The organism is Parabacteroides hominis, from assembly GCF_014287585.1.
Lineage (GTDB): Bacteria > Bacteroidota > Bacteroidia > Bacteroidales > Tannerellaceae > Parabacteroides > Parabacteroides hominis.
Window position 1 is genome coordinate 115,344 of sequence record NZ_JACOOJ010000007.1, and the last position, 57,671, is coordinate 173,014.

Sequence of the window (57,671 nt, forward strand, 5' to 3'; positions counted from 1 at the left end):
CTTAATGTTCTGCCAGATGATGACCGGATTCTCGTCCTTCTCTTGTACTTCATAGCCTATCAGGTAACGACCGTCTTCGGAGGTAAAACGGGGGACGAACGTGTTGCCTTCTTTAAAATCGAAATCATGTCCGGGATAAGGCAACTCGACGCTTTCCATTTTCTCCTTGAACAGGCTGTTACGCGGGTCTTGCAACCGGTAGCGTCCGCCTTCTTGTTTATGAGAATACTGGCAACCGGCCAATACTCCGCATAGTAGCAGTATCCATCTGTTCATATATCATATTATTAGGCAGCCGAAAGATAGGGAAAATTTTGCTTATTCAAGGTTTTCTTGATACATTGCCACTCTGTTTCCTAAAAATCAGCTTGATGCGAACCCTCCTATGGGAATAAACTTGAGTGGATGCTTACAGGGGCTTAGTGTAGTAACGTTTAAAACAAAATATTATGAAAGCAAAAAATATCATCTTACTGACGGCCCTCCTTGTAATGGGAAGCCAATCTATAAGTCCCCAGACAAAAGGAGGTGGCTTGCCGGTGTTTGATTTTACAAAAGACTATCCTCAAAAAAAGATGCTCCTTCAGGATATAACGGATATCGAATATATCCCGTTGGAAACAAGCGACGATATTTTGCTGGGCGACCAATCTGTACTTTCTGCCGTTACCGACAAATATATTCTCTTACACGAGTATATACGGGGTGATATATTTGTTTTCGATCGCACGACCGGGAAACTTTATTCTCATTTCAATCATAAAGGGCAGGGAGGCATGGAATATAATTGGATTAATGCAGGTACGATTTTGGATGAAAGGAAGGAGGAAATTTATGTGTGTTCCCAGTCTGTTCAAGTTTATTCGTTGAAGGGAGAATACAAACGGACATTAAAAATACGCACCTATGGCAAAGAAATGAGCATTTTTGATTTTGACGATGAGTCTTTGCTTATTTATGAAGGTGTAATTATAGAGCCGGGGCGTGAAGATAAAACTAAAAAAGAGCCTTACCACTTGGTCTCAAAAAATGATGGTAGCTTGATTTCAGCATTGGATCTTTATTTCCCAAAAAGATATTCCAACAAAATCGCTCAACATTTAGATGGCAATATGTGGAGATCTTATGTACTGTCTTATCCCAAGAATGTGCATGATGGTTCAGATCTGATCATTGCAGATATTTCATCCGATACGATATACCGGTTATCTCCAGGGAAGGGATTGATCCCCTTGCTTACCCGCAAGCCATCGGTTCATGCTTCTGAACCCCGGAATATATGGATGCCTCTTGTGATAACAGATAAATTTATGCAGATAGGTAAGTTTCTTCTGGATTTTAATGCGAGAGGAGGAAAGATACCGGTATTTATGTATGACTTTAAGACCGGTGAAATAAGCCGGATATCTATTTTGGATGCCGAGTTTGCAGTGAAGCCATACGGATTAGGGGAATGGGATATTAGTACATTCCCTGCTATCGCTAAGAACATGACAGCCGAGTTGGTACAAGCCCCTGTTATGATAGAGGCTTATCAGAAGAAACGGTTGAAGGGAAATGGCAATAAGGTGGCTAAGGGGCTTATAGAAGATGATAATCCGGTTGTCAGGATTATTAAATTCAAATAACCAGTGCGGATAGACGGATCCGTTATGTTCAGGAGGATATCCCCCTGGCTGTAAGGGTTAAACTCTGGCTATCTGTTGTGTATTTGTCGGATAGTCTGTATTTTTGCGTAAATTATAATACAGTGTGCAGTATGATACAAGAGAATTTTATCAAGATATACGAGGAAAGTTTCAAGAAGAACTGGGAACTGCCTGCCTTGACGGATTACAGTAAAGGAACGACTTTTTCTTTCGCTGACGTAGCCACGGAGATTGCCCGCATCCATATCTTGTTTGAAGAATGCCAGATACGGCGGGGAGATAAGATTGCTCTGATCGGAAAAGACAGTGCCCGCTGGTGCATCGTTTATATGGCCGCTGTTACATACGGGGCGATTATCGTGCCTATCTTGCAAGACTTTAGTCCGAATGATGTGCATCATATAATCAACCATTCAGAATCTGTTTTCCTTTTTGTCAGCGACCGTATCTGGGACTCGCTGGAAGAGGAAATGATCGGGGATGTGCGAGGCGTGTTCTCGTTGTCCGATTTCCGTTGCCTGCACCAGCGTGATGGCGAGAGCATCCAGAAACTCCTGAAAGGGATGGACGGGAAGATGCAGGAGAAATATCCGAACGGTTTCGGCAGGGACGATATCAAATATGCAGAACTGGATAACGACAAGGTGGTGGAGATCAACTATACTTCCGGTACGACCGGCTTCAGTAAAGGGGTGATGCTGACCGGAAACAATCTGGCGGGGAATGTGATGTACGGCATCGAACTTGGCGTATTGTACAGAGGGGAACGCGAACTCTGTTTCCTGCCGCTGGCGCATGCCTATAGCTGTGCATTCAATTTCCTGGTTCCGATGGCCGTTGGTGCGCATGTTTACCTGTTGGGCAAAGTCCCTTCTCCCAAAATCCTGCTGAAAGCCTTTGAAGAGGTGAAGCCTAATCTGATCCTGACGGTTCCGTTGATCCTGGAGAAGATTTACAAGAAGATGATCTTGCCGCAACTCAGCAAGACAACTATGAAGGTGGCGCTGAATATCCCGTTGCTGGATTCCCGTATATATGCACAGATACGGAAGAAACTGGTCGACTCGTTCGGAGGACGTTTCCGTGAAGTGATCGTGGGAGGGGCTGCCATGAATGAAGAGGTGACGAATTTCCTTTATAAGATCAAATTCCCGTTCACGATCGGTTATGGTATGACGGAGTGCGGGCCGCTGATCAGCTATGACCATAATGACGAATATGTGCCCGGATCATGCGGCCAGGTATTGAAGGGTATCATGAAAGTGCGCATCGACTCGGACGATCCATATAATAAGGTAGGGGAAATTCAGGTGAGCGGTGAAAATGTGATGAAAGGTTACTATAAGAACGAAGAGGCGACTGCCAATGTCTTTACCGAAGACGGTTGGTTGCGTACGGGGGACCTGGGAACGATCGACGCCGATAACCGCATCTATATCCGTGGCCGCAGCAAGACTATGATCCTGGGGGCGAGCGGACAGAATATTTATCCGGAAGAGATTGAATCGAAGCTGAACAATCTGCCGTTCGTAATGGAAAGCATCATAATCGAGAAGAGCGGTAAGCTGGTGGGGCTTGTTTATCCGGATTATGATACGGTGGACGGCACAGGGGTTTCGCACGAAGATCTTCCGATCATCATGGAGCAGAACCGGATCGAACTTAACAAACTTTTAGCACCTTACGAGGCTGTTTCCGCCTTGCAATTGTATCCGACGGAATTTGAAAAGACGCCTAAGAAGAGTATTAAGCGTTACTTGTATAGCAACTATTAATCAATTTATTCGGTCTGTAAATCAGATTGTTGTCGCCTGTGTAGAAAATATTTTGAAAAAAAGTGCACTATGTTGTACAACATGTTTGATTAATACATACATTTGCATCGTTTTAAGACAAGAAGATATTATAGACCGTTTAAATTAAAAAACAAAATGAAAAAGTTAGTTGCATTTGCTGCCGTTATCGCAGCTGTATCATTCGCATCTTGTGGCAACAAATCAGCAGAAAACACTGAAGTTGCAGAAACTGAAACAGAAGCTACAGTAGAAGAAGTTGTTGCTCCTGTTGAAGAAGCTACAACAGAAGAAGCAACAGTTGCTGAAGGCGATTCAACATCTGTTGAAGCTCCGGCTGCTGAAACTGAAGCTGCTCCTGCTGAATAACCATTCGGCAATCAGTGATGAGGACAGTCTGTATGCGTGTAACATACAGACTTTTTTTGTTTTTAAACCTATGTAATATATGTATATGAAACGAACGCTATTACTTCTTTCTGCTATTGCCTGTCTGGGCCTGCCTGCTTTTTCACAGACACCCGTAGATAAAACCGTCTTGTTGCAGAGTGTTGAAATCCAGGGAAAACGTTTTGGCGGCCTGACCGGTGGGGATGTGAAACGCCTGCAGGTGGACAGCAACCTGAGTGGTTTGGCCGGGACGACGGCCGACGTATTCCGCCAGTTGCCGTCCGTTGTTACGGATATCGAGGGAGGGATCACTTTCCGTGGTTCCGGCAATCCCGGCTTGCTGATCAACGGAGTGCCTTACGGGCTGATGGAAGAGTATAGCGGGGATATGCTGATCCAGCTTCCGGCGTTGTTCTTCGACCGGGTTTCGATGACGGCGACCCCTTCTATCGAACTGGTTCCGGATGGGGATGCGGGAATCTTGAACTTGTCGTCCGCGGCTTATACGGCTACTGATTCGCCGTTGATCCTGACGTTGGGAGCCGGATTCCAGGAACGTTATAATGCCGGTGCGATCCTGAATTTGCATCCGGGTAAGTTTCATATTGTCGGAAAGTATAATTATCGTCGTGAATTTCGTAAACGTACGTTCAGCAAGTCGACGACGAATAAGGCCGGGACGACCGTCATGAACAATAATGCGTCCGCCCGCCCCGATGTGCATCTGGCTGATCTGAGTGTCGGATACGACCTGACGGCGAATGACCTGATCACGGTCTACGGCCTGTACAGCCTGATGGACTATAGCCGCTACGGGAAGATCCATAACAATAAGTTGGTGGATGGAAACCTGCAACCGGTGATGTTCCGCCATCGTTATAATGACCAGCGCCAGGAAGCGTATGCTGCCGAAGCACGCTGGAACCATACCTTCGACAATCCCCAGGATCGCCTGGACGTCGTGTTCAACTACAATAATTTCGGGTACGACGAAGGCAACGAATACAAGAACGAGAAGCCGGAAACAGGCAAGATCATCGCCGAGGACAACTATTATGTCCGTCAGGATAAGAACAATTATTACCTGTCCGCCATCTTCCGCAAACTCTTTGCTGACGACCTGCGTTTGCGGGTCGGCTATATCGGGCGCTTCAAGAACGAGAGTTATCATGCCAATGGCAGTAAGTTGTCAGGCGAAACATGGGCTTTTGACTGGCAGAAGGAGAACGAATATTATTTCAACCGCCGCACGAATCTGCTTGTAGCCGCTTTGGAAAAGAAGTGGAATGCTCTCTATGCCGAAGCGGGCGTACAGGGCGAACTGAACTGGCAAAAGATAGACACGCGCTACCAGACCGACGATGTGCAGGAAAAGTTCCCGATGGTCAAGAGCACTTCCCGCTTTCACCTCTTTCCCCGTCTTAAGTTGGGCTATCAAACGGAACGGGCGGGAGAGTTCACGTTGAGTTATGCCGAACGCGTGATCCGTCCCTACGGCAGCTACCTGAATGTCTTTACCGACCGTAGCGACGCGACGCATATATGGAAGGGAAATCCCGACTTGAAGGACGAGTTTGTCCATTCCGTCGAGTTGGCCTACTCATACGCCACTCCCTCTTTCCGTCTCTCTCCAAGCCTTTATTACCGGAATAAAAAGGATCGTATCATGGACGTTGTGAAAGATTCCGGTACGGACGGCACGATCTGGACGAAAGAGAACATCGGCCATTCGCAAACGGTCGGTTTTGAACTGTCTGCAACCTGGCAGCCGGTCCGTATCCTGACGCTCGGTTTGTCAGGCGATATTTACCGGGACGAGATCGACGGGCGTACGATCGGTTATGATGAAAAGAAGTCGATGGTCTGCGGCGATATCAAAGGCTCTGTCAACATCAGCATCACCCCGGCGACGGAGTTGCAGCTCGATGGCTTTTACATCTCCGACCAGCTTACCCCACAAGGAAAGATCAAGCACCGTTCCAGCGTCAATGCCGGTATCTCCCAATATTTCATGAACCGCAAGTTGCGTGCCAACCTGAGCATCAACAACATCTTCAATGGTCTCGAAGAGACAACGATCGTCGATACAAAAGACCTGCAAATGACCCAGATCCGCAATCGCGACGCACAGGTGACGTGGCTGACGTTGACGTATAACCTGTAAGGCTGATTTTATCAGTCCTCCTGTTTATCCCGTTCTTTCTTCGGGATGAACAGGATTAATCGTATGGACTGGTCATAGGTGAAATAGCTCCATACCCATTCGATCAGGACCATGATCTTGTTCTTGACGCCGAGGATGGAACGGAGGTGCACGCCCATCCAGACCAGCCAGGCGATGAAGCCGTGCAGTTTCACTTTATGGAGGTCAGCTACCGCTTTGTTGCGGCCGACAGTTGCCAGGGTTCCGAGATTCTTGTAATGGAAAGGCTTCAGCGGTTCACCGCTTTCGAGACGTTTCAGGTTGTCGGCAAGCAGGAGGCCCTGTTGGATGGCAACCTGGGCGACCTGTGGATGGCCGTTCGGATAGTCGGTTTCCGTTTGCAGGCAGACATCGCCGATGGCGAAAACATTTCCCGAACCATGCAGTTGGTTGTATTCGTTGACTAAGATACGTCCGCCCCGGCCTAATTCCTTATTGTCGATCTGCTCGAAGCGGGTAGCGGTTACGCCGCTTACCCAGACGACTGTTTTTGTTTCGATGGAGTTGCCGTCGTCCAGTATGGCTTTGCCGTCTTTGTAATCGACCACCTTTTTTTGCAGCATGACTTTGACGCCCATCCCTTCGAGGAACCGCTTTGCATTGTCCGACGCCTCTTCCGACATGGCGGCAAGCAGGTGGGGCGAACCTTCCACCAGGTAAATATTCATCTCCGACTGTTTCAGGTCTGGATAATCTTTAGGCAGGACGAAATGTTTCATCTCCGCCAGTACGCCCGATATTTCGACACCGGTAGCACCTCCGCCAACGATGACGACATTCATCAATGCCTGCTTTTCTTTTGGATCGGTGCAGATCGTCGCTTTCTCGAAATTGGAGAGAAGCGTGTTACGCAGGATAAGGGCTTCTTCGATGGTTTTCATCGGCAATGCCCGGCTTTGGATCACTTCGTTGCCGAAGAAGTTCGTGACTGTGCCGGAAGCTATTATCAGGTAATCATATTTCAGTTCTCCGATCGAGGTCAGTATCAGGTTCTTTTCCCGCACGACCGCTTTCACTTCGGCCAGCCGGAAATAGAAGTCTTTCCGCTTCTGGAATATCTTACGGAAAGGGAAGGAGATGGAACTCGATTCGAGTCCGGAAGAGGCTACCTGATAGAGTAATGGCGGGAACTGGTGATAGTTGTTCTTGTCAATCAATACGATTTGGAAATTACTACCCTTAAGTCTGTTGGCAAGCTTTAATCCCCCGAAGCCCCCGCCAATGATAACGACTCTTTTCTTATCTGTGTCTGCGATATTGAATCCCATGATGTCTTATGTGTTTATTGTTTCTTATAAAACAATCTATTCGGCAATAAGTTGTTTCCGGATTAAGGATTAGCCGGAGGTGGCGACCTCGAATGTTTGGAGCGGTATTGCTCTGTGAAGTATATGAAAGAGTAGATAATATTATATGGATATAATAGGAGAGAACTGTCGTTCCCTGCCGAGGAAACTGTCGTTCCCTGCCGAGGAAACTGTCGTTCCCTGCCGAGGAAACTGTCGTTCCCTGCCGAGGAAACTGTCGTTCCCTGCCGAGGAAACTGTCGTTCCCTGCCGAGGAAACTGTCGTTTCTTGCCGAGGAAACTGTCGTTTCTTGCCGAGGAAACTGTCGTTTCTTGCCGAGGAAACTGATTTTGAATGCTCTCTTTGTCTACTATCGTTCCTTAGTTTATAGACGAAAAGTATGATAGAAATAGAGCTGATAGTGGTAGTAACAGGCCTATGGTGATAGATAAAAAACATCTACCACCACTATGGAATCGCTTTATTAATAAGCGTTGTAGTAGATAGTGGTAGATGTTGTAGCTAATTTGTAAAAACAGTTTATGTATTTACCGATGCAGGGATTAGATAGATCCCATTAGTATCTTCTTCAACACCGTCTGTGCCGAGATCTCGCGGTTGGCAGCTTCGGGGATCACGATGCTTTGCGGGCTTTCGATCACGTCGTCCGTTACGATCATGTTGCGGCGGACGGGCAGGCAGTGCATGAAGTAGGCGTTGTTGGTGAGCGCCATCTTTTCGCTATCGACTGTCCAGTTGCGATCCATGTTGAGCACCTGGCCGTAGTTCGGGTCGGCATAGGCAGCCCAGTTCTTGGCGTAGATGAAGTCCGCGCCTTCGAATGCTTTCTTCTGGTCGTATTCCACACGGGCGTTACCGACGAAACGCGGGTCCAGTTCGTAGCCTTCGGGGTGGGTGATCACGAACTCATAGTCTGTTGCATTCATCCATTCGGCAAAACTGTTCGGAACCGCCTGCGGGAGCGCTTTCGGATGCGGAGCCCAGGTCATGACCACCTTCGGGCGGGCTGTCTTTTTGTATTCCTCGATGGTGATCAGGTCGGCGAAACTTTGCAACGGGTGGCGGGTAGCCGCCTCCATGCTGAATACCGGACGACCGGAGTATTGGATGAACTGGTTCAATATCTTTTCGTTGTAATCGTCTTCCTTGCTTTCGAAACGGGCAAAGGAACGTACGCCGATCACGTCGCAGTAGCATCCCATGACCGGAACCGCTTCCAAGAGATGTTCAGGTTTGTCGCCATCCATGATCACGCCGCGTTCGGTTTCCAGTTTCCAGGCGCCCTGGTTCACGTCGAGCACCATCGTGTTCATGCCTAAATTCATGGCGGCCTTCTGTGTCGAGAGGCGGGTGCGGAGGCTGGAGTTGAAGAATATCATCAATAACGTCTTGTTCTTGCCCAGCTCGGTAAACTGGTAACGGTCTTTCTTAATCTCGAAAGCCTCGGCGAGCGCCTGCTTGAGGTCGCCCAAGTCCTGTACACAAGTGAAGTTTCTCATATCATGTCTCATTTTAAATTGTTCTGCCTGCAAAGGTAAACAATGATTTCAGATTTATGCAATACCGTTATAGCTGTATTATCAGTGTCAGACGATAATACTAACACTGTATCAGGAACTACTTTCGTATTTGTCCGTCTCCTTCGATGATGTACTTGTAGGTCGTCAGTTCCGGCAAAGCCATCGGGCCGCGGGCATGTAGCTTCTGTGTGCTGATGCCGATTTCCGCTCCGAAACCGAACTGCGCCCCGTCGGTGAAAGCCGTAGATACATTGGCGTAGACGCAGGCGGCATCGACCATTTGCTGGAAACGGCGGATGGCTTCCGGCGATTCGCTGACGATGCTTTCGCTGTGTTTCGAGCTGTAGCGGGCGATATGTTGCAGGGCTTCATCCAGGGAGGAGACCGTGCGGATCGCCATCTTGTAATCGAGGAACTCAGTCCCGAAACTGTCTGACGTAGCTGGCTGAAGCAAAGCGGCGGGATAGTGGCCCGATAGGGCGGCAAAGGCGGGTTCGTCGGCATAGATAACGACGTTGCTGCCGGACAGCTTGCCGCACAAATAAGGCAGGTCGCCTAACCGGTCACGATGGACGATCAGGCAGTCCAAGGCATTGCAGACGCTGACGCGACGTGTCTTGGCATTGTTGATGATCTCGCGTCCTTTCTCTTTGTCCCCGTCCTTGTCGAAATAGGTGTGGCAGATGCCGGCTCCCGTCTCGATGACCGGCACGCGGGCATGATCGCGGACAAAGTTGATCAACGAACTGCTGCCCCGCGGAATGATTAGGTCCACCAGGCCGACGGCGTTCAACAGTTCGGTCGTCGCTTCCCGGTCGGGCGGCAGGAGCGTACAGACAGCCGGGTCGATACCCTGTCCGGCCAGTACGTCGTGGATAATCGCCACTAAGGCGCGGTTGGAACTGTCGGCATCCGAACCGCCTTTCAGCACGCAGGCATTCCCACTCTTGAAGCAGAGGGAGAAGACGTCGAAGGTGACGTTCGGGCGTGCTTCGTATATGACGCCGATCACGCCGAAGGGAACGGTCACTTTCCGGATCACCATGCCGTTGGGACGTGTTGTTTCACTTAACAGTTTCCCAAGCGGGGAAGGCAACGAAGCGACGTTCTTCATGTCTCCGGCAATACCAGCGAGACGTTCTTCCGTCAGTTTCAGGCGGTCGTATTTCGGATTTGCCGGGTCCATGCGCCGGAGGTCTTCGGCATTGGCCGCTAAGACTTCCGCTTGGCGCGAGAGCAAAGCCGAAGCCGTGTCTGTGAGGATGCGGTTGATGGCGGCATCGTCCAGCGTGACGAGCTGGCGCGAAGCGGCGAGGGTTTGTTGCAATAATTCGTTAATCATGGTCGTATGATCGTTGTTACTTTTCGTATTCCTGAATATACTTGGGATGGACGGCATCTTTCCCTAACACGAGGCAAAGCCCGATGATGAAGCTCACGCCCCAGTTGATAAGCTGGCCGCTGCCTAACGGATGGCCGAACAGGAGGAAGCCGTTGACAAGGCCGCTTGCCAGGAACAGCAGGAGGCTTGCCCAGCAGAACGCGTAGTTCGAGACAAGCCTGCGTATCGTCAGGCTGACGGCTGAGATGACAAGCAAGAGGCATACCGCAATCAGGCTGTAGGCTGCTATTTTCAACTCGGCAGGCGAAGCTGTGACGGGCAGTCCCAAGTTCACTTTATCCCCTTGTGTCAGGAGGGTGACGCCTCCCATGCCTCTAAGCAGTCCTACTACAATCATCAGGACTGATGCGAATGATAACCAATACTTTTTCATACTCTCTTCTATTTATTAATCCAGATACAAATAATCGTAATGTATCAACGGCTTCTTATCCCGGCTGCCGATCAGCTCCCGTGCTTCCGTACTGTCGTAACCTGCACATCCGACTCCTAACTGGAGGCCTTCCTCGTTGATGATCTTGACGATATCGTCTTTCTCGAAGTCGCCTATGATCCGGATCACGCCGACCAACAGGATGCTGGTTGCCTTAGGGCCTAATAATGCCTCTTCGGCTCCCCGGTTGATGTGTATCTCGCCTTTGGCAAAGCCTTCGGAGTGGGCGATCCACTTCTTCACGCTACTGACAGGTTTGCCGGAAGGGATGAAGCGTGTGCAGACGGCCCGGCTGTCTTTGGCGAGCAGGTCGACCAGGATGTTGTCCTTCTTGCCGTTGGCAATGATCACCGTGATGCCTTCGTCCGCCACCTTTTGCGCAATGGTGCATTTGGTCAGCATGCCGCCTCGGCCGAATGAGGACTTGCTGGTCTGTACATATTCCGACAGGTCTTCCTTGCCTCCGTCTATTTCGCGGATGACGGTGGAGGACGGGTCGGACGGGTTACCGTTATATATTCCGTCGATGTTGCTCAGGATGATCAAAGCATCCATTCCCATCATGGTGGCGATAAGTCCGGATAGCTCGTCGTTGTCCGTGAACATCAATTCTGTAACCGATATCGTGTCGTTTTCGTTCACGATGGGAATCACTTTATTTTCGAGCATCACCTCCATGCAGTGCTTCTGGTTGAGGTAATGCGTGCGGCTGCCGAAGTTCTCCTTTGTTGTGAGCACCTGGCCGCAGGTCATGCCATGTTCACGAAAGAGTTCGTAATAACGGTTGATCAGCTTGGCCTGTCCGACTGCGGAATACAGTTGGCGGGCGGAGACGGAGTCCAGCTTTTTGCCGGCCTTGATCTCACTGCGTCCCGAAGCGACCGCACCGGAAGAGATAAGGACGACCTCCACGCCTTTGCGGTGCAGTTCGGCCACCTGATCTACCAAGGCGGACATCCGGGTAATATCCAACGTGCCATCCTTGCGGGTGAGCACGTTGCTACCTATTTTAACGGCGATACGTTTCATTTTTTATCTTTGTCACGGATTTCGACTCGACGTATCTTGCCGCTGATCGTCTTGGGCAATTCGTCTACGAACTCGACGACACGCGGGTATTTGTACGGAGCCGTCACCTTTTTGACATGGTCCTGCAATTCCTTGACCAGAGCGTCTCCGGCTTTATCCTTGTAGTCCTTCGCCAATACAATGGTCGCTTTTACCACTTGTCCGCGGATTTCGTCGGGAACACCTGTGATTGCACATTCGACAACCGCCGGGTGTGTCATCAGGGCGCTTTCCACCTCGAACGGGCCGATGCGGTAGCCGGAACTCTTGATCACATCGTCGGCACGGCCTACGAACCAGAGGTAGCCGTCTTCATCACGCCAGGCGACATCGCCCGTGTAATACAGGCCGTCGTGCCAGGCTTCGCGTGTACGTTCGGCATCCCGGTAATACTCTTTGAAGAGGCCGATCGGCTTGCCGTTTGTCGTGTGGATCACGATCTGCCCCTGTTCCCCGTCTTCCGCACGTGAACCGTCCGGGCGCAACAGGTCTACATCGTATTGCGGATTGGGGACACCCATCGAACCGGGTTTCGGTTCCATCCACGGGAAAGTAGCGACCGTCAAAGTCGTTTCCGTCTGCCCGAAACCTTCCATCAGCTTGATGCCGGTCAGTTTGTAGAACGTGTCGAATACGGCAGGGTTCAAGGCTTCACCGGCAATGGTACAGTATTGGAGGGAAGACAGGTCGTATTTCGTCAGGTCTTCGCGTATCAGGAAACGGAAGATCGTAGGAGGTGCGCACAAAGATGTGATGCGGTAATCCTGTATCATCTGCAACATGTCGGCTGGCGTGAATTTCTCGTGGTCGTACACGAATACGGTCGCTCCCGCAATCCACTGCCCGTAGAGTTTTCCCCATACGGCTTTTCCCCAGCCGGTATCGGCAATAGTCAGGTGGAGGCTGTCCTTATGCAGGTTATGCCAGAAACTTCCTGTCACGATATGGCCCAGCGGGTAGGTGAAATCATGCGCTACCATCTTCGGGTTGCCGGTCGTTCCGGAAGTAAAATACATCAGTGAAATGTCGTCGTTGCTGTTCGGATGTTCCGGACGTACGAACGGAGCGGCGCTTTCAATGCCTTTGTGGAAATCCTCGAATCCTTCGGGTATTTCGGGACCTACCGAAACAACGCTCTTGATAGATGGTGAATCGGGCAATGAGTCGATGATATGTTTGGTGATCACTTCCTCGCCTGCACAGACAATCATCTTGATATCGGCGGCATTTGCCCGGTAGACGATATCTTTCTTTGTCAGCAGGTGAGTAGCCGGGATCACCACCGCTCCCAATTTATGCAGCGCGATGATCGAGAACCAGAATTCATAACGGCGTTTTAATATCAACATGACCATATCGCCGTGGCCGATCCCCAACGACTGGAAATAAGTGGCCGTCTGGTCGGTATATTTCTTCAGGTCGGCAAAGGTGAAGTCGATATGTTCCCCCTGGTCGTTTGTCCAGCACAATGCTTTTTTGCCGGGTTCTTCTTCCGCCCATGCGTCTACTACGTCATATCCGAAGTTGAAGTTCTCCGGGACTTTTATCTTGAAATTCTTTATAAAATCTTCCTGCGACTCAAAGGTCGTTTTGTCTATGAATCTTTCTAACATGATAATTAAATTGACAATTTATAGGATGATAGCCAGAAAACTGACCTTTTCTCCGTCGAGCGCCTTCATTCCATGAGGCAGTTCGGAGTTGAAATAGATACTGTCGCCTTCTTCCAGTATCAGTTCTTTATTGTTGATCTGTAACAGCATGCGGCCTTTCAGTACCATATTATACTCTTGTCCGGGATGCGAGTTCAGATAAATCGGTGTCCCGTCAGGAGTCGGGTGGACGGTAACCATGAACGGGTCTGCTTTCCGACCGGCAAAACCGGCGGCAAGCGACTGGTATTTATAGGCCTTGGTCCGTTCCACGGCAATACCTTTACCCCTACGGGTAATGAAATAACTGCTCATCTTTGGCTCGTCGCCGAACATCAGCGTCGTCAGCTCTACGCCGTAAGCCTGCGAAATCTGATGCAGTACACTTACTGAAATATCTACAGTACCGCTTTCCAGCTTCATATACTGTTCGGGAGTCAGGTTACAAACCCCGGCCATTTCTTCAGGTGTGATTTCCAATGCATCCCGAAGTCCGGCCAAACGCTCCGCAATTTGTTTTATCTGTTCGTTCATCTCCGTTGATTATTATATTTATGATGCTCCAAATATAGGAATAAAAAGCAAAATGTCTACGAAAAAACGTCTATAATGTAATTTAGTTATTTTTTGGAAACTTCTAAAACTATACCTACTTTTGTAGACATCTAATAACCTGAGACAAAATATAGTATATGCACACTCTTTTACCCTTAGATTTTATGCAAATGGGCTTTTTTTTGTATTCCCGTTCTCTTCCTCAATATGAGAATATAATTGTAGAACAGCGACAAACAATCTGGATGCTTGGTTCTTGCCTGATTATATTGTTAATAGTTTTTTTGGTTATGGTAGTCGTTATAGGAATTTTTATCTGCCGTTTCAGGAACCGGAAATCAACCAACAATCCTCCGTTACTTTCTGTCTCTGCGGAGAAAAGAGAGCATCTGGATTCAATTTACACTCTTATTTACCAGTATGTCGTGACCGAAAAACACTATTTGGATAAGGATATCGACATATCCGAGGTGGCTCGTCATTGTAATATCGGAAAAGACCTCGTTAATAAAGCTTTGGTGTCTAAAAAGAACATGACTCTTCTCGACTTTGTCAACAGCTATCGTATCGAATATGCCGGAAATCTTTTGCTTGACCCTGCCAATAAGACAGTTGAAGTCGTCGCAGGTGAAGCCGGATTCAACACTACCCGTACCTTTCTACGGCAGTTTAAATCGAAATATAATATTTCAACAAGCGAGTATCGTAAATTGAATTGGAATAAGTAGTTGCTTGAAACAACATCTCAATATATGTGAGGCTACATTATTGTAAATGTGGGCAGGATTGGTTATGCCTGAAATCTTGGACTGCGGGAGCTGTTCTGGAAGCGGATATTACATTTGAGACATAGTATTGGGCGGAAATTTGTTTCCTGACCAGTAGCGAATAGGATATATTGGGACGAATAGGCACGGTTCGTATTGTTGACAGAATGTTGACAGAGCAGATTCTTTAGATGACAAATACTTTTTGTCGTGTGACATCTTTGTGTTGTCATCTTTTAAACCTTATTTTACTTGCCTTTGATTGAAGAATTACATTCTTTTGTAAAAATCTATTATCAATGATTCGTGAAATACTGGACACTCTCAAAAACAAATTGGAAGAATATCTGACTGCTTATTTTAACTCGCCTGAAGGCTATGTGCAGATCGGAGGTATTCCTGTCGGAAGTGATAATGCTCCTAATAAATTGTCACTGTCGGTCGTGAATCTGGAACGTGAGACTGCTATGGGGATCGGTTCCGCTTACCGTATGGACAAGTCACAAGAGTTTGTGGAGCGCTTACCCGCTTGGTATTTGAATATGGATGTTTTGTTTGCTTCGGTATTTGATGAGAAGAGATATGCAGAAGGGTTAGATGTTTTGTCAAAAGTAATTTACTTTTTGCAGCAGTATTCCGTTCTGGATTTGCCGGATGGAACACATTATACGATCGAGATGGTGACTCTGGATATGCAAGAACTGACGAATCTATGGAGTATGTCCGGCGGGCGGTATTATCCGTCGGTGTTATGTCGGGTTCGTATGTTAGCATTTGAAAGCGATGTTATACAATCGACAGCCCGTAGTGTGAAAGTACCAGGTGTAGAAATAAATTCATAAAAAAGTGGAATGAGTATGTTTAAGGAAATAGCAAAGATCACGCTCAGACATCATTATTATCGTAATGGTTATTGTAAAGACGTTCGTTTGTATCAGGATAATCAAACTGTTCAACTGATGAGGCGGAGAGGGTGTCTGCTGCGGCAGAGGAGTCCATCTGAATATGTAATATTGGCTGAAGAAGGGACTTCTTTTAATCCGGATGATCAATTCTGGTTTTTCCTTGAAGTTTGCGATCCCGCTTTTCTTTATAATACTTTGAAAGAAGATTGGAATGCTGATTTGTTCGAGCATAAACAATTGAAAATGAAGTTGAAACCGAAAGAAAACGGGATGCTGGAATCAGTGGATCTTATTTTTTCCGTGGCGGAGTATTATTGGAAGTTTATTATGATCCCGCGGAATCCGGATCAACAATTTGGCCTTTTACTATTGGAAGATGCTTTGGGAAGTGTTCGTTTTGAAAAAGTGGATGCAGATCAATTTATGGGTAGGTTAGACTATTGCTGTATTTCGACGGATAAGGTTCCCATGCAGGAGAATTATGAGATAAGGTTGTGCCTGAAAGAAAGTTTGACTTATGGCACGAGAGTGTTGCAAAAATACATACAAGCTCCTGTGCCGGGGAGGTTTCCTGTAGACCGACCGGATACGATAGAACAAATAATATACATATAATAAATATAAAATACACATGGGAAACATGAAAACTCCAGGCGTTTATATCGTTGAGAAAAATGCCTTTCCGAACTCAGTGGTCGAAGTGGCTACGGCTGTTCCTGCTTTTATCGGCTATACCGAAAAGGCTGCCAATGGGAGCCAGGATCTTTTGAATAAACCGTTTCGTATAACCTCTATGAGTGAATTTGAAAAATACTTTGGGGGAGCCAAGCGCTTGAAGTTTACTTGTACGACTTCAACAGATAGCGGTGTGAATTTGTATTTTAAAGGTGTGGATAAATCAGGAAAGGAAGAGATCACCGGATACAAAGTCGGACTTGCTACCGGTGAAGTGAATTTTTCTTTGTATTACCATATGCTTCTGTATTTTGCAAATGGAGGCGGTCCTTGTTATATCGTTTCGGTCGGCTTATATGCAAATAACACAGAGATAGATGCTGTAACTTTGCAGAAGGGCATTCAATATCTGGAGGCGGAGAGGGAACCGACCATGCTTGTTATCCCCGAAGCTTCCGGTACGTCTTCCTATCAGGATATTTATACGGCGATGCTGGTTCATTGCGGTGCGGTAATGAAGAATCGGATTGCTTTGTTTGATGTACCGGGTACGGCTGAAGAGTTCAGAGAAGGAATCGGTTCAGAATATTTGTCTTACGGAGCGGCTTATTATCCATTCTTAAATACGACTCTTCTGTCTGAAAAAGATGTCACTTATCTGAACCTGAAAGATGAAGACGGCGGAATCCTGAGCACGATTATAGAATCGTTAAAGGTAAGTAAACCTTCCGTTAATGCTTCCGATACGGATCAATTGTCTTTCCACAATCTGCTGTATAATAATAGCCCTTTGTATAAGGCTGTTATGACGGAAATACGGAGACAAATCAATCAGCTATCTCCTGTGGCAGCCATAGCAGGGATTTATTGTCGTGTGGATGATAGCCGGGGAGTCTGGAAAGCGCCGGCCAATGTTTCGGTGAACAATGTTGTTTCTGTTTCCGAGATGATAACAAATGAAATGCAGGAAGATCTGAACGTGCCGTTAAATGGTAAGAGTATCAATGCTATTCGTTATTTTACGGGTGACGGCATAAAGGTTTGGGGTGCTCGTACATTGGATGGCAATTCACTCGATTGGCGTTATATCAATGTCCGTCGAACGATGATTTTCCTTGAAGAATCCATACGGAATGCTGCTCTGGCCTATGTTTTCGAACCAAATGTAGCTTCAACGTGGCTGAATATGAAAAGCATGATCGAAAATTTCCTGATGGGTGTCTGGAAACGAGGCGGACTTGCTGGGGCTTCACCCGAAGATGCTTATAGTGTGCATGTGGGTTTGGGGGATACTATGACACCGGAAGATATTCTTGAAGGAATCCTGAAGATAACCGTTTTAGTGGCTGTCAGTCATCCGGCGGAATTTATTGAAATAACGTTCCAGCAACAAATGCAAAAATCATAAAAGAATATAGATATGGCAGCAATGAAAACTCCGGGCGTATATATAGTGGAAAAAAATGCTTTTCCTAATTCGGTAGTCGCCGTACCGACAGCTGTTCCAGCCTTTATCGGACATACCCGATTTGCTATGGATGGAACAAAAGATTTGAAGAAAAAGCCTTTCCGCATTACTTCGATGCTTGAATATGAAACGTATTTCGGTGGAGCTCCTGATTCTAAATATACATTAGTGTTACCGGAAAATAAGAAGAGCGCACTTCAAAACGATAATGCAAAATTAGAAGACTTATTAGATAAGTCTGAGACTTTAAAGAAAGAAATTGCCGCGCTTGAAAATGACGAAACCAAAAAAGCAGAACTTTTAGAAAAGAAGACTGCATTGGCTACTAATGAAGCTTCAATAAAAGAACTGGAGCTTAGTATTTTAAAAGCAAAAATTGAAATTCTTAATTTGAGTACCCCTGTTTGGAGTGTTACTGCTCCGAATCCAAACTATACTTTATATTATAATATGATATTGTATTTTGCCAATGGTGGTGGTGCATGTTATATCGTTTCGGTTGGCAGTTATACGGATCAATTTGACGCAAAGAATTTTACAGACGGAATAAATGCCCTGAAGAATGAACAGGAACCGACAATGGTGGTTGTCCCGGAAGCAGTGAATGGTCTTAACTCAATGTGGAAAGCAATCACGGAAGAGGCCTTGATGCATTGCGGGAAATTTATGAAAAACAGGATTACGATTCTGGATGTTTTTAATGGATATAAATCGGATAAGGATCCGAATGATGGAAAGGATGTTATTACCTATTTCCGTGAAAATGTTGGATCTGAATACCTTGATTTCGCAGCGGCTTATTATCCCTGGCTTGATACTTCGGTCGTGAGTGAAAGTTCTATTGATGCTTCATCTCTTACCAATCCGGATCAATTATTATATATACTCAAGTTGGAAATCGATTGGAGCAAAGATAGACTAATTGCGAATAAGATGCACTGTTTTCAGTTCTATTTGGGCTGTCAGCTAATAGATAAAGATACTTCTATTACAGATAAGGACGCTGCCAAAGCTCCTCTTCAGTTGAAGATTGCGAAAGATGACAAATTGACGATGGAAAAGGCTCAGGAACTGGCAAAAACAGGAACAATTTCTGATGATCATATAAAAGCAGCCGCTAAGGAAACTCTGACTGTTTTGTCTCCGAAGGAACAAATAGATTTAGCGAATATGCTTCTTCCTAATAGTACTTGCGGAAAAGAAATTATGAAAGTCATTTGTCAACAGATCAATCGTTTGCCGGTTGCCGCTGCTATGGCTGGAATTTACGCCCGGACAGATGATGCCCGTGGTGTCTGGAAAGCTCCGGCAAACGTTTCTATAAGCAGGGCTGTTTCGCCGACCGTGAACTTAACAGACAGCATGCAGGAAAATCTGAATGTCGATGTGTTAGGAAGGTGTATCAATGCAATACGATATTTCAAAGGAGACGGGATAAAAGTATGGGGAGCACGGACATTGGATGGTAATTCCCTGGACTGGCGTTATATAAATGTCCGTCGTACGATGATCTTTCTTGAAGAATCTATTAAAAATGCTGCTAAGGCATATGTTTTCGAACCGAATGTGGCTTCTACCTGGTTAAATATGAAAAGTATGATCGAAAATTTCTTGATGGGAGTCTGGAAACAAGGCGGTTTGGCCGGTGCTTCACCCGAAGATGCTTACAGCGTGCATGTAGGACTGGGCGATACGATGACTCCAGAAGATATCCTTGAAGGAATCTTGCGGATCACGATCTTGGTAGCTATTAGTCGTCCGGCGGAATTTATAGAAATAACTTTCCAGCAGCAGATGCAGAAGTCGTAATGAATAGTGTAGATTATTAAACATTAAAAATATAGAATATCATGGCAGGAGAAAAACAAGACAATGTATGGCCGTTACCCGTTTTTTATTTTAAGGTGGAAATAGAAGATATTGGTGAGATGGCATTTAAAGAGGTTTCAGGGATGGATATGGAAGCCCAGGTGATCGAATACCGGCATGGCAACAGCCCGGTGTTTTCCAATATTAAGATGCCCGGATTAAAGAAGACCAGCAATGTAAGTTTGAAAAAAGGCGTTTTTAAATCGGATAACAAATTCTGGGACTGGTTTAATGAGATTAAACTCAATACGATTAAAAGACGTTCCGTTACGATCAGTTTGCTGGACGAATCGGGTGCTCCCACAATGGTCTGGAAGTTGATTAATGCGTGGCCGACCAAGATTACAGGTGTCAGTCTGAAATCGGACGGGAATGAAGCCGCTATTGAAACGCTTGATCTGGCTCATGAAGGGTTGACGATTGAAAACAACTAAAGCGTAGGTTTATGACTAAATTGACAACTAATCCATACCCTGTAGCCTTTTATTTTGCTGTGGAGTTTAAAAAAGGATCTTTTAGTATAGAACTTCCTTTTCAAGAGGTTAGTGGTCTGACCGTTGAAATAGATACTGAAGAAATAAGGGAAGGAGGAGAAAATAGCTTTACTTATCATGTACCGACAAGGATTAAACATTCGAATTTGGTATTGAAGAGGGCATTGGCTCCGATTAAGGGGGATTACTTAGAAGGGTTGACAGGACGTGCAATGAACGGTGATCCGATAAGTGCACTGAATTTGTTTGAGATAACCGTTTCCCTGATGGATGCGAATAGTGATCCTCTGAGGTCTTGGCTGATTTCTAACGCTTATGCTGTAAAGTGGGAGGTAGAGCCGTTCGGTAGTAGTAAAAACGAACTTTCCTTTGAGAAGTTAGAGTTTGCGTATTCTAAACTACAGCGAAAATTGTAATGTATGGCAATTGTTATCAAAGAAATAATAGTGCGGACAACTGTTGAACGAGGTAAGACGAAGGAACCGGCTCTTTCTGCCGAATGGCGTGAATATATACGACAGACGGTAGAAGAGCAACTTCGTGCTGCCGGGAGGAAAAACAGGCAAAAAGGAGAAAGGTAAAATGGGAAAATTGCAGAAGATGAAGCTGGAGGCTTATGATAATAGTCTTATGACCGGATCTCCCGTCGCTTCTGTGGAGGTTCCGGTTAATCCTGACAATTATAAGTTGACGAAAGATATCGGGCATTCCGAGAACAAGGAGCAGGGGCAGAAAGATACAACCGTCCACTTTAATAAATACGAGAAAGAGAATTTATCTTTCAGCGTAGTTTTTGATGGGACAGGGGTAATTCCTTCTACGAATATGAATACGGTGACAGACAAAGTGAAAGAACTGGAAAAAGTCGTATATAACTGTAATAATAAAATTCACCAGCCCAACTTTGTCAGGATCGCCTGGGGAAAACTTGTCTTTTGCGGGCAGTTAAGTACTTATAGCCTGAATTATACCCTGTTTTCATCGGAAGGAGTTCCGCTTCGCGTAAAGATCGATATGGCTTTCAGCCGGGCGGTCAGTCAGGAAGTCGCAGTTAAATTGAGAGAAAATGCAAGTATAGAGGAAGTGAATGTCGAATTTAAAGAAGGAGACACGGTAAGCAAAAAGTGCTATACTATGTATGATAATGAACTGGTAGCTAGGGAAGTGGCCAAAGAGAATGATTTGGATCGTTTTAGAAATATTGAACCGGGGACACAATTAGTGTTTCCCGCATTAAAATAAAAAAATATGGATGTATCACCAGCAGAAAACAGTAACAGGATCGTATATTATAAAATCGAATCGAACGGTAAGGAGATCGACAAAGCTTTTCGTTTTTCCTATTTTTGTTCAAGCAATCTGCTGAACCATATAGGGAAAGCAACCTTGAAGTTCGACACCGGTAGTGTAGAGAAAATGTCTTTTGACGAATCGGACGGAAGTACGTTTCAACCGGGTGTCGAAATCCGGGTTTACGCAGGATATACAAAAGGGAAGGAAGAACTGATTTACGAAGGGGTTATCATCAGCCAGAGTCTCGAAATACAGGGTACTGTCCGTCCACAATTGGTCGTCGAATGCCGGGATTATACTTTTGCCGCTACACGAGGACGGAAAAATGCTGTATTTGAAGAAATGTGCGATGGCGATATTATCTGTAAAATATTGAAGCCATACGGTTTATCATGTACGGTTGAAAAATCGACGATGAATCATCATTCATTGATCCAGTATTATTGTTCGGATTGGGATTTTATACGTGCGCGTGCCGAGGCGAATGGTCTGGTGATATCTGTAAAAGGGAAAAATGTGACGGTTAAAAAGCCGGAGGTAAACCAGAAAGCTGTTTTAAATGTGGAATATGGAAATGATTTGATCAGCTTTAATGGTTCCCTGTCAGCAACCGATCAGTATAGTCAGGTTGTCACGAATGCATGGGACTTTGATAATCAGGAAGTGATTTCAGCTTTAGCTTCTTCTCCAACCCTGAACAATCAGGGAGATCTTTCGGCAAGTAAATTGCAAAAGGCAGGTGGAGACAAAATGGTTTACCAGACAGATTCATTTATCGTTAAAAGTTCATTGAAAGTCTGGGCCGATTCGATTTCTTTACGAAATGGATTATCCCGCTATCAAGGTGATTTTTCTTTTGTTGGGAATGCGGCTCCTTTTCCGGGCTGTATTGTCGTTTTGTCTAAATTAGGAAAGCGGTTTGACGGGAATGTCTATGTCGGAGGAGTAGAACATACGATTGAAAAGGATTTATGGCACACTCGCATTATTATGGGATTGCCTTCGGATAACGTGACAGACTTGCCGGATGTAGTGGCTCCTGCGGCTTCCGGTTATTTGCCGGGGATTGAAGGTTTGCATATAGGGAAGGTAAAAAAAGTGGAGGATGATCCGCTTTCTCAGAATCGCATATGGATAGAATTACCATTACTGAATGGTGTAAAAAATACGGTATGGGCCCGTTTAAGTACTTTGTATGCGTCATCCAATGCCGGAAGTTTTTTCCTGCCCGAAGCCGGCGATGAGGTTGTTGTCGGTTTTTTCAATGATGATCCTTGCTCGCCCGTTATTTTAGGAAGCCTGTTCAGCAAGAAAAAAGTATCTCCTTATAAGCCGGGGCAACGGAATGATATGAAAGCTTTTGTCACACGGGAGAAAATGAAGATTGAGTTTAATGAGGAGAAAAAGATCATAACGATTTCTACACCCGGAAATAATTCAATTGAAATCAATGATGATAAAAGTCGAATCCGGTTAAGCGACCAGCATAAAAATGAGATAGTGATGGATCGTAATGGCATCCTGTTTAATTCGTCTAAAGATATTGTGTTAAAAGCAAAAGGCAATATCTCGATGGAAGCAATGAAGATGGATATGAACGCAAAATTGGATGTCGGAATAAATGGAATGAATGTGAAAGTCGCTGCTAAAATGGGAGTTTCTATGAAAGGAAATGCGACTGCCGAACTTTCTGCTTCCGGGCAAACAACTGTCAAAGGGGGAATTGTGATGATAAATTAGGATAAAAAGAACAATTAAAAAGCAAATAAAATGCCACCAGCTGCAAGAATAACCGATATGCATACTTGTCCGATGCAAACGCCCGCTTTCCCTTCTCCTATCCCGCATGTGGGAGGACCCGTAATAGGACCGGGTGTTGCGACTGTTTTAATAGGGAAACTGCCGGCGGCAGTAGTAGGAGACATGTGTGTATGTGTCGGACCGCCCGACACGATAATGAAAGGATCGTCAACCGTATTGATAGGGGGAAAACCAGCTGCCCGCATGGGAGATACGACTGCCCATGGCGGGACGATTGCGTTAGGATGCCCGACTGTAATAATAGGAGGATAGAAGATATGAATCATAATTCGTTTTTAGGTAAGGGCTGGAGTTTTCCACCGCAATTTGAACGGAGCAATGAGGTTACACACATGGTCGTGGATGAGGAAGATATCAGACAAAGTCTGATAATCCTTCTTTCAACTTCAAGAGGAGAACGTTTTAATCGGCAGTATGGATGTAATCTGAATGATTTTTTGCATGAAGAAATAAATCCTACTACCCTTCAATTGATGGAAGAGCAAATTCAGAGGTCTGTTCTTTTGTACGAACCACGGATTGAATTGATAAATGTTAAATTTGATACTACCCAAGAAGTGAGTGGAGTCATTTTGATCAATTTGGAATATCAGATCCGAAAATTGAATGTGGTGTCGAATTTGGTATATCCGTATTATTTAGAAAATCGGTAATCGCGTGTTTCGAGACAGGGATAAAGAAGGTTTAAGCAGACAGGAACGATTGGATGCAATCCGTACGGATCGACCGTTTCGTGTTATGGAAGATGATTTTTTCCACCTGGCCGGGCGTGTCCTTGACAATACTTCTTTTATCCGTTATTTTAATGCTAAGAATATTCCTGACGGATATTGGGAAGAACTTTATAAAAACCAGCCGTTAATCATACTGCTGGAGATTCTCCTTTTCGATACCGTAAAGAGAGAACGGGATTTTGACGGTCTGAAGTTTGTGAATGACCGTCGTTTGTTATATAACGAACTTCAGATTGTTTTTGAACAATGGGAAGAGCGGTTAAGTCACTTTTTTACGCCCCGTACGCCTTTGTTATTAACACATTTACGACTTCAAACAACTATTTGGGCGCAATCGGAATCATTAACAAAAGGAAATACAACAGATAGCGGGATCGATATTAACGATAATGAATATATCCGATTAAATTATTATAAAGCTTTGGATTTTATACGGGATATCCAGAATCAAAGTGAGTTGTATTTTCATGATATCGAAGTCACCGGAGAAGTCGATCCTTCGGTCGCTATCCTTATTGCATTTATAAAGAACTATAGGAAAGTTGTTTCAAAATATAATAAAAGATGGGAGCAACTTCCTGAATATTATCTGGATAAAATCCTCCATGTGACTCCTCGCTGCTTTTTACCGTGGACAACCTGGTTGGTTCTGGAAATGGAGGAGAATACCGATACTGTCCATATTCCGGCTCATACGGCTTTTATTGCCGGCAAGCAGAAAGATGATATATCGATTCTTTTCAGGAATGAAAAGGATTGTTATGCCAGCCGGATGCAAATAGAGAAAGTATTGGCTTATTATTTTGAGGATGTTCTGTTGAGGAGCGACCTGTCGGATTACATTAATCCCGAAGATCCTTCAAAGGTAGATTCTAAAATCATTTTTCAGAATGATGTTCGGGCAGAAGTTTTTTCTGTCGGTATCATGCTGGAATCGTCATTACTCTTTATGAAAGAAGGAGTGCGTCAGATATTTGTCACCTTGGATTTGTGTGAAAAGAATGGTTTGGAAGACTCGGAAAAAACATGTATTCCGGAAAACCTGAACGATGCCTTTTTCCCTGAAATCAGTACACTTGCTGGCTGGAATACAATAGAAGATTATACGTTGTTGTACGATAAGGAGAAGAATTGTCTGAATTTCCAATTCCGGCTTCCACTTGACTATCCGGCTATCGAACCTTGTAGTGAAATACATGGAATCGTTACGCAGGCACCGGCTATCCGGTTGCTGATGAATGCGGAAGCAACCTGTTATCCGTATAAATGGATGGCGGATAACCGCTTCGAGCGGATACATATACGTGTAGATGTCTCGGAGATTATTCCTTCGGAGGTTTTAAGTGTTTTAGGACAAGCAGATTCTTCGCAACCTTTTTTCCCTTTTGGGGCGATGCCGGAACAAAATGACTGGTTGGTTTGGAAAAATGAAGAGATTGCCAGGAAAAAGGTCAAGGAAGTTTGTCTGAAATGTAGCTGGTTGCAGTTGCCGGCTTCCGAATTAGGTTTTTACGATGTTTATAAAAAGTATGTTCCACCATTGGACAATAGTTCTTTTAAGGTACGGAAAGAGTATTTATCACAAAATAAATGGATACCGGTTTCTGTTGGAAACGACCCGTTATTTTCATTTGTTACTGCTAAGGGAAAGGTGGAAAGAGAAAGTTCTTTTACTTGGTCGGCAGGTGGAGATGCCGGATTTGACGGATCATTCAGGTTGGTATTGGCAGAACCGGCAATCGGATTCGGACATGTTGCCTTCCGGAAACTCTTTAATGAGTGTGTACTTCGTAATACATTTAGAAAAAAGAAGGAAGAACTTCCGGAAGTTCCGATAACTCCCTTGATAGATAGTGTGTACGTCAGTTATACCGCAGAAGAAGAAATATCGACATGTGCCGGAGGGGCTTCATCAATTGCCTTTTATTATGTGCATCCGTTGCTTGATGATTGTTTGAGGAAAGTGACGTTGACGGCTCCTCCCTTGTTATATGAAGGCGTTTCGAATAAGCGTAATTTATTGTTAGGGATTTCCGGGGCTATAGGGGAAACTTTTATCCGCTTTCTGGTTGATTTGGCTCCATTCGAGAGAGCTGTCAGACGGAATAATTTTCAGATAGTGTGGTTTATCAAGAAGAAACAGTGGCATTGGGAACGTTTATCTCCAGAGACGGTTCGTACAGATACGACAGACTGTTTCTTGCAAACGGGACTGATCGAGTTGCAACTCACGGAACCGGTGTCTAACGAATGGTTGGATGAAAATGGATTGTGTTGGATTTGTGCAGCCTTTAAGGATGCGAAGGAAAAGGAAGAAGAATTGAGTCCTGTCATTTCTGGTTTTTATATGAATGTGCTGCAAGTGACATTAGATACCGGACAGCCTGGATTTGATGAGAAACAACTTCCTTCCGGTTTCCCGGTCGGAACTATCCGTCAGGTGGAGAATGTGTTGCCTGGAATTTCAGGAGTCATGCAGATAGTCGACGCTTTTGGCGGTGGGCTGGAAGAATCCGGAGATGAACTGAAAGTCAGGATTGCCAATCGGATCAGTAACCGTGACCGGGCTGTTACTAAGCGGGATTATGAAGAATTGGTGCTGACCAATTTTGGCGAAGTCGGAAAAGTTTATTGTCTTGTTGAAAGAGAAGCGGAAGAAGCTGGGGCCGTAGCCGTTTCTTTGGTGGTGATTCCTTTGGTTTATGAGAAAGGGAAATATCCGCTTTGTGAAAATTCTCTTTTGTGGCGGGTTGAGGATTTTATGAAGGGACATACCAGTCCGTTTGTCAAACTCTATGTTCGTAACCCTTTTTATGAGGAAGTTACGGTTCGTTGCCGGATTAAACTGATGAATTCGGATATTCCGCGTGGAGAAGTGGAAAGAGAACTCGTGCAGCGCATCAATCACTGTATTGCTCCTTGGCAGGAAACGAATGTTCCTCCTCTTTTTAGCCATTCTTTCGGATTAGATGACATGAAGAATGTAATAGCGAACAGCCCTCTAATCCTGTCGGTAACAGACTTGGTTGTCTTGCACCGCACATCTGTAGGTATGTTTCGTTACCATCTGGAGTGTGTGTATGATTGTGATGAGAAACCGGCGCGTATAAAAGCATATTATGCCGGAAATATTCTGTTCCCGGCACAAAAACATTTGATTTATATGTCAAAGGATGAAAAAGAAGGTTCACCGGTTGGAATAGGAGAACTGAAAATTGGTAATACATTTATAATAGATATAATAGACTGATATATGGCAAAAAGAGACAGAAATACTTTAAAATCCTATTTTAAATGCGGGAATATGCCACAAGAGGAGCATTTTAGCGATTTGATCGACTCGGTGCTGAATCTGGTGGATGATCAGCAACCGGTCGTTCCGACTCCACCGCTGCCGCCTTCTCCGGATCCGCCTTTATCCAAAGAATTCCGGGTTGAAGTGCCGGCCGATGGCAATTGGCATTCACTGACCGTTCCGTCGGATCGTTGCCGCTGTTATTCGCTGGTTGCTGGTTGTAGCTCTGCGAAGGAGGATCGGTTTGCTTTGATTTATGCGGTGGCCATGCATTGCATGGGGAATGCCCGCAAAATCAAATATATGACAAGTTGGTATCTGTTTTTCCCCAGTAAGTTGAAACTACGCTGGTATTCTGATGACAATGCCTGGACTTTACAGATTCGTACCAGGCATAACTATGGGGATGGCGTTAGTATTTATGCAAAGCTGACGGAACTGTGGGGAGAGACTGAAATGAACTGGATACTTTAAAAGAACCGTTTATGTCTATAACTCTGAAAAAACAGGAAGAGGAATTGTACAACATTCTTCAGGAAAATGCGTTGAAGATTGTTCAGCAACTGTCTGGTCAAATTTGGACAGACTATAATGAGCACGATCCGGGTGTGACAATTCTGGATTTGTTGAATTATGTTCTTTGGGAGTTGGATTATCAACTATCTTTTAATCTGGAAGATTATCTGACAACTATAACCGGACGCTTTAATCCGGACGCACATGGACTTTTCAGGTCGTCACAGGTATTTTCCGTATCTCCCGTCACTATAGACGATTATCGCAGGCTTATTTTTGAAGAGTTTGATGATATAGAAGATGTACAAATAGATAGACATAAAGCGGATTTGACTGATCCGTATTCCTGTAACGGATTATATGACATCAGAATACAATTAAATCTGTGGAGTAATAACAGTATCCGGCAGAGATATGTGCGGAATAGAGTGAAAGCACTGTTTCATGCTAACCGGAATTTATGCGAATCGTTGAACCGGATCGACTTTGTAGATTGGCAGCAACTGGATATTGAAGCCGAACTGGAAATTGATATACAGGCGGATGCTTCTGCTTTGCTCGCTTCTATTTATATAGAAGGGAACAAATTGTTCTCCAGTGAAAAGAGTCTGCAACAAATGTCCAATTCGGCTTACTTTACATCCAGGTTGTATGAACGGGTAATGAATTTGCCGGAAGTTAAATGTATTTATTCTTTGAAGTTAGTAGCGGAACCTGAAATTTGTAACCGGCATGCAACCGTCCGTTTTCCTAAAAAGATGAAAGAGGTAAAGATCGCTTTGATAAAAGGAGGAATACGGGTTCAGGCGGACATGGAGGTCGTATCACGGCTGTTTTATCAATACCGGATTAGTTTAAATAGAAAACATCACCCCCTTGTAGTTGCTGATGACGATAATCTGTTGCCAACAGGAAAAAATCGTGATATTTATACTTATTATAGTGTACAGAACGACTTTCCGAATTGTTACGGCATTAATAAATGGGGCGTTGCTCCCCATGAACCGGTTCTCAGAAAAGCGCAGGCAAACCAGTTGAAAGCTTATCTGCTGGTGTTCGATTTGCTTTTTGCCAAAGGATTAAAGGAATTGGAGGAACTTCCGGATTGGATGACGTTGAATAGGTCCTTGCCGGCAGATGAAAATCCCGATCTGTCGAATGATCCTTTATTAAAATGGAACGTATTGGTAGATAAAGAAATTAGAGCGGCACATAACGCAGTTCGAAAACGTACGCTTGAAGGAGAAAAAAATAAATGGCTGGATGTCTTGGACAAGTTGTACGGAGAGGATAGTAACCCGGCTTTCCTGGCTGGTTTTAATTATTATGATGAGACTCCCGAACAGATGATCGGCCGGCGAACCGATTTCCTGAGAAATATTCCGGAATGGGGGCGTGATCGCTTTAAAGGTATTAACTTATATGATATTTCAGCAAAGGGACGGAGTGGAATCGAAAAATATATCTATTCATTGCTGGGCTTTGCCGGAGTTCCGGGGCATCCGACTGCCAATTTGTATGCAAGCTATAATGTAAGCGTATTGAATGATACGACTTTTTTAAGTAAGTTGGGATGGCTGATAGATTATCATCTGATAATGCCGGAGAGACGCGGGTTTGCAAGAGATGAACTTCAGGATATCCAAGTCCGTACACAACCTTGGTCGGATCAGGATTATTCGGAATTAAGAGAAGAAATTCCTTTTTTAAGGCATGGATTCCTTTTTGAAAGCTTTTTGCAAGGTGCGTGTAAAAAAGATAATTTCAAACGTTTTTATATACCGGGTGCAGGTTCCCATTTGCTTCTTTTCTTTCATGAAGAAAAGCGGGACTGGATATGTTTGGGCCGTTTTAATACGGAAGAGAAGCTGACTCGGATTACAAACAGCCTGATTAGTTTCTTGTTTATGCTGAACCGGAAAAGCGAAACGTTTTATGTTGTCGAACATTTGTTATTGCGCCCGATCCGACCTGATTCAGCCGTGCAGGAAGAAGAGGATGATTTCGACGCAGAGGAAGTGTCGGAGGAGGATGATTTCCTGAGCCGGTCGGATGAGCTTCCTTTGGATTTTGCCCTTAGTGTAGTTTTTGCCGGCGGCTCGTTGCGTATGGCAGATCCGTTGTTCCGTAAACAAATGGAGTCGTTGGTGCTTGATCGGCTTCCGATCCATTTGGAGATCCGTTTTTTATGGCTTCGACCTGAACAGACGGCTTTGTTTGAACGAATTTATTTCGCTTGGCGTGAAGCCTTATCTGCTTCATCCGATCAGGTGGCAAATCGGCTATCGGCCCGGTTGGTGGCTCTTTTAATAAAGTTAAGGAATCAGGATGATAACGATTAATAAAGTATCATTTGAGTTTTATATGGAGGGTGAACCTTTCGCCCGTGCCTTATATGGGAATTGGGATTCTTTTTGCCGGGTTGCTTTTGAGACTACGACTGACCGTGTGCTGTCACGTTTTGATACTTCCGGCGAGATTATCCGGTTAGAATCGTTGATCATTGATTTAGGGAAGATGGAAGAGGCAGAATTTTATGACCTTTTTCCTAAACGTCTGACCGAACAACTTCAGAGCCTCTTTTCTGCATTTATATCGGACCCGAAAGCTTATTCCCGGCAATTGCAGATTATTCCGGCCAGTAAAAGCAAATTGGAGACATTGGCTTTTTATTTGCAACATGGTTATTTTCATTGGGAAACGGAAAGCGGACTGAGTGATTTTCAATGCTTGGTAGAGCTATTGTTACAGACTGATGCCGATCCTTTATGTGATTTGATTCGTTCGTTCGGAGTGAATGAGATGATCCGGCAAAGATTGGTCACGCAGCTATCCGATAAGATGCTGGAATCGGTCATTCTTTTGCTTGAACCGATAGAAGGCAATTTTATTAATAATTATTCGCGTGTGCTCACATCTTTATATTCGCGCACCGGCCATTCGGAAATAGGGCAACAGGATTTTCGAGATGTGGTCCGGAATCTTGTTTTTGCCTATTTGCTCTATCCGAACAGAGGCTATTTTAATCGGAAGCAATTTGTATGGCAAACAATATCAGGTTTGTCCAGAAAATATAATATTCATTTGCTATCTTTGATAGATCTTTTATCGAGTCAAGTGAAAGTATTGTCGGAAGGACAAAGCCTCCTACCGGAACTTTTTCTGATTTTGACGGATATCAGGAAAGAGGTAAAGTTGGACGAACCGGTAGTCGATGCAGTTAGTGATTTACCTTGTATCGAAATATCGGAATACTTAAAAGAAAAACAAATTCCAGAGAAGGAAAATAGTTTATTAACAATCAAAATAAATGAAATTATGGAACTGGGTAACAGTGTGAGTTTGGAGGTGGCGAATGCCGGCTTGGTGTTGTTCAATCCGTTTCTGCCCCGGCTTTTTAGTGTGTTGGGGTATTTAACAGATGATAGATCTTCATTTAGAAACGAAGAATTTCAGCGACGTGCCATATTTGTCTTGCAGTATATCGTATCGGAAGGCAAGGAATTTTCAGAAATTGATTTATCCTTGAATAAACTGCTGACCGGATATCCGCTTTCCTCTCCGTTGCCTCGAAGTCTTGAGCTGAGTGAGGAAGAAAAAGATACAGTGCTTTCATTACAACAGGCAATTTTGCAAAATTGGAGTAAAATGAAAAATACATCTTACAGGGGATTTTGTGAAACATTTGTACGTCGGCGTGGAAAGTTAGTGGAAGAAGATCAATATTGGACATTAACAGTGGAAGAAAGGGCTGTGGATGTGTTAATGCCTTCGATTCCCTGGAGCTACTCGATGGTGAAATATCCTTTTATGCCTAAAGCTATACAAGTCAAATGGAGATGAAATTAAAATATGAGAACGGAAAGAATTAGACAAACAGAGCCGGTTTCCCATGTACGGCAATCAACGGCAGTGTCAAATGCCATGCAAATGGAAGATAACCGGGACGCAGCCTTGTTGCAGGCAAAGGTGAAAGACACGATTCAGTGTCAGTCCTTGGATGATGAGGAAGAAGACGATTTGATCCAGGGAAAGTTCGAGAATAAAACAGGAATGCCGGATGCCGTTAAACAGCGGATGGAAGAATCGTTTGAAACGGACTTTTCTTCTGTACGGATTCATCCGGATTCATCGAAAGCTCCGGAAGTCGGCGCTTTGGCCTATACGCAAGGATCGGATATCCATTTTGCTCCGGGGCAGTTTAAGCCCGATACTTCAGCCGGCCAGCAACTGTTGGGCCATGAATTGACCCATGTGATTCAGCAATCCGAAGGACGTGTTCAACCGACTACCGAAATAGCAGGAATGCCTGTCAATAATAATGAAAATTTGGAACATGAAGCAGATGTTTTAGGCAGTCGGGCTGTCAGATAAGCGATATGGAGCAACTGTTAACCTGGTTTCAGCAAATTCTGGATGCAGCGATCCGAATCTATTTTCAGCAAGGAGGTGATTTTGCCTCTTTGCAGGAAATCGGTGAGCCGTCCGGAAAAATACTGGAGGAAATTACCGGTGTGCCGGAACAGCAAATATCTTTTGAAGAAAAGGTGGTGCTGATGCTGGCGCTCATGCCTCATCTTTGTCCCCAGGCGTTGGATATTTTTTTTGTCAATAATAAGAATTTCGACCGTCCTTATACTGAATTCGGCGGTTGGAAAGGGCTTTCCCACGGTGGATTTCTGCCTACCGGTGAAACGGCCTCTTTTATTCTGGCCGGTGATAATCTGGGAAAAAGAAAGCATATTATCTCTTTATTCGGGCGTGAACATTGGTTTTGTAGCCGTAATATACTTTTTCTGGAAGGAAAAGGAGAAGGAGAGCCTTTTTTGAGTGGACAGTTACGGGTATCCGATGAGGTACTCAGTAAGGTTCTATGGAATAAAGAGTATAAGCCGGATTATAATGTGAACTTTCCGGCAAAACGGATCACGACCTCTTTGGATTGGGAAGATCTGGTTCTCGACTATCGGGTATTGATGGAAATAGAAGAAATCAATACCTGGATTACAGGACATGAGACCATTATGGAGTCCTGGAATTTAAAACGTTTCCTGAAAGCCGGATACAGAAGTCTTTTTTACGGTCCTCCGGGGACGGGCAAAACACTGGCTGCTACTCTGATCGGAAAACGGAACCATATGGATGTTTACCGTGTGGATCTTTCCATGCTTGTGTCGAAATATATCGGGGAAACCGAGAAAAACCTGGCACGTGTGTTCGATTTGGCAGAGAACCGTAACTGGATCCTGTTTTTTGATGAGGCAGACGCATTGTTCGGTAAACGTACTTCAACCGATTCTTCCAATGATCGCCATGCCAATCAGGAAATCGCCTATCTGCTGCAACGGATTGAGGACTTTCCCGGAACAGTTCTGTTGGCAACGAACCTGATTTCCAATATAGACGAAGCCTTTTCACGCCGTTTCCAGTCTGAAATTTATTTCCCGATGCCCGATCAGGAAAAGAGAAATGTCTTGTGGGAGAATATGCTTCCGCCAAGCTGGTTGCCGCCTGAAAGAAGGGGTGATCTGATCAGGGAAATTTCCCGGCATGAACTTTCCGGAGGATCCATTTCCAATGTCATACGAAGTTGCGCTCTGCGCATGCTTGCCATAGGGAAACATCAGCTTGACGGAGATTTGCTGAAGCAATCCGTCCAGCGGGAATTATATAAAGAAGGGAGACATTGAAATCTCCCTCTGTTTGTTAATCGTATTTGATAACGCTGACCGGGCAACTTTCGGCAGCCTCCTTTATTCCTTCTTCATAATCGTTGAAGTTTACACCTTCATTTACACGTGAGCGGTCTGTAACCTGAAATACTTCCGGACAAATACCTTCGCATGTACCGCAAGCGATACAATCTTCTTCTATCCAAACACTCTTTATTGCCATATTCTTTACATTTAAGATGATTAATATGTTAAGATAACAGCTCTGCGGCTTGAATTGTTGATGCTGAACGAGAATATCCTGACATTTTGATTTAAATTTAATTTAACGCTTCAGTCTCTTATTTTAAAAAATTATTGATTATGTTTACAGCGCTGAAATAATCAGTCATTGAACACTTAATAAATTTAAGAGATACTATGGACAACGCAATTTTTAGTTTCCCCAAACCTATTAATGAGCCGGTAAAAGCATACGCTCCCGGTTCGAGTGAAAAATCATCCTTGAAAAAGGCTCTTGCACAGCTTTCTTCAGAAGAATGGGATATACCATTGGTTATCGGAGGTAAAGAAATCCGTACAGGCAATACCGGCAAAGTCGTGATGCCTCATGACCACCATCATGTATTGGCAACTTATCATAAGGCCGGAGAGAAAGAAGTGCAGATGGCTATCGATGCTGCCATGAAGGCGCACAAGGAATGGTCCGAACTTCCCTGGGTGGAACGTGCTTCCGTCATGTTACGTGTAGCTGAATTGCTTTCCACCAAATATCGTTATATATTGAATGCATCTGTCATGCTGGGACAAAGTAAGAATCCGTTCCAGGCAGAAATCGATGCTCCTTGCGAATTGATCGACTTCCTTCGTTTCAGTACTTTCTATGCCAGTCAGGTATATGCCGACCAGCCTTATTCGGAAACAGGCATCCTGAACCGGATGGAATACCGTGCTTTGGAAGGTTTCGTGTTTTCGCTCACGCCGTTCAACTTTACCTCTATTGCCTCTAATTTGAATATGGCGCCTGCTATGATGGGAAATGTGGCAGTCTGGAAACCGTCGACAACTGCTATCCACTCTAACTATTTCCTGATGAAGGTATTCCAGGAAGCCGGTTTGCCTGACGGAGTTGTCAACTTCATTCCGGGGCAGGGAAGCGTGATCGGCAAAGTCGTAACGGCCAGTCGTGATTTAGGTGGTTTCCATTTCACAGGTTCCACTTCCACATTTAATACTCTTTGGCGTCAGATCGGTGAGAACTTAGGACATTATAAATCTTATCCGAAGATTGTCGGTGAAACAGGCGGTAAGAACTTTATCTTCGTTCATCCTTCTGCTCCGGCTTTGGATGTTGCAACAGCTATTGTACGTGGTGCGTTTGAATACCAGGGACAGAAATGTTCGGCAGGTTCACGTGCTTATATCCCTGCTTCACTCTGGAAAGAAGTGAAGGATTATGTCGGCGATATGCTGAAAGAAATCAAAATGGGAGATGTTCAGGACTTCACGAACTTTGTCAATGCGGTTATCGATGAAGCTTCGTTCGACAACATCATGAGTTATATCAATTATGCAAAACAGTCTCCTGATGCAGAAATCGTTTTCGGTGGAAATGGTGATAAGTCCGTTGGTTATTTTGTTGAACCGACTGTTATACAGACTACGGATCCGATGTTCAAGAGTATGGTGGAAGAAATCTTCGGTCCGGTTATCACGATTTATGTATATGATGATAATAAATATGAAGAAACACTCGAACTCTGCGACCGCACATCTCCGTACGGTTTGACCGGTTCTATTTTTGCACGCGATCGTTATGCCATCGATATGGCATTTAATAAATTGCGTTATGCAGCGGGTAACTTCTATATTAACGACAAACCGACAGGAGCCGTTATTGCCCAGCAGCCGTTTGGCGGCTCGCGTGCTTCGGGTACGAACGATAAGGCAGGAGGACCGTTGAACTTGATTCGCTGGACAAATGCCCGTTGTATCAAAGAAACATTAGTTCCACCGACAAGCTATGGTTATCCGTTTCTTGGAGAAAAGTAATTAATTTAATAATGAGCCGATAATTAGAATGTGCCAATATGCCAATGAAAGAGTATTTCTTATGAATTGGTGATTGGCACATTTTGTAAAATGTCATGCCAGCTCATTATTTATACGTTAACTGTCAACTAATAATCAAATACCATGTTAGATTTTAATAACACCGAAATTGCTTTCTCTGCCAAATCGCAGTCTGAGCTGAAAAATGCTTATTTGCTGTTCAACACAATCAAGTATCCGTGGCTGGTAAAATGTGCCAGTGTAGCAAGTAATATCGCTTTGAATATTCATTTCCCGTTGGGGTGGGCGGTCAAGCCGACCTTATACAAACAATTTGTCGGAGGTGAAACTTTGCAGGACTGTTCAAAAGCGATCGACCATCTGAGGAAGTTTAATGTTCGTTCCACCCTGGACTTTTCTGCCGAAGGCGAGCAAACACCCGAAGGAATACAGGCTACTTTTGAGGAGACCATACGTTCGATCGATTTTGCAAAGGGAAATGATAATCTGGCTTATGCCGTATTCAAGCCTTCCACTATCATAACGGACGAACTTCTCGCTAAAGCTTCCGAAAAACATGAGGAACTGACCATCGAAGAAGTAAAAGCCTACCGCGAATTCAAGGAACGCTTTATGGCTTTTTGCCAGCGTGCCTACGACAATGACGTGCGCCTGATTGTGGATGCTGAAGACTATTGTTTTCAGGATGCCCTCGACGCTTTGACCGATGAGGCGATGCGCAGATATAACAAAAAACGTGCGATTGTATTTGCTACCTTGCAAATGTACCGTCATGACCGTATGCCGTATTTACGCCGTATTTTGGATGATGCGAAAGAGAAAGGATATATTGCCGGTGTGAAATTCGTACGTGGTGCCTATATGGAAGCCGAGCGTGCCAGGGCAGCCGCTTTGGGATATCCCGATCCGATCTGTAAGGACAAACAGGCGACGGACGAGAACTTTGACGAAGCTGTCCGTTTCACAATGGATCATCTCGATCATTTCGAAATGTTTATGGGGACGCATAATGAAGAGAGCAACTATAAATTAGCCAAGCTGATAGATGAAAAAGGCTTGAAGCGCGATGATTCCCGTATCTTCTTCGCCCAGTTGTTGGGGATGAGCGACAATATCTCTTTCAACCTGGCCCATGAAGGGTATAACGTAACTAAATATGTGCCGTATGCAAAAGTGCGGGATGTATTGCCATATCTGATCCGCCGTGCCGAGGAAAACACTTCGGTTGCCGGACAAACCAGCCGTGAACTTCGTATGCTGAAAGCAGAATTGGATCGCCGGAAAGCGGCCCGTGCTTTCTGATCGGATTTGAACTTTATCCGTTACTTTTGGATCAAGCCAAAAGTAACGGATAAATCATCATTTGCTTGCCTTCAACCCCCGAATAACGGAAGAGGTGAAGCCGGAGAGTTCCATTTCGTTCAGGCCCTTGATGGTGATACCTCCCGGAGTTGTTACCTTATCGATTTCCATTTCAGGATTGCTTTTGTTTTCCAGTAAGAGGTCGACAGCTCCTTTCACCGTGTGGACTACGATTTCCTGTGCCTGTTTCGGGTAAAAACCTAATTCAACACCGCCTTCGATGGCAGCGCGGATATAGCGCAGGGCGAATGCAATCCCGCTGGAAGCCAGGGCCGTTCCGGCAGACATCAGTCGTTCCTCGACCAACATTGCATTACCCAATTCGTTGAAGATATTAATGATTAAGTCCGTTTGCTCCTTAGAAGCATTACGGGCAGCTACGAAAGTCATGCTGCTAAGCACTTCGATCGCCGTATTCGGCATGATACGGAAAATAGTCGGGGTAGCCAGGCAATCGTCGAACCCTGTATTTTTAGTCAGATAGGTGTTCAACAGATCGAATGTGATACCTGCGGCAACGGAAACGATTATCTGTTTGTCGTAGTCGAGTACACCTTTGATCTGGTCGATAATTTCCTCCACACGCCAGGGTTTTACGGCAATGACGATAATGTCGGCACCTTTGACCGCTTCTACATTGTCCAGAGACAGGACAAAATCAGGATTTGTATTCCTCATCTTTTCCAGAGTCGCTTCTGATTGTGCCGTGCAAGTGATGTCGGATGCTTTAAACATATGACCTTTTGCTAATCCCCGTGCTATGGCACCGCCGATATTTCCGGCACCGATAATTGTGATCTTCATGTTTTCTTATGTTACAGTTATTATGTCGGGCAAAGATACTACTTAAATTGACAACGGGACGTTGACATTTTGTCAAAATAATTGTCAATAATCCATTGTCTGTTGTCCATTGTTTTGTCTGTTGCCAATTAAAACAGTATCTTTGCCCTTCAAAATTAATCTAATAACATAATATAAATAGATTTACATGAAAAAGACAATTATTGCGGTTGGTATGCTGTTCGCCATGACGATGTCTGCAACAATCCATGCACAAGAATCAGAGAAGAAAGAAAATGAAGAAGGGTTTGTTTTTACGACAGTAAAGGAGAATCCGATCACTTCGATTAAGAACCAGAATCGCGCCGGAACTTGTTGGTGTTATTCTACAATGGCATTCCTGGAATCGGAATTGCTCCGTATGGGAAAGGGTGAATATGATTTATCCGAAATGTTTACGGTTTACAACACTTATCTGGATCGTGCAGATGCAGCTGTGCGTACCCACGGAGATGTTTCCTTCTCGCAAGGCGGTTCTTTCTATGACGTGATTTACGGAATGGAGGCTTTCGGCCTGGTTCCGGAAGAAGAAATGCGTCCGGGTGTGATGTATGGCGATACATTGAGCAACCATACCGAGCTTTCCGCCCTTACGGATGCAATGGTAGCAGCTGTAGCCAAAGGCAAACTGCGTAAATTGCAGTCAGACGAAAATAACGCCATGTTGTGGAAAAAAGCGGTTGCTGCCGTTCATGAAATTTATTTAGGCAAGGCTCCTGAGAAGTTTACTTATAAAGGCAAAGAATATACTCCGCAGTCTTTCTATAAGTCTACCGGTTTGAATCCTTCCGACTATGTGTCCCTGACTTCTTATACGCATCGTCCGTTCTATACTCAATTTCCGATCGAAGTACAGGATAACTGGCGTCATGGGATGTCTTACAACTTGCCTATCGACGAATTGATGGATGTGTTCGACAATGCTATCAATACCGGCTATACGATTGCCTGGGGTTCTGACGTGAGCGAATCCGGCTTTACACGTGACGGTGTAGCCGTTATGCCTGACAATGACAAGGTTCAGGAACTGAGCGGTTCCGATATGGCCCATTGGTTGAAATTGAAACCGGAAGAAAAGAAACTGAATACAAAGCCTCAACCGCAGAAATGGTGCACGCAGGAAGAACGTCAGTTGGCTTATGACAACTACGAAACGACTGATGACCACGGCATGCAAATCTATGGTATCGCTAAAGACCAGGAAGGCAACGAATACTACATGGTAAAGAACTCTTGGGGTACTTCCAATAAGTACGAAGGCGTTTGGTATGCATCCAAAGCATTCGTCCGCTACAAAACCATGAACATCGTTGTTCACAAAGATGCGCTTCCTAAAGCAATCAAAGCTAAGTTGGGAATCAAGTAAATTAAGAATTAAGAATTAAAAAAGAGGCCTCCGGTGGAAATCGGAGTGCCTCTTTTCTATTTATACAAAGATGTGCTGTGAAGATGTATCAATTATTGTACGAGTTTTAGCGTATAATTAAGGTCGGAGGCGGCTTTTTGTAAGTCCTGATTCAACATTGTCAGGCTATCCCCTTCTGCCTGGAAATAAAATACCATGCTGCCATCACTCGGAATCAGTTCATATACGACTGCGCTTGCATCGGAGGGAGTTCCTTTTTTCACCAAGCGTTTACCGGTGGAAGTAAATGTCTGGTCTTTGCCGTTTTCGGCTTCCAGGTAAGTGGCATCCAGTTCGTAAACACCGTCGTTACTATCTTGCTGATAGAACAAAGTCAGGTCGTAGACGATACCGGGACCGTCGGCTGCCGGAATAGTTCCCTTATATTTTTTCTGTACGACTGCTCCCTTTTTCGGGTCCAGCTTCAAAGAGTCGCGCATATTGATCGGCTTTGCCGGTTTAGCCTTAACTACCGGCAACTCCGGCAAAGAAGGAGCGTCAGGAGCTGCTTCGGCGACGGCAATACTTTCTTCTTCAACTAACACGGGAGCGTCTTTTGCTGCCTTCCCGCTACATGCAGCCAAAAATGCCAGTGCTGCTACTGCGATAAAATACTTTTTCATTTTGTGCTTTTTATTTAGAGATTTAGTGACTTTTGGAGATATAACAAAAAAACCCCTGCATTTTGTTTTTGCAGAGGGCCTTTTTAACTATTTCAGATAAAAAGAACTTTTATTTACTTTTCAGGTAGTCTTCCGGGATCGTGATGGCGCTTCCGTCACGTCCGGCAAAGTAGTGTGGCGACATGATCTCTACGCCTGCCTCGTTAAAGATGTCCTGGATGTTTTGGTGTAAATCGGAAGTGATTTGCGCCAGTTGGTCGGCATCTTTAATGTAAGCATTGATTTGATAACAAGGATAGTAATCCTGAAGTTCAGTTTCCAGGACAAACGGTTTCGGATGTTTCAGGACTCCGGGTGTGTTGCGTGCCGCGTTGATCAGCAGTTGGTGAACCTGCCGCCAGGGGACATCGTAGCCGATCGTGACCGTGGTATGGATGATCAGCCCGAACTGGCGTGCCGAAGCACTGTAGTTGACCGTATGGGACGACATGATAAAAGCATTCGGTATCGTCACGACTTCGTTTTTGGGAGTACGCAAGCGGGTGACGAAAGGAGTCTTCTCGATCACGTTACCGGTCGTATCGTTCAACTTGATGCGGTCGCCGAGCTTGAAGGGACGCATATAAGTGATGACAAGCCCGGCAATGATATTCCCGATCACCGTACTGGAACCGAGCGAGATAATCAGGCCGACAAATACCGAAATCCCCTGAAACACGCCGGAATTAGAGCCCGGCAGATAGGGATAAATCATCGCGATCATGAAAGCATAGAGCAGAAAGCGGATGATATTGAATGTCGGCTGCGCCCAATCCGGATAGAACCCGGTGATCTTCAGTTTCTCATTCTCGATCTCATTGGCGATATACTGGATGCCTTTGATGATATACTTGATACAATACCAGATCACCAGGATAATGAACAGGTTCGGTATGTATTCCACGATCGACTTCAGCACCATCTTGATCGGTTCCATGATATAGAGGAAGATTTTCAGCGCCAGCTTTTCCGTCTGCGGGAAGATGGCGAACAGCATCGGGACGCTGAACATCAACTGTATCAGCAGCACGATGTACCGCAGGAGGTTGCTGAAGAAGATCAGTATCCGTCCCTGCCGATGCGTGTTCAGGAACTCGTAGTCGCGGATGATGATCGGTTTCAGCCGTTGCTGCTTGAAACGTATGATCTGTCGGCGCAGCTTGCGGAACAGGATATTCGTCAACCGGAACAGCAGGTATTGTACCGCCAGCACCAGCATGAACAAAGCCGCCCGCTTGGCTACCTGCAACAAACTGTGTTCCTCTTTCAGGTCCTTGATCTTGGCGGCCAGGATAGGCGCATACTGTTCGGCCAGTTCCCGCCGTGACGTGCCTTGCCAGAGCGCATCCTGGTCGGTGATGCTGACGATTACCTTGTTACCGTACATGATATCTATGTAGTATTCGCTTTCCAGCGTGTGGACGGAGTCACGGTGCAGGCTTCTGTCCTTGCCGATCTTCATCAGGATATCGTTGATCATATCCGCACGGTCGAGGGCAGAATGCCCGCCTCTCTTTGCATAGAGCGTGAACAGCGTGTCGCCGCCCACCAGGACGGGGACACCCGGAGTGAGCGCACGCAACGAATCGATGCTGCGGCGTTGTTCGGCTCTTTTCAGCGAGTCGGTCGTCTGGTTCAGGTTACGGACATCGTCAAGTTCCGTGCGGAGAACGATCTCGTTCAGCTTCATCTCCTGCAACTGGAGTGCCATCTCCTGGATGCGGATCGAATCCTGCCTGTGCCGTTCTTCGACGGTCAGCGTGTCGGCAGCGGCAACCGGAAGAGAATCGGGCTGAGGCTCGCTGATCGCAGTCTGGATCAGTTGTTCCGCTTTCTCGATCAATTGAGCCTTAGCCTGGAAACTGGTGGCAAATATCCCGATAAAGATCAGGAAATAAACCGGTAATTGTTTCATGTCGAACATCTGTTAGGTATCCTGTTTCATCATTTACCACCGGCGGGCAGGTGGTCCAGCCAGTATTTAGCCATCGTCATCCGCAAGTGCAAGGTCGTGCCCGGACGTTCGTAAATGCCGTGGCTGCGCATCGGGTAGCTGACCTGGCTGAACATCTTGCCATGTTTCACCAGCTCGTCGACCAGCATCTCGCAGTTCTGATAATGGACGTTGTCGTCGCCCGTCCCGTGTATCAGGAGCAGGTTCCCTTTCAGGCCGGATGCGTATGTGATCGGAGAACCTTTGCGGTAACCTTCCGGGTTGTTCTGCGGCGTGTTCATATACCGTTCCTGGTAGATCGTGTCGTAGGTACGCTGGTCGGCAACGAAAGCGATGGCGATACCCGTGTGGAAGACTTCCGGATAGCGGAACATGGAGTTCAGCGTCTGGCTTCCGCCACCGCTCCATCCGGTAATGCCGATACGGTCCGCGTCGATAAACGGGTAACGGCGTGCCATATCCTGGATGCCTCGTGCCTGGTCTTCGGATGCGAATGTGCCGACTTCGCCGTAGATGCATTTGCGCCATTCACGGCCGCGCGGCGTATTGGCTCCCCGGTTGTCGATGCTGACCACGATATATCCGAGGTTGGCGACATACTGGTTCCAGAGGTCGCCACCGCCCCATACGTCCTGTACGGTCGAACTCGCCGGTTCGCCATAGACCTCTATGATAACGGGGTATTTCTTTGCCGGATCGAAATTGACCGGTTTGATCATCCAGGCATCCAGTTCGAGGTCGCCGGAGGTCACTTTGACGAACTCTTTCGGGTTCAGTCCCAGCGCGGCATATTGTTCGCGTGCTTTTGCATTGTCCTCTATCACCCGTACGGATTGATGTTTGGGGAAGGAAACCATGTCGATCACTGAAGGAGTCGCCGCATTGCTATAGGTGTGGACTGCCCATTTCCCGGTAGGCGACATATTATAACGATGCTGTCCCGGCTGGTCCGCCGGACTGAGGCGTTTCACTTCTCCTCCTCCGAAAAGCTCGGCGCTATAGAGGTAACGTTGGGTATAGTTTTCCGGTGAAGCGATAAAATACACCAATCCCTTCTGAAGGTCCGTCCCTACCGGCGAGATATAATCGAAGTTACCCTTCGTGATAGGAATGATTTCTTTTCCGTCCCGGCTGATGCGATAGAGGTGGCGCCATCCGTCGCGTTCGCTCTCCCAAGTGAACCAGGTGTTATCCTTCAGCCATTGGATATTGTCGTTCGTGTCCAGCCATGCCGCATCGGTGTCGGTGAAGATATTTTGAGGCGTAGCACTGCCGATGCGGGCGATCCAGACTTTGTTCGTATTCTGCGGACGGTTCATTTGCTGGATAAACAGTTCGTTGCTTCCGGGGATAAACTCCATGCGGGGAATGTAGTTGTTGCGCGGATCACCCGGAATCCCGATCCAGGTGGTCGCTCCCCCGGCTGCCGGAAGATAGCCGACCTTGACCGCCGAGTTCGTGCAACCTGCCTTCGGATATGGGAAATGCAGGATCGTCGGGTAGATGGAATCCACGTTATTGATGATGTCGAACACACCCGTCCCTTTCGTGTCGCTCTGCCAGTAGGCGATATACTGTCCGTCCGGGCTCCAGCGGAAACCGTCGCGGCAGGCGAATTCTTCTTCATATACCCAATCGAATGTACCGTTCACGATCGTCTGGCTCCCGTCATGCGTCAGCTGCGTGATCTGGCCGGAGGCAACATCTTCTACATATATATTATTATTCGAGACGAAAGCCACGCGTGTCCCGTCAGGCGAGAATTTGGCAAACATCATCGACGATTCGGGCAATCCCTTCCCTAACTGGCGCAAAGTCCCGTCTTTCAGAGTCAACACCCAGTAGTCGCCCCGCGTGTCGTAACGCCATACCCGTTTCGTATTGTTATAGATCAAAACCTTCCCGTTGTCGGCGCTCCAGGAGATGCTGCGGATGGCAATCGGTTTTCCAGTCTCTTTGTCGATAAACATGGAGGAGGGAATGATGACTTCCCGTCGGTTATCTTTGGCGCGGTAGGCGACAATGTCCATGCCGCCGGTCCCGGCGTTCGGTTCCATCCGGCTGTAGCGTTCGCCATCCTTCATCCACGTCATGGCGCCGATCCCTTTTGTCTGCACCAGCCGTCCTCCGATGACATCTTCGAGGTGGAATTTGCCCTTTGCCGCGGTCGCTTCGCTCTGTGTAAACGGATCGCCGTCCGTCTCCGTCCGGTTTTCCCACGGCATGATTACCTGTGCCAAGCTTACGTTTCCGGCCAGCAGGATGCACGCTACCGGAAGAATGAGTTTGTTTAGTTTCATATATATTAGTTTTAATAATTAGCTGCCTGCAAAGAACGGAATGTTTTGTGAGATGAACAAAAGAAATGAAAAAGTAAATGGACGTTTTTTTAGAAATCGTTAAATTGCAAAACTTTTAGTGGAAAAATAAAAAACGGCTGTTATGTTTGGAAAGATAATGAACAAAATATTAGGAGGAAAGCACGAACCTGCTTCGGATGAGGGCAAGAGGCTTCTCCAGAATCAGGAATCGAAGGGCCAAAGCGCAGATCCCCTGGTTGAAACGTGTGATGACTGGAAAAGAAGATATAAAGACTTGGAAAAGGCATATAATGAAGAAAAGGCAAAAAATGAAGATTATTGCCGGAAGCATTCGGAACTCCTCGATAGAAACAAAGAGTTGGAGAGCATAAAAGAACAATATGAAAGCCAGAGAAAAAAAGGAAAGAAAACGAAGGAGTCTCTCTGCCGGGAAATAGAATCGTTGCAGAATGAATTATCCTTGTTGAAGAAGGAGTCGGAAAAAAAGGAGATGGCTATTCGCCTGTTGAAAATAAAGAATAGGATTTCTTCCCGGATGAATATTCATCTTAAGAGACGGCTTGCTGTCTACCGCTCCTTGCATGAAGGCGAAAATGATGTTTTCAACACTGTGCTCGGCATTGTCAGGGAACTCGAAAACGCGTTCCAGGCCACATTCGAATTTACCGAGCCCAGTTTGGAGGTTATGGCGAGGTTGTTCAGGGAAGAAAAGGCTAACCTGGTAAATATGCGTGAGGAAGCCAAGCGCATGGACGAAATGCTTGATGTGAAGCGTAAAAACGCTGAGAGGGCTCAACGGAGGCTGAAGAAAGAAGAATTGAAGCTGGAAAGTGAAAAAGAAACGGTAGAAAAAATGTACCCCCAATTCAAATATTTGGTAAGGAACCGGAAATCAGTCATGGCCCAGTACCACTATCTGAAAAAATGTGAAGTGAAACTGAAGAGCAAGGGCAGTGAAAAAATAATGGATGACTTTGAGAAGCTGAGGAGCCTGCAATTCAAATACGACCAGCGGGAAAGTCGGTTGAAGGAAAAGATGAAGTCGTTGAAACGCGAAGAGAAATGGTTGCAGAGCGAGTTGGCCGAGATGGACAGGCAGAAAGGCCGGTTGATGAATGAAAATGTCGAAGTCCAACGCCAACTCTACGCCGAGATCGAAAAGAATGAACAGGTCCTCTTCATCATCCGCTCTCTGAACAGTATGAACCATTTGTATGAAAAAATAACGGAGGAACTGGTTGCTTCTGTCCGCGGCGAGAAAACCCGTCGCATCGTCTCTTCTTTCCTAAAAGGAGAAAGCATCTACGAGATTGCACAAAAAGAAGAAAAATCCGCCACTTCCGTGCAGCGGATGGTCCTTCTGGCCATAAATGCTTCAAGAAAAGCGTGTAGATAATCCTACAATTCCCCCGGTCTTCCCTCCTCGTCGCCTAACGGAGGAGTGGGTGTCGGCGTATTGTCGCCCTTACCTGTGCTGCCACCCTTTCCGGCTCCGAGACGTTGGGAGACGCTGACGCGGTAGTGGTCGATACGGGTGTTCCAGTGGGTGATCAGGTTCTGAAATAAAGTGTACGTGGTCGGAGTATGGGATGGAGCTGTACAAAACTCCGTTTTTTTGTGCATTTTTCAAAAGAAAAATGTCAGATATATGAAGGGATGAATCTCTTGCTCATTCTATCTTTATCCCCGAATCACAAAAAAAGAAAAATACCATGAGTACATTACTGAACCGCTTTACCCTGTTAGTCTCCTTTGCCTTTTCGGCTTTTGGCCTGCAGGCTACCGATAAGAAACCCTCCGGGCTGATGACCGACCTCGTCGAACATACCGGGCAGACGTGGCAGAACGGCTACGCGTCGAACCTGCCGGTCTGGCAACTCGACGAGGCGATCGAACCATTGCAATATGCCGCTATCCGCTCGACGCATCCCGCCTTTTCCTGGATAGTACCCGGCGAAACCGGGGGAACGCGACAGACCGCTTACCGCGTGATCGTGGCCGACAACCGCGAGGATGCCGCTTCCGGGAGAGGCAACCTGTGGGACAGCGGGGTGGTCGGGAGCGACCGGTCCGTAGCCGTCCGTTACGCCGGCGAAGCCTTGAAGCCGGGTAAGTCCTATTTCTGGCGGGTAAAGACGGTGACCAACACCGAAGGAGAAAGCGAATGGTCCGAAGTGAAGGCTTTCCGCACCGCCGACCGCCTGTCCGAATATGAAACGGCTTACTACCCGCAGGTGAAGACGATGGAGTTTCCGGCCGGGATAAAGGAAATCCGCCCCGGCACGCGTCTTGTCGATTTCGGCAAAGATGCTTTCGGGCAGTTGGTGCTGACGTTAACATCCGATGGCACGCGCGATTCGGTGGTCGTGCATTTAGGGGAATGTCTCGAAGACGGACGCATCCTGCGCGATCCGGGCAAGTCGACAATCCGTTACCACCGCTATCCTTTAGCTTTGCTGAAGGGAACGAACACATACCGGATCAAAATCGGAAAGGATAAACGGAATACCGGATCTGCTGCCGTGTTGATGCCAGCCTATGTGGGCGAAGTCGTCCCTTTCCGCTACTGCGAGATCGAAGGATATGAGGCGCCTCTCACGCCTGCATCGGTTGTCCGCGAGACGGTGCATTATCCGTTTGACGAGACGGCCTCTTCTTTCCGTTCTTCCAACGATATTTTGAATCAGGTCTGGGATCTCTGCAAGTATTCCGTCCGGGCCACTTCGTTCTTAGGCATTTATGTAGATGGCGACCGCGAACGTATTCCTTATGAGGCGGATGCCCTGATCAACCAGCTTTGCCATTATGGGGTGGACCGCGAATATGCGATTGCCCGCCGCTCGCATGAATACCTGCTGCAACATCCGACATGGCCGACCGAATGGATCTTGCAGGCATTGTCGATTGCCTGGTACGATTATCAGTACACAGGCGATAACCGTTCGCTCGAATCCAGCTACGAATTGCTCAAACCACGCGTCCTGATGGCTCTCCGCGAGAAGAACGGGCTGATCAGCACGACGACCGGATTGCAGACGGACGATTTCCTTCGTTCGATCCGTTTTAAGGGACAGATACGGGATATCGTGGACTGGCCGCATACAGGAATACTCGGTTTGGGGAAGAAGCAAGGGGGAGAAGACGACGGATTTGCCTTTACCGATTATAATGTGGTGACGAACGCCTGGCATTACGAGGCTTTGAAGCAGATGGAAGATATTGCCGGTGCATTGGGAAAGCAGGATGATGCCGCTTTCTATGCTTCCGAATCGGACGCTTTCAAAAAACGGTTCATCCGTTCGTTCTTCAATGCCCGCAAGGGTTGTTTCACGGATGGCCTTGCTGCCGATACCGACCATGCTTCCCTGCATGGCAATATGTTCCCGTTGGCGTTCGACCTGGTTCCGGCCGGAAAGAAGCAAAATGTCGTCGATTTTATCCAAACCCGCGGGATGGCTTGCAGTGTCTACGGCTCTCAATTCCTGATGGATGCCCTCTATGAAGCGAATGATGCCGAATATGCCTTGCGTATGCTGACCAAGACGGACGACCGCAGTTGGTATAATATGATCCGCGTCGGTTCGACTATCTCGCTCGAAGCCTGGGACAACAAGTACAAACCGAACCAGGACTGGAACCATGCCTGGGGAGCGGCTCCTGCCAATATCATCCCGCGTCGCCTGATGGGAGTGGAGCCTCTTACGCCAGGTTTCGGTACTGCCCGCATCAAACCGCAGCTTGCTTCGCTCGAATGGGCGGAGGCAACGATTCCGACGATCCGGGGCGCGATCCGCATGGAGGTGGAGAATAAGGCGGATGCCTATACCCTGAAGGTGACGATCCCTGCCAATATGGATGCCGAAGTGTATCTCCCGCTCCCGTCCGGCAAATACACCGTAACGAATAACGGCACTCCGGTGAAAGTCTCCCGCGTGAAGGGCGAGCCATTCCTCTATGCCGGGAAGATCGGTTCCGGCAGCTATACCTTTGTGGTGAATTGACCGTCCCGTTTGTACTGTATTGCTTTGTATGCTATCTTTGCGCCTTCAAAACAATAAAAGACTGAAGAATAAATGAAGAGATCTATTTATGCAGTGATCATCCTGATGATGGTGATGGTAGTCGGTTTTACCGCCTGTGGAGATGATGACGACAACGGCTTCTCTGCCGAACAGATTGCCTATTTCGAAAAGAACCTTGAGTTCATCCGCGAAAAGAAAGTATTGAAGGGAGAGGATGGGGAGCTGCTTTACAAGCAAGTTATTTTAGGTGGCGACACCGCTTTGTATCGTGTGTTGAGCAAGGAGGGAGAGGAAACGAAATATCCGACGAGCCAGACCTCTGTGACAATGACCTTGAAAGGTGATTTTATCAGCGGCCAGAATTTCCAGAAGGAGATGACAATGGTCCTTACACCCGCAAATGTTGTGCCGGGGCTGGGAGCTATATTGCTGAATAATACTGTCGGCGAACGGGTCGAGGCGATTATCCCTGCCTACTTGGGATATGGTTATTATGATAATCGAGGCATTCCCGCCGGTTCGACCTTGGTCTTCACCTATACGATAGAGAAGTTCAATTGACCGTCCCGTCTACTCCGGGCAAAGACTCCGCTGTCGCCTGCGAAACTCGCTTCGCTCAGACAGCGCAGGCTCCGGTCGCTTTGTCTTCGCCTTCCGCTTAGGCTTTTCTTAGAAAGCCCCGCTTTCCCTTGGAATTGCCGATACCGCCTGTTATATAGGTGTCGATATCGGCAATCCCCAAAGCCCCCTCAGCCTCTTCCTCTGTGGACTTCAGTCCCTTTCATTGATTGTATCAAAAGGGGTTAAAACCCACAGAGGAACCGGCAAAGCCGGCATAATCATCTATCCGTCTGCTGAAGCAGACGGCAAAAGAGAACCTGGGCACGAGGCTTGCCTCACTTGATGCGTAAAGAAGCAGGCGGTATCGGCAATCCTTAAAGAGCCGTCAGGCTCTATTTCCGGCCTAAGCTGGTGAGCGTTAAGCGCAGTGACCGGAGTGAGCGTCCGGAGCGTCTGCTGTCTGAGCGAAGCGAGTTTCAGACGCGACAGCGAACGAAGGGAACGGAGTAGTGAGGCAGCTTAAGCCTTGACTTTTTGGTTACTTTTGGGTCAAGCCAAAAGTAACAGATAAATTAGCATTTATTGTCCCCAAAAAAATAAAAGATCCACCAACCGGAAGCTCCGATGGTGGATCTTATTATATAAAGAAACAATTAAGCTGCATAACGACGGTCTGCGAACCGTCTTCTTTTTTTAAGCATTCAGTACCTTGCGGAACCGTGCGATGAACTCTTTCGCCTCGTCCATGCTCAGGCAGAGCGGCGGCAACAGGCGGATCGTGTTGGTTCCGGCCACTCCCGTAAATACCTTCTCTTCGAACAGCAACTTGCTACGCACTTCCTTGATCGACTCTTCAAACTCGATACCGATCATCAAGCCGCGTCCGCGAATCTCCTTAATTCCCGGTAACTTATGCAGCTCGTCCAACAGATAAGCCCCTACTTCCCGCGCATTGTCGATCAGCTTTTCATTCTCCATGATCTCCAGCACGGCAATGGCAGCCGCACAAGCTAAATGATTACCTCCGAAAGTCGTGCCTAACATCCCGTATACCGGCTTGAACATCGGACTGATCAGCAACCCGCCCATCGGAAAACCGTTGCCGATGCCTTTTGCCACCGAAATCAGATCGGGCTTGATCCCGGCATACTGGTGGGCGAAGAACTTACCGCTACGTCCGTAACCCGACTGGATTTCGTCCAGGATCAGGCAGGCTTCATATTTCGTACACAAAGCACGCAGTTCCTGCATAAAGGAATCGGTCGGCAACTGGATGCCACCTACGCCCTGAATACCTTCGATGATAACCGAAGATACGTCCCCCTTCTGCAATTCGGCTTCTACTGCCGCCGCATCGTTCAGAGGCAGATAGGTCACAGCGAGATCCTCATTCACCGGAGCGATGATCTTCGGATTGTCTGTCACGCGTACGGCAGCAGATGTACGTCCGTGGAAGGCATGCTTGAAAGCGATTACACGCTTCTTGCCATTGTGGAAAGAAGCTAATTTCAAAGCATTTTCATTGGCTTCGGCTCCTGAGTTTATCAGGAAGAGCGAATAGTCGTCATAACCGGATGCCTTGCCCAATTTGTCTGCCAACTTCTGTTGGAGGCTGTTGATAACGGAGTTGGAGTAGAATCCTAACTTGTTTACCTGTTCGGTGATAGCCTTTACATAAGCAGGATGGCTATGGCCGACCGAGATCACGGCATGTCCGCCATACAGGTCGAGGTACTCGTTTCCCTCTGCATCCCATACATGGCATCCCTTGCCTTTTACAATCTCTATATTGAATAATGGATATACGTCGAATAAATTCATAATGTGAATGTGTTGTTTTCAAATTAAAACGCTGACGGTTTCAGGTGCAACCCTACCGTTTCTTCCAGGCCGAACAACAGGTTCATGTTGTGGACAGCCTGTCCGCTCGCTCCCTTCAAGAGGTTGTCTATCATCGAAACGATAAGCAGCTTGTCTTCCTGTTTCAGAAGATAGATCAGGCACTTGTTCGTATTTACCACCTGCTTCAGATCAGGGTTCTTGTCTGTGACGAAGGTGAACGAATGATCACTGTAGTATTCTTCATAAATACGCTTGATCTCATCCAGTTCGATCTTGCAATCCAGATAAGTCGTAGCAAAGATGCCTCGTGAGAAATTCCCCCTTACCGGGATAAAGTTGATCGCACTGTTGAAGCTGTTCTGCAACTGCCGCAAACTCTGTCCGATCTCTGCCAGATGCTGGTGCGTGAACGGTTTATAAATCGAGATGTTATCGTTTCGCCAGCTGAAATGAGAGGTCGACGACGGTTTGACGCCTGCTCCTGTGGATCCCGTGATTGCGTTCACATGCAATTCCGAGTTCAGCATCAGATGTTTGGCCAGCGGCAAGACGCCTAATTGGATACAGGTGGCAAAACATCCGGGGTTTGCAATATGCTGCGCGTTGCAGATACGGCGTCGGTTCAGTTCGGGCAGGCCGTAAACGAAATCGTGTTCAGGGCTTTCGATGCGGTAGTCCATGCTGAGGTCGATGATCTTCACGTTTTCGGGTACGGTATGGCTTTCCATAAACTTCTTCGTGTCGCCGTGAGCGGTACAGAAGAAAAGAAGGTCGATCTGGTCCAGCGGGAGTTCGTCGGTAAACACCAAATCAGTTTCGCCATAAAGTCCGCTGTGCACGTCCGTGATCTTGTTGCCGGCATTGCTCGTACTGTTCACAAATGTAATTTCTGCGTCCGGATGATTCAGCAGCAGGCGGATCAATTCGCCTGCCGTATATCCCGCACCCCCTATAATACCTATCTTGATCATATCTCCTCGTCCTTGTGATTAGTATAGTAAACACGCAGCGGAGTGGAAGTGACCTTGATGAAACCTTTTGCATCTTCGGCTGTCCAACCTTTCTGCATTTCTCCGTATTCGCCGAACTTGGTTTTTACCAGGTCGTCTTTCGAATCGACGCCGACAGTAGAGAACGAAAGCGGGCGAAGTTCCAGGATGACCGTTCCGTTCACATTGCGCTGCGATTCCTGCAACATGGCTTCGATGTCGCGCATGACCGGTTCGAGATACTGGCTTTCGTGAAGGAACATTCCGTACCAGTTGGCTACCTGGTCTTTCCAGTATTGCTGCCATTTGCTCAGCGTATATTTTTCGAGGAAACGGTGAGCGCCGATAATCAGCATCGGAGCGGCTGCCTCAAATCCTACACGTCCCTTGATGCCGATGATCGTGTCTCCCACATGCATGTCGCGACCGATACCGTATGCCGCACCGATTTCTTCCACCTTCTGGATGGCGGCAATCTTGTCTTCGAATACCTCACCGTTTACGGCATGGATTTCACCGTTCTTGAATTCGAGACGAAGTTCTTCGCTGCCGGTCTTTTTCACCTGTTTCAGGTAAGCGCTTTCCGGCAGGCCTTGTGTGGAGTCGAGAATTTCGCCACCGCAGATGGAAGTTCCCCACAAACCTACATTATAGGAGTATTTCAGTTTTGTGAAGTCCGCTTCAAAGCCATGTTCTTTCAGGTAGTTGATTTCGTAGTCGCGGCTCAATGCCATATCGCGTGTCAGCGTGATGATCTCGACATTCGGAGCCAACACTAAGAATGTCATGTCGAAACGGATCTGGTCGTTTCCGGCGCCTGTCGAACCGTGGGCGATCGCATCGGCGCCGATCTCGTTTGCATAGCGGGCGATTGCCAGCGCCTGGAAAATACGTTCCGAGCTGACGGAAATAGGATAAGTGCCGTTGCGGAGCACATTTCCGAAGACCATATATTTCAGGCTCTTTTCATAATATTCTTTGGTAACGTCGATAGTCACATATTGGGTTGCACCTAACTTATAGGCGTTTTCTTCGTTTTGTTTCAACTGTTCTTCGCTGAAACCGCCTGTGTTGGCACAAGCTGCATACACTTCATATCCTTTTTCCTTGGCCAGATACATAACCGTAAAAGATGTATCCAATCCTCCGCTGAATGCGACTACTACTTTTTTCTTCATTTTTGTATGTTTATATTAATTCTTAATTCTTCATTTTTAATTGTCAATTTTTTTCGCCTCCCTTTCGGCCCGGTGAGGATCTTCCGGATCGAAGAGCATTCCGGTACAGATGCAGTAACGGCGGCCGGTACGTTCGAGGACATCGTGGTTGACACAACCTTCGCAACCTCTCCAGAAAGCCTCGTCGTCCGTCAGATCGGCAAAAGTAACCGGCACATATCCTAATTCCGTATTCATTTTCATAACGGCTGCACCTGAAGTCAGGCTGAAAATCTTGGCGTGCGGCCATCGCATACGTGCTAATTGGAATGTCATCTCCTTGATCTTTTTGGCAATGCCCAGTCCGCGGAAATCGGGATGCACGATCAGTCCGGAAGTGGTCACATACTGTTTGTTGCCCCAAGATTCGATATAGCTGAAACCTGCAAATTTGTCGCCTTCCAGGGCGATGACGGCTTTTCCCTCCTTCATCTTCTGGGCAACATATTCATGCGTACGCTTGGCGATACCGGTTCCGCGCACTTTGGCGGCTGCCTCGATCGTGTCGAGGATGATATCGACATATTCCTCATGGCAAGCTTCAGCAATCATCACATCAATTTTTCTTTCTTGTTCCATTTTATGTTTGTTCTTTTTATCTTCTGTTGTTAATGGTAGCAAACGATCGGTTTCCTATACCTTATAATATATTATATGAAATGCGCCAATGCTTTTACGATCTTGTCACGGCTGATACCTTCGCGCGGAATGATCAGGATCGTATCGTCGCCGGCAATGGTTCCCAATATTTCGTGAGGCGCATGCGTATCGATATCCGAAGCGATTCCCATAGCATATCCCGGACGGGTCTTGACGACTGCCAGGTTTCCCGAAAACTCGATGTTAGGATGATGCTGCGTTTGCTCTTTTCCGGGTTGCATAAGTGCCGAATAGTCGGGCAGGCGATATACATAGTTCCCGTTTCCGTCATGTACTTTGACTACTTTCAGTTGCTTGATGTCGCGTGACAGGGTTGCTTGGGTAACCTGGAATCCGCTATTCTCCAATTGTTTAAGCAGCTCTTCCTGATTACCTATTCTCTCTGTCTGTATAATGCGGCAGATGGCATCCAATCGTTCTTTTTTTGTACTCATACTTGTATATTTATGCAACAAGGCTGCAAATATAAAGAGTATAATTGAATAATTATACGATTTGGCGTTCTTTTTTTTGCATAAACCACCATATTCTCCTGCTCTTGGGTAAAAACATGGCTTTTTCATTTTGTTATCTCTACACAGGTAAAGCGGTACATTATGAAACGTTAAAAAATATTATCTGTGATACTAATTCCAAATATATGGGGTACAAATTCGATTTAGATGGGGTGGTAGTGACATTTTGATAAAACCAAAAGCCGGATTTTATGAAGAGAAATTATACTTTTGCATAGTATATAAATATAGTATATAAATAAAGAATAGAAAATGAAGAAGATTACAGGTTTATTCATCGCCATGTTGCTGCTGCTGAGCAGTTGCGGAAGTGTTCCGCTGACGGGTAGGAGACAGGTTCTGCTTGTTTCGGATCAGGAAGTGCTATCGTCCAGCCTGACCCAATATTCCGATTATATGAAATCGGCTAAGAAATCATCATCGAAAGATGGCGCCGCTATGGTGACACGCGTAGGCAAGAAGATAGCCACCGCTACCGAACAATATCTGAAAAACAACGGTATGGAGAGTGAGATCAAGAATTTCGCCTGGGAGTTTAATTTGGTGAACGATCCGCAGGTCAACGCGTTCTGTATGCCGGGAGGTAAAATCGTTGTCTATGAAGGATTGATGCAACTGGTTTCGTCGGACGACGAACTGGCTGTCGTGATCGGCCATGAAGTGGCGCATGCCGTAGCCAAGCACAGCAACGAGCGTATGAGCCAGCAATTGATGGCGCAATACGGTGCGCAGATATTGGGGCAGGCGTTAAGCAATAAATCGGCTGCCGTCCAGCAGATTGGTAATTCTGTTTATGGCTTGGGCGCGCAATATGGTGTCATGTTGCCTTTCTCCCGTAAACACGAATCCGAGGCTGATTACATGGGACTTGTCTTTATGGCAATGGCCGGCTATAACCCCGAAGTCGCAGTGAACTTCTGGCAAAAAATGTCCGCCGGCAAATCCGGCTCTACCCCCGAATTTATGAGCACGCATCCCAGCGATGCCACCCGCATCAATGAGATTAAGCAGCATTTGCCGGAGATAGAGAAGTATAGGGCGAAGAAATGATTTGGTTATTTGCTTTTGGTTCTGTCTTGACCAATCGTTTTACCGATAAGAGTGAGAATATAAGAAAATTATTGTCCTCAGTAGTTGTCCTGTTCCTTTTCTTTCCATTATATGCTCAATGGTCTGTCGGCGGGAAAGTCGGGCTGAATGGTTCTTCCGTACATTTTCCAGGCAGTGGGGGTGTGGAACTTGATAGTAAATATTGTATGGGGTTGAACGGTGGTTTCTTTACCCAATATCAATTCAATCATTATTTCGGTTTGCAGGCTGAATTGTTGTATATGAAAAGTGGGTACAAGTTGAAGGATTGGGTTTATGAATATGAAAATATAGGAGAGGCTCCATCGGATATGGATGTCGCCCTTCATTATCTGGAAATCCCTCTTTTGGCCAAATTTACGCATAAGACAGGGCTGAATCTCCAGCTTGGACCGCAGGTCGGTTTTATGTTGAAAAGAAGATTAAGATATGGTGAAGAGGTGCAGTCGCAGGCGCTGTTGGGAAAGAAACAACCTTTTGATCTCAGCCTTGCCTTCGGGGCTGGATATGAAGCGAAAAACGGGCTTCTCTTTGATTTCAGATATTTACTGGGATTGACAAGCGTTTATAAGAATGTGGAAGGGTTCCAAAACCGAGCTTTTTATTTATCGTTAGGTTATAAGTTTGATTTGTAAGATTCTTGTTACTATCTTATTGGTACAAGAATGGCTCACTTGATAATCATTAGGGATAAATAAATTCATTATTTGGCAAATTTGAACCAATTTCAGGCACGGATTACACAGATTTCACGGTTTAAATATGTTTTGAAAAAAAACTTCTTGCCGTGTAATCCGTGAAATCCGTGCCTAAAATATAGGTTCGGTTTTTCTTAAACACGAATACCCCTTCTTATCCTGATCCGGGAAGGGGGTTATTGTATAATATTGTTTCGTTAACAACAAAATATATTCTTTATATATAGCTGTGAATTCCGGTTCTTTATCGGGGAAAAAGGGCTTTTTGTCATGAGGTGCGCGGTTTTTCACCACGAAAACGGTTGCCATCACCGTGAGTTGCCGGGGTCATGAACTATGAAGACGGTCTTCAGGGCAACGAAAACCGTCGTCGCAGCGATGAAGACGGTCGTCATGCCGGCAAAGGGGTAAATCTCTTTTGAGATATTCAGGTCTGCGGCAACATCCGTTTGCTACAGGCTATTCTCCGGGAGTTTAGTTTTTCCTCAATGTCAGGATTTCTTGCTTTTCGGTAACAAAAGGACTCTGTTTTTCTATTTCTTGCCGACCTCGTTTTACCAGTTGCTTATTAATCCCGATCTGAAAGAGGAAAACGTCAAACATGAATCGTCTGGGATTTCATTCCAAATAGAAAAACGTCCCAATAAGGGTTATTGTCTGTTTTGGTACATGCCTGTGAGAAAAAGTTCTCATGCCTTTGTGAATGGTGAGTGCTGTTTGTCAGATGTTTATGTTTTATACCGTTATCCCCATCTTCTTCATCAAGAAGCAAGCATTCATATTCTGGGCTATCCCTTCCCGCAATTGGTAGGAAAATGTCAATTCGTTGTCTTGGATGTCGGCTTCGAAACGGTAATTCTTGATCTGGTTCGGAAATTCCTGTTCAAGTTCGCCTAACGCCAGGTCGTGGGTGGCAATGATACCGCAAGCTTGATTCGCCACTAACTGTTTCATCAAAGCGAGGGAACCTTTTTGTTTGTCGATCGAATTGGTCCCTTTCAGGATCTCATCTAAGATAATGAACAACTTTTCGCCCTGTTGCAAACGGTCGATAATCATCTTCAACCGTTTCAGTTCAGCAAAGAAATAGGACTCGTTGCTTACAAGAGAATCGGAGGTACGCAGGCTGGTCACCATCCGTGCCGGATACAAGGTCAAAGACGCTGCACAAACCGGAGCACCGACACAACCGAGCAGATAGTTGACACCGATGGTGCGCAGGTAAGTACTTTTCCCCGCCATATTTGCTCCCGTAATAATCAGGAACCAGGGACTTTTCCGGATGTCGATGTCATTCTTTACGCATACGTCCCGGCGTAGTAACGGATGTCCGAGCGCTTTGCCTTCCATTTTGAAATACGTGTCTGCTATCTCAGGATAAATATATTCCGGGTGATTGAAAGCAAATCCGCCCAGCGAACAGTAAGCATCGAACAAAGCCAATGCTTCGAACCAGCGTTCCGTATCCTGTCCGTAATCCTCTTTCCATTTTTCTAATTTCATCGCCATGCGGGTATCGCGCAAGGTGAAAATATTCAGCACGACGCCGATCGCACTGAAACGTTGGTTCAGCGCACCTATGTGACGGGATAACTTTTTGATAATCGAAGAGGATGTCTGTCCGTTAGATGTGAATTGGTTATGAATAGCTGTCAGTTCGGTAGATTGAAAATTTTCTTTCTCGATACATTTGATCAGATCGGAATAAGTATGCAGAATCTGCTCCATCTTGTCCAGGGAATTGTGTATTGTAGCGATCTGCTTTGCATTGATATAAGAGATGATGAAAGACAATCCGAAGAATAGGCCGGCTATCGATATCGGGAGCAGGTTCAGCGCGCATCCTATTGCGATCAATACCCAGACGGAAGGGATCAGACAGATGAGCAGTTTCCATATTTTGCTGTTGATCAAGTTGGAGGCCGCTTTACCTAATAAGGAAATAAGTTGTTGATCGCCCTTGTTTCCCGGATGCA

At 46.1% G+C, this 57,671-nt stretch carries 50 protein-coding genes (2 of these 50 cut by a window edge); 30 read left to right on the forward strand and 20 right to left on the reverse strand.

The genetic code is table 11. The features are described from left to right. Window positions 1-276, reverse strand: partial view of a hypothetical protein gene (locus tag H8S65_RS06070; RefSeq protein WP_255489048.1) — the 5' portion only. The gene continues 15 nt to the left of window position 1, outside the view; the window shows 276 of its 291 coding nt (coding positions 1-276); the start codon lies at window positions 274-276; the stop codon falls past the left edge of the window. 173 nt (window positions 277-449) lie between these two features. Here H8S65_RS06070 and H8S65_RS06075 point away from each other — a divergent pair, with 173 nt between their 5' ends. From H8S65_RS06075 to H8S65_RS06090, 4 genes are all read left to right on the forward strand, one after another. Beyond that, window positions 450-1,628 (forward strand): DUF4934 domain-containing protein, encoded by a 1,179-nt coding sequence (locus H8S65_RS06075; protein WP_186929105.1) that lies wholly within the window; start codon window positions 450-452, stop codon window positions 1,626-1,628. 131 nt (window positions 1,629-1,759) lie between these two features. Beyond that, complete coding sequence (locus H8S65_RS06080) at window positions 1,760-3,424, forward strand: AMP-binding protein (RefSeq protein ID WP_186929106.1); 1,665 nt, start codon at window positions 1,760-1,762, stop codon at window positions 3,422-3,424. A 156-nt stretch (window positions 3,425-3,580) separates the two neighbouring features. Beyond that, complete coding sequence (locus tag H8S65_RS06085; protein ID WP_186929107.1) at window positions 3,581-3,811, forward strand: hypothetical protein; 231 nt, start codon at window positions 3,581-3,583, stop codon at window positions 3,809-3,811. Window positions 3,812-3,896: 85 nt separating this feature from the next. After that, window positions 3,897-5,996: an outer membrane beta-barrel family protein gene (locus tag H8S65_RS06090; RefSeq protein ID WP_186929108.1), complete on the forward strand. Its 2,100-nt coding sequence runs from the start codon at window positions 3,897-3,899 to the stop codon at window positions 5,994-5,996. An 11-nt stretch (window positions 5,997-6,007) separates the two neighbouring features. Here the strand turns inward: H8S65_RS06090 and H8S65_RS06095 are convergent, their stop codons facing one another. The 7 genes from H8S65_RS06095 to H8S65_RS06125 form a co-directional block, all read right to left on the reverse strand. Beyond that, window positions 6,008-7,303 carry an NAD(P)/FAD-dependent oxidoreductase gene (locus H8S65_RS06095; RefSeq protein ID WP_186929109.1) on the reverse strand — a complete coding sequence of 432 codons (1,296 nt, stop codon included), beginning with the start codon at window positions 7,301-7,303 and terminating at the stop codon, window positions 6,008-6,010. 582 nt (window positions 7,304-7,885) lie between these two features. Continuing rightward, the gene (locus H8S65_RS06100) at window positions 7,886-8,842 is read right to left on the reverse strand and encodes a Rossmann-fold NAD(P)-binding domain-containing protein (RefSeq protein ID WP_186929110.1); all 957 of its coding nucleotides are present in this window, start codon (window positions 8,840-8,842) and stop codon (window positions 7,886-7,888) included. A 118-nt stretch (window positions 8,843-8,960) separates the two neighbouring features. Further along, entirely contained in the window at window positions 8,961-10,205 is a 1,245-nt protein-coding gene (locus H8S65_RS06105) for a glutamate-5-semialdehyde dehydrogenase (RefSeq protein ID WP_186929111.1), read from the reverse strand. A gap of 16 nt (window positions 10,206-10,221) precedes the next feature. After that, window positions 10,222-10,638 carry a hypothetical protein gene (locus tag H8S65_RS06110; RefSeq protein ID WP_186929112.1) on the reverse strand — a complete coding sequence of 139 codons (417 nt, stop codon included), beginning with the start codon at window positions 10,636-10,638 and terminating at the stop codon, window positions 10,222-10,224. 15 nt (window positions 10,639-10,653) lie between these two features. Further along, a complete protein-coding gene (gene proB / locus H8S65_RS06115) occupies window positions 10,654-11,727 on the reverse strand; it encodes a glutamate 5-kinase (RefSeq protein WP_186929113.1) in 1,074 nt (357 codons plus the stop codon). Beyond that, window positions 11,724-13,379 (reverse strand): AMP-binding protein, encoded by a 1,656-nt coding sequence (locus H8S65_RS06120; RefSeq protein ID WP_186929114.1) that lies wholly within the window; start codon window positions 13,377-13,379, stop codon window positions 11,724-11,726. The genes proB and H8S65_RS06120 overlap by 4 nt, the downstream gene beginning before the upstream one ends. Before the next feature lie 18 nt (window positions 13,380-13,397). Then, entirely contained in the window at window positions 13,398-13,952 is a 555-nt protein-coding gene (locus H8S65_RS06125; protein WP_186929115.1) for a helix-turn-helix domain-containing protein, read from the reverse strand. A 311-nt stretch (window positions 13,953-14,263) separates the two neighbouring features. On the opposite strand from H8S65_RS06125, the gene H8S65_RS06130 reads away from it, so the two are divergent. From H8S65_RS06130 to H8S65_RS06215, 18 genes are all read left to right on the forward strand, one after another. Beyond that, window positions 14,264-14,701 (forward strand): helix-turn-helix domain-containing protein, encoded by a 438-nt coding sequence (locus H8S65_RS06130; RefSeq protein WP_186929116.1) that lies wholly within the window; start codon window positions 14,264-14,266, stop codon window positions 14,699-14,701. Between the two features lie 338 nt (window positions 14,702-15,039). Next, a complete protein-coding gene (locus H8S65_RS06135; protein ID WP_186929117.1) occupies window positions 15,040-15,582 on the forward strand; it encodes a Pvc16 family protein in 543 nt (180 codons plus the stop codon). Between the two features lie 15 nt (window positions 15,583-15,597). Continuing rightward, the gene (locus H8S65_RS06140) at window positions 15,598-16,260 is read left to right on the forward strand and encodes a hypothetical protein (protein WP_186929118.1); all 663 of its coding nucleotides are present in this window, start codon (window positions 15,598-15,600) and stop codon (window positions 16,258-16,260) included. Between the two features lie 16 nt (window positions 16,261-16,276). Next, on the forward strand, window positions 16,277-17,728 hold the full coding sequence (locus H8S65_RS06145; RefSeq protein ID WP_186929119.1) for a phage tail sheath family protein: 1,452 nt from the start codon (window positions 16,277-16,279) through the stop codon (window positions 17,726-17,728). A 12-nt stretch (window positions 17,729-17,740) separates the two neighbouring features. Further along, window positions 17,741-19,597 (forward strand): phage tail sheath family protein, encoded by a 1,857-nt coding sequence (locus H8S65_RS06150; RefSeq protein ID WP_186929120.1) that lies wholly within the window; start codon window positions 17,741-17,743, stop codon window positions 19,595-19,597. Between the two features lie 41 nt (window positions 19,598-19,638). Then, the gene (locus tag H8S65_RS06155) at window positions 19,639-20,091 is read left to right on the forward strand and encodes a phage tail protein (protein WP_186929121.1); all 453 of its coding nucleotides are present in this window, start codon (window positions 19,639-19,641) and stop codon (window positions 20,089-20,091) included. Between the two features lie 11 nt (window positions 20,092-20,102). Beyond that, on the forward strand, window positions 20,103-20,567 hold the full coding sequence (locus tag H8S65_RS06160) for a phage tail protein (RefSeq protein WP_186929122.1): 465 nt from the start codon (window positions 20,103-20,105) through the stop codon (window positions 20,565-20,567). A 3-nt stretch (window positions 20,568-20,570) separates the two neighbouring features. Further along, window positions 20,571-20,732 carry a hypothetical protein gene (locus tag H8S65_RS06165; RefSeq protein ID WP_186929123.1) on the forward strand — a complete coding sequence of 54 codons (162 nt, stop codon included), beginning with the start codon at window positions 20,571-20,573 and terminating at the stop codon, window positions 20,730-20,732. A gap of 1 nt (window position 20,733) precedes the next feature. Continuing rightward, window positions 20,734-21,393, forward strand: coding sequence for a CIS tube protein (locus H8S65_RS06170; RefSeq protein ID WP_186929124.1), 660 nt, complete (start codon window positions 20,734-20,736; stop codon window positions 21,391-21,393). A gap of 6 nt (window positions 21,394-21,399) precedes the next feature. Then, window positions 21,400-23,184: a type VI secretion system tip protein VgrG gene (vgrG, locus tag H8S65_RS06175; protein WP_186929125.1), complete on the forward strand. Its 1,785-nt coding sequence runs from the start codon at window positions 21,400-21,402 to the stop codon at window positions 23,182-23,184. Between the two features lie 30 nt (window positions 23,185-23,214). Continuing rightward, complete coding sequence (locus H8S65_RS06180; RefSeq protein WP_186929126.1) at window positions 23,215-23,517, forward strand: PAAR domain-containing protein; 303 nt, start codon at window positions 23,215-23,217, stop codon at window positions 23,515-23,517. A gap of 80 nt (window positions 23,518-23,597) precedes the next feature. Further along, window positions 23,598-23,918: a GPW/gp25 family protein gene (locus tag H8S65_RS21300; RefSeq protein ID WP_363182446.1), complete on the forward strand. Its 321-nt coding sequence runs from the start codon at window positions 23,598-23,600 to the stop codon at window positions 23,916-23,918. Between the two features lie 4 nt (window positions 23,919-23,922). Beyond that, window positions 23,923-27,249, forward strand: a complete 3,327-nt coding sequence (locus tag H8S65_RS06190) for a baseplate J/gp47 family protein (protein ID WP_186929128.1) — start codon at window positions 23,923-23,925, stop codon at window positions 27,247-27,249. 54 nt (window positions 27,250-27,303) lie between these two features. After that, window positions 27,304-27,768 (forward strand): hypothetical protein, encoded by a 465-nt coding sequence (locus tag H8S65_RS06195; protein ID WP_186929129.1) that lies wholly within the window; start codon window positions 27,304-27,306, stop codon window positions 27,766-27,768. A gap of 11 nt (window positions 27,769-27,779) precedes the next feature. Further along, on the forward strand, window positions 27,780-30,152 hold the full coding sequence (locus tag H8S65_RS06200; RefSeq protein WP_186929130.1) for a hypothetical protein: 2,373 nt from the start codon (window positions 27,780-27,782) through the stop codon (window positions 30,150-30,152). Between the two features lie 22 nt (window positions 30,153-30,174). Continuing rightward, window positions 30,175-31,653 carry a contractile injection system tape measure protein gene (locus tag H8S65_RS20915; RefSeq protein ID WP_255489051.1) on the forward strand — a complete coding sequence of 493 codons (1,479 nt, stop codon included), beginning with the start codon at window positions 30,175-30,177 and terminating at the stop codon, window positions 31,651-31,653. Between the two features lie 87 nt (window positions 31,654-31,740). Next, window positions 31,741-32,184 (forward strand): eCIS core domain-containing protein, encoded by a 444-nt coding sequence (locus tag H8S65_RS06210; RefSeq protein WP_255489049.1) that lies wholly within the window; start codon window positions 31,741-31,743, stop codon window positions 32,182-32,184. A 5-nt stretch (window positions 32,185-32,189) separates the two neighbouring features. Continuing rightward, window positions 32,190-33,500, forward strand: coding sequence for an ATP-binding protein (locus H8S65_RS06215; protein ID WP_186929132.1), 1,311 nt, complete (start codon window positions 32,190-32,192; stop codon window positions 33,498-33,500). A 16-nt stretch (window positions 33,501-33,516) separates the two neighbouring features. On the opposite strand, the gene H8S65_RS06220 is transcribed toward H8S65_RS06215, so the two are convergent. Next, window positions 33,517-33,705, reverse strand: coding sequence for a ferredoxin (locus H8S65_RS06220; RefSeq protein ID WP_005637036.1), 189 nt, complete (start codon window positions 33,703-33,705; stop codon window positions 33,517-33,519). A gap of 197 nt (window positions 33,706-33,902) precedes the next feature. Between H8S65_RS06220 and pruA the strand changes: the two genes are divergently transcribed. Beyond that, a complete protein-coding gene (gene pruA / locus H8S65_RS06225; RefSeq protein WP_186929133.1) occupies window positions 33,903-35,534 on the forward strand; it encodes an L-glutamate gamma-semialdehyde dehydrogenase in 1,632 nt (543 codons plus the stop codon). Window positions 35,535-35,678: 144 nt separating this feature from the next. Continuing rightward, entirely contained in the window at window positions 35,679-36,857 is a 1,179-nt protein-coding gene (locus H8S65_RS06230; RefSeq protein WP_186929134.1) for a proline dehydrogenase family protein, read from the forward strand. Between the two features lie 57 nt (window positions 36,858-36,914). Here H8S65_RS06230 and proC read toward each other — a convergent pair whose 3' ends face one another. Further along, window positions 36,915-37,721: a pyrroline-5-carboxylate reductase gene (proC, locus tag H8S65_RS06235; protein ID WP_186929135.1), complete on the reverse strand. Its 807-nt coding sequence runs from the start codon at window positions 37,719-37,721 to the stop codon at window positions 36,915-36,917. Window positions 37,722-37,908: 187 nt separating this feature from the next. Between proC and H8S65_RS06240 the strand changes: the two genes are divergently transcribed. Then, window positions 37,909-39,126 carry a C1 family peptidase gene (locus tag H8S65_RS06240; RefSeq protein ID WP_186929136.1) on the forward strand — a complete coding sequence of 406 codons (1,218 nt, stop codon included), beginning with the start codon at window positions 37,909-37,911 and terminating at the stop codon, window positions 39,124-39,126. Between the two features lie 92 nt (window positions 39,127-39,218). Here H8S65_RS06240 and H8S65_RS06245 read toward each other — a convergent pair whose 3' ends face one another. The 3 genes from H8S65_RS06245 to H8S65_RS06255 form a co-directional block, all read right to left on the reverse strand. Continuing rightward, on the reverse strand, window positions 39,219-39,788 hold the full coding sequence (locus tag H8S65_RS06245; RefSeq protein WP_186929137.1) for a copper resistance protein NlpE: 570 nt from the start codon (window positions 39,786-39,788) through the stop codon (window positions 39,219-39,221). Between the two features lie 109 nt (window positions 39,789-39,897). After that, on the reverse strand, window positions 39,898-41,742 hold the full coding sequence (locus tag H8S65_RS06250) for a mechanosensitive ion channel family protein (protein WP_186929138.1): 1,845 nt from the start codon (window positions 41,740-41,742) through the stop codon (window positions 39,898-39,900). Between the two features lie 29 nt (window positions 41,743-41,771). Then, complete coding sequence (locus tag H8S65_RS06255; protein WP_186929139.1) at window positions 41,772-44,081, reverse strand: S9 family peptidase; 2,310 nt, start codon at window positions 44,079-44,081, stop codon at window positions 41,772-41,774. Window positions 44,082-44,223: 142 nt separating this feature from the next. Between H8S65_RS06255 and H8S65_RS06260 the strand changes: the two genes are divergently transcribed. After that, window positions 44,224-45,498, forward strand: a complete 1,275-nt coding sequence (locus H8S65_RS06260) for a hypothetical protein (protein ID WP_222616248.1) — start codon at window positions 44,224-44,226, stop codon at window positions 45,496-45,498. Between the two features lie 2 nt (window positions 45,499-45,500). On the opposite strand, the gene H8S65_RS06265 is transcribed toward H8S65_RS06260, so the two are convergent. After that, window positions 45,501-45,725: a hypothetical protein gene (locus H8S65_RS06265; protein ID WP_186929161.1), complete on the reverse strand. Its 225-nt coding sequence runs from the start codon at window positions 45,723-45,725 to the stop codon at window positions 45,501-45,503. 89 nt (window positions 45,726-45,814) lie between these two features. On the opposite strand from H8S65_RS06265, the gene H8S65_RS06270 reads away from it, so the two are divergent. Next, entirely contained in the window at window positions 45,815-48,103 is a 2,289-nt protein-coding gene (locus H8S65_RS06270) for a family 78 glycoside hydrolase catalytic domain (RefSeq protein WP_186929140.1), read from the forward strand. Window positions 48,104-48,175: 72 nt separating this feature from the next. After that, window positions 48,176-48,685 (forward strand): FKBP-type peptidyl-prolyl cis-trans isomerase, encoded by a 510-nt coding sequence (locus tag H8S65_RS06275; protein ID WP_186929141.1) that lies wholly within the window; start codon window positions 48,176-48,178, stop codon window positions 48,683-48,685. Between the two features lie 693 nt (window positions 48,686-49,378). Here H8S65_RS06275 and H8S65_RS06280 read toward each other — a convergent pair. The 5 genes from H8S65_RS06280 to argR all read right to left on the reverse strand — a co-directional run bounded on the left by H8S65_RS06280 (window position 49,379) and on the right by argR (window position 53,827). After that, entirely contained in the window at window positions 49,379-50,506 is a 1,128-nt protein-coding gene (locus tag H8S65_RS06280; protein WP_186929142.1) for an aspartate aminotransferase family protein, read from the reverse strand. 23 nt (window positions 50,507-50,529) lie between these two features. After that, complete coding sequence (gene argC, locus H8S65_RS06285; RefSeq protein WP_186929143.1) at window positions 50,530-51,498, reverse strand: N-acetyl-gamma-glutamyl-phosphate reductase; 969 nt, start codon at window positions 51,496-51,498, stop codon at window positions 50,530-50,532. Then, window positions 51,495-52,694, reverse strand: coding sequence for an argininosuccinate synthase (locus H8S65_RS06290; RefSeq protein ID WP_186929144.1), 1,200 nt, complete (start codon window positions 52,692-52,694; stop codon window positions 51,495-51,497). Before H8S65_RS06290 ends, argC begins: the two co-directional genes overlap by 4 nt. Before the next feature lie 36 nt (window positions 52,695-52,730). Continuing rightward, complete coding sequence (locus H8S65_RS06295; RefSeq protein ID WP_186929145.1) at window positions 52,731-53,312, reverse strand: GNAT family N-acetyltransferase; 582 nt, start codon at window positions 53,310-53,312, stop codon at window positions 52,731-52,733. Window positions 53,313-53,383: 71 nt separating this feature from the next. Beyond that, window positions 53,384-53,827, reverse strand: coding sequence for an arginine repressor (gene argR, locus H8S65_RS06300; protein WP_186929146.1), 444 nt, complete (start codon window positions 53,825-53,827; stop codon window positions 53,384-53,386). Window positions 53,828-54,160: 333 nt separating this feature from the next. Here argR and H8S65_RS06305 point away from each other — a divergent pair, with 333 nt between their 5' ends. Continuing rightward, entirely contained in the window at window positions 54,161-54,958 is a 798-nt protein-coding gene (locus H8S65_RS06305; protein ID WP_186929147.1) for a M48 family metallopeptidase, read from the forward strand. Further along, on the forward strand, window positions 54,955-55,632 hold the full coding sequence (locus tag H8S65_RS06310; RefSeq protein WP_186929148.1) for a porin family protein: 678 nt from the start codon (window positions 54,955-54,957) through the stop codon (window positions 55,630-55,632). The genes H8S65_RS06305 and H8S65_RS06310 overlap by 4 nt, the downstream gene beginning before the upstream one ends. Window positions 55,633-56,430: 798 nt before the next feature. On the opposite strand, the gene H8S65_RS06315 is transcribed toward H8S65_RS06310, so the two are convergent. Beyond that, window positions 56,431-57,671 carry the 3' portion of a MutS family DNA mismatch repair protein gene (locus H8S65_RS06315; protein ID WP_186929149.1) on the reverse strand. 553 nt of this gene lie beyond the right edge of the window, so the window shows 1,241 of its 1,794 coding nt (coding positions 554-1,794); its start codon lies off the right edge, out of view; it ends in the stop codon at window positions 56,431-56,433.

Bases quoted from the DNA above. Each gene is read 5' to 3' on its own strand.
- H8S65_RS06075 (WP_186929105.1), top strand. From the start codon at position 450: ATGAAAGCAAAAAATATCATCTTACTGACGGCCCTCCTTGTAATGGGA.
- H8S65_RS06080 (WP_186929106.1), top strand. From the start codon at position 1,760: ATGATACAAGAGAATTTTATCAAGATATACGAGGAAAGTTTCAAGAAG.
- H8S65_RS06085 (WP_186929107.1), top strand. From the start codon at position 3,581: ATGAAAAAGTTAGTTGCATTTGCTGCCGTTATCGCAGCTGTATCATTC.
- H8S65_RS06090 (WP_186929108.1), top strand. From the start codon at position 3,897: ATGAAACGAACGCTATTACTTCTTTCTGCTATTGCCTGTCTGGGCCTG.
- H8S65_RS06095 (WP_186929109.1), bottom strand. From the start codon at position 7,303: ATGGGATTCAATATCGCAGACACAGATAAGAAAAGAGTCGTTATCATT.
- H8S65_RS06100 (WP_186929110.1), bottom strand. From the start codon at position 8,842: ATGAGAAACTTCACTTGTGTACAGGACTTGGGCGACCTCAAGCAGGCG.
- H8S65_RS06105 (WP_186929111.1), bottom strand. From the start codon at position 10,205: ATGATTAACGAATTATTGCAACAAACCCTCGCCGCTTCGCGCCAGCTC.
- H8S65_RS06110 (WP_186929112.1), bottom strand. From the start codon at position 10,638: ATGAAAAAGTATTGGTTATCATTCGCATCAGTCCTGATGATTGTAGTA.
- proB (WP_186929113.1), bottom strand. From the start codon at position 11,727: ATGAAACGTATCGCCGTTAAAATAGGTAGCAACGTGCTCACCCGCAAG.
- H8S65_RS06120 (WP_186929114.1), bottom strand. From the start codon at position 13,379: ATGTTAGAAAGATTCATAGACAAAACGACCTTTGAGTCGCAGGAAGAT.
- H8S65_RS06125 (WP_186929115.1), bottom strand. From the start codon at position 13,952: ATGAACGAACAGATAAAACAAATTGCGGAGCGTTTGGCCGGACTTCGG.
- H8S65_RS06130 (WP_186929116.1), top strand. From the start codon at position 14,264: ATGGTAGTCGTTATAGGAATTTTTATCTGCCGTTTCAGGAACCGGAAA.
- H8S65_RS06135 (WP_186929117.1), top strand. From the start codon at position 15,040: ATGATTCGTGAAATACTGGACACTCTCAAAAACAAATTGGAAGAATAT.
- H8S65_RS06140 (WP_186929118.1), top strand. From the start codon at position 15,598: ATGTTTAAGGAAATAGCAAAGATCACGCTCAGACATCATTATTATCGT.
- H8S65_RS06145 (WP_186929119.1), top strand. From the start codon at position 16,277: ATGGGAAACATGAAAACTCCAGGCGTTTATATCGTTGAGAAAAATGCC.
- H8S65_RS06150 (WP_186929120.1), top strand. From the start codon at position 17,741: ATGGCAGCAATGAAAACTCCGGGCGTATATATAGTGGAAAAAAATGCT.
- H8S65_RS06155 (WP_186929121.1), top strand. From the start codon at position 19,639: ATGGCAGGAGAAAAACAAGACAATGTATGGCCGTTACCCGTTTTTTAT.
- H8S65_RS06160 (WP_186929122.1), top strand. From the start codon at position 20,103: ATGACTAAATTGACAACTAATCCATACCCTGTAGCCTTTTATTTTGCT.
- H8S65_RS06165 (WP_186929123.1), top strand. From the start codon at position 20,571: ATGGCAATTGTTATCAAAGAAATAATAGTGCGGACAACTGTTGAACGA.
- H8S65_RS06170 (WP_186929124.1), top strand. From the start codon at position 20,734: ATGGGAAAATTGCAGAAGATGAAGCTGGAGGCTTATGATAATAGTCTT.
- vgrG (WP_186929125.1), top strand. From the start codon at position 21,400: ATGGATGTATCACCAGCAGAAAACAGTAACAGGATCGTATATTATAAA.
- H8S65_RS06180 (WP_186929126.1), top strand. From the start codon at position 23,215: ATGCCACCAGCTGCAAGAATAACCGATATGCATACTTGTCCGATGCAA.
- H8S65_RS21300 (WP_363182446.1), top strand. From the start codon at position 23,598: ATGGTCGTGGATGAGGAAGATATCAGACAAAGTCTGATAATCCTTCTT.
- H8S65_RS06195 (WP_186929129.1), top strand. From the start codon at position 27,304: ATGCCACAAGAGGAGCATTTTAGCGATTTGATCGACTCGGTGCTGAAT.
- H8S65_RS06200 (WP_186929130.1), top strand. From the start codon at position 27,780: ATGTCTATAACTCTGAAAAAACAGGAAGAGGAATTGTACAACATTCTT.
- H8S65_RS20915 (WP_255489051.1), top strand. From the start codon at position 30,175: ATGGAGGGTGAACCTTTCGCCCGTGCCTTATATGGGAATTGGGATTCT.
- H8S65_RS06210 (WP_255489049.1), top strand. From the start codon at position 31,741: ATGGAAGATAACCGGGACGCAGCCTTGTTGCAGGCAAAGGTGAAAGAC.
- H8S65_RS06215 (WP_186929132.1), top strand. From the start codon at position 32,190: ATGGAGCAACTGTTAACCTGGTTTCAGCAAATTCTGGATGCAGCGATC.
- H8S65_RS06220 (WP_005637036.1), bottom strand. From the start codon at position 33,705: ATGGCAATAAAGAGTGTTTGGATAGAAGAAGATTGTATCGCTTGCGGT.
- pruA (WP_186929133.1), top strand. From the start codon at position 33,903: ATGGACAACGCAATTTTTAGTTTCCCCAAACCTATTAATGAGCCGGTA.
- H8S65_RS06230 (WP_186929134.1), top strand. From the start codon at position 35,679: ATGTTAGATTTTAATAACACCGAAATTGCTTTCTCTGCCAAATCGCAG.
- proC (WP_186929135.1), bottom strand. From the start codon at position 37,721: ATGAAGATCACAATTATCGGTGCCGGAAATATCGGCGGTGCCATAGCA.
- H8S65_RS06240 (WP_186929136.1), top strand. From the start codon at position 37,909: ATGAAAAAGACAATTATTGCGGTTGGTATGCTGTTCGCCATGACGATG.
- H8S65_RS06245 (WP_186929137.1), bottom strand. From the start codon at position 39,788: ATGAAAAAGTATTTTATCGCAGTAGCAGCACTGGCATTTTTGGCTGCA.
- H8S65_RS06250 (WP_186929138.1), bottom strand. From the start codon at position 41,742: ATGAAACAATTACCGGTTTATTTCCTGATCTTTATCGGGATATTTGCC.
- H8S65_RS06255 (WP_186929139.1), bottom strand. From the start codon at position 44,081: ATGAAACTAAACAAACTCATTCTTCCGGTAGCGTGCATCCTGCTGGCC.
- H8S65_RS06260 (WP_222616248.1), top strand. From the start codon at position 44,224: ATGTTTGGAAAGATAATGAACAAAATATTAGGAGGAAAGCACGAACCT.
- H8S65_RS06265 (WP_186929161.1), bottom strand. From the start codon at position 45,725: ATGCACAAAAAAACGGAGTTTTGTACAGCTCCATCCCATACTCCGACC.
- H8S65_RS06270 (WP_186929140.1), top strand. From the start codon at position 45,815: ATGAGTACATTACTGAACCGCTTTACCCTGTTAGTCTCCTTTGCCTTT.
- H8S65_RS06275 (WP_186929141.1), top strand. From the start codon at position 48,176: ATGAAGAGATCTATTTATGCAGTGATCATCCTGATGATGGTGATGGTA.
- H8S65_RS06280 (WP_186929142.1), bottom strand. From the start codon at position 50,506: ATGAATTTATTCGACGTATATCCATTATTCAATATAGAGATTGTAAAA.
- argC (WP_186929143.1), bottom strand. From the start codon at position 51,498: ATGATCAAGATAGGTATTATAGGGGGTGCGGGATATACGGCAGGCGAA.
- H8S65_RS06290 (WP_186929144.1), bottom strand. From the start codon at position 52,694: ATGAAGAAAAAAGTAGTAGTCGCATTCAGCGGAGGATTGGATACATCT.
- H8S65_RS06295 (WP_186929145.1), bottom strand. From the start codon at position 53,312: ATGGAACAAGAAAGAAAAATTGATGTGATGATTGCTGAAGCTTGCCAT.
- argR (WP_186929146.1), bottom strand. From the start codon at position 53,827: ATGAGTACAAAAAAAGAACGATTGGATGCCATCTGCCGCATTATACAG.
- H8S65_RS06305 (WP_186929147.1), top strand. From the start codon at position 54,161: ATGAAGAAGATTACAGGTTTATTCATCGCCATGTTGCTGCTGCTGAGC.
- H8S65_RS06310 (WP_186929148.1), top strand. From the start codon at position 54,955: ATGATTTGGTTATTTGCTTTTGGTTCTGTCTTGACCAATCGTTTTACC.